The following is a 54649-nucleotide window of genomic DNA, read 5'->3' as shown; positions in this document are numbered from 1 at the left end:
ACCACCTGCCGGCGGACATCCGGCTGCGCGCGGTCAAGCACCGGCCCGAGCGGGTCAGTTAGGTTCTGGCCGGCCCTGATCCACCGGACAGGAATTACGGCCCGTCCGCCGGACCGCGGCGGGCTCCCCGTCAGAAGCCGTGCAGGGCCCCGCCGTCCACGGGCACCATCACGCCGGTGACATACGACGCGGCCGGCGACAGCAGGAACGCGGCGACCCGGCCGAACTCCTCCGGCTTGCCGTAGCGGCCCAGCGGGATCGACGCGGAGTTGCGGGCGCGGGAGCCCTCCGGGTCGCCGGAGAGCGCGTCGAGCTGGGTCATCCGGTCGGTGGCGATCCGGCCGGGCAGTACGCCGAGGACGCGGATACCGCGCGGGCCCACCTCGTTGGCCAGCGACTTGGCGAAGCCGGCGAGACCGGGGCGGAGCCCGTTGGAGACGGTCAGACCGGGGATCGGCTCCTGCACCGAACCGGACAGCACGAAGCCGATCACGCCGCCCTCCGTCAGCTCGGCGGCGGCCGTACGGGCCAGCCGTACCGCGCCGAGGAAGACCGACTCGAAGGCCGCCCGCCACTGGTCGTCGGTGTTGTCGGCGGCGGTGCCGGGCGGCGGGCCGCCCACACTGATGAGCACTCCGTCCAGGCGGCCGAAGCGTTCCCGGGCCGCGGCCACCAGACGGTCGGCGGCGTCCGGGTCGGCGTTGTCGGCCGCCACGCCCAGGGCGCGTTCGCCGAGCGGGGCGGCGGCCGCGGCCGCGCTCTCCTCGGTGCGTCCGGTGATCACGACATGGGCGCCGTCGGCGACCAGTGCACGGGCGGTGGCGAAGCCGAGGCCCCGGGTCGCCCCGGTGACGATGTACGTCCGGTCGGTGAGTCCAAGATCCATGGCCCTAGTCTGCCTCTGCCCCGTCCCGCAGACCGAAGGCGGTCCCCACCAGGCCGATATGGCTGAACGCCTGCGGATAGTTCCCCAGCTGGCGGCGGGCGGCCGGGTCGTACTCCTCGGAGAGCAGCCCCAGATCGTTGCGCAGGTCCAGCAGCCGCTCGAACATCTCCCGGGCCTCGTGCCGCCGGCCGCTCAGCCGCAGCGCGTCGACGAGCCAGAACGAGCAGGCCAGGAAGGTGCCCTCGTCGCCCGGCAGCCCGTCGACCGAGCCCCCCTCGGTGCTGTAGCGGCGCACCAGTCCGATGGGGGCACCTCCCATGCTGTCGGGGCCATGAGGGACGGTCAGCTCGCGGCGGACGGTGTCGATGGTGCTCACGACCCGCGGGTCGTCGCCCGGCAGAAACCCGACACGGGGGATCAGCAGGGTCGCGGCGTCCAGCTCCCGGGAGCCGTAGAACTGGGTGAAGGTGCCGCGGTCGGCGTCGTAGCCGCGCTCGCACACCTCGCGGTGGACCTCGTCGCGCATCGCCCGCCAGCGCTCCAGGTCCCCGCCGAGTTTCGGGTCCGCCTCGATCGCCCGCACCGCCCGGTCGGCCGCCACCCAGGCCATGACCTTCGAGTGCACGAAGTGCCGACGCGGCCCGCGGATCTCCCACAGCCCCTCGTCGGGGTCGCGCCAGGTGGACTCCAGGTAGTCCACCAGGGCGCGCTGGATGCTCCAGGCGTGTGGCTCCGACGCCAGCCCGGCCGTGCGCGCGATGTGGAAGGAGTCGAGCACCTCTCCGTAGACGTCGAGCTGACGCTGTTCGACGGCCGCGTTGCCGATGCGTACGGGAAGGGAGTCGCAGTATCCGGACAGCCACGGCAGCTCGGTCTCCGGCAGCCGCCGCTCACCGGCCAGCCCGTACATGATCTGAAGGTCGTCGGGGGCGCCGGCCACCGCGCGCAGCAGCCAGTCCCGCCAGGCGCCGGCCTCCTCCAGATATCCGGCGGAGAGCAGGCAGTTCAGGGTGAGGCTGGCGTCGCGCAGCCAGCAGTAGCGGTAGTCCCAGTTGCGTACGCCGCCCAGCTCCTCGGGCAGCGAGGTGGTGGGGGCCGCGACGATGCCGCCGGTGGGCGCGTAGGTGAGTGCCTTCAGGGTGATCAGCGAGCGGATCACGGCCTCGTGGTACGGCCCGTTGTAGCGGCAGCGCGCGGACCAGGTGTGCCAGTCGTCCAGGGTGTCCTGGAGCGCCTCGAACGGGTCGATCTGTTCCGGCCTGGGCTCGTGCGAGGGGTGCCAGGTCAGGACGAACGCGGTGCGCTCGCCGGCAGCGACGGTGAAGTCCGAGCGGGTGCTGAAGTCCTTGCCGTAGGTGGTGCCCTGGGAGGGGGTGCGCAGCCACACGGAGTCCGGCCCGGCGACCGCCACCCGGCTGCCCTCGGCGGCGCGCACCCAGGGCACCGCCCGCCCGTAGTCGAACCGCAGCCGCAGCACCCCGCGCATCTCGACGCTGCCGCTCAGTCCCTCGACGATCCGTACGACATCGGGCTGGCGGTCGCGCTGCGGCATGAAGTCGATGACCCGGACGCTGCCCGTGGAGGTCTCCCACACCGTGTCGAGGATCAGCGATTCACCGCGGTAGGAGCGCTGCGCGCGGGCCTCGGAGGACCGGGGGGACAGCCGCCAGTGGCCGTTGTCCTTGCCGCCGAGGAGCGCGGCGAAACAGGCCCCGGAATCGAAGCGGGGCAGGCACAGCCAGTCGATGGAGCCGTCGCGGCCGACGAGTGCGGCGGTCTGGAGATCGCCGATGAGCGCATAGTCCTCGATATGTGGGTGCACTCAGCGCCTTTTCCCGCCCGGAGGGCGCGCCACGCGGGGGTGGCGGCTGTCCGGGCTACGGGCCGGCCGGGACCGGCGGCGCGTCCTCGCCGGCTGCCTCGGACTCCCGGGCCTCGCCCTGTTCGGCCTCCTCGGCCGCCGCAGCCACCCGGTCGCGCCGCTCCCGGCGGACGAGGATGACCCAGCCGACCGGCACCGCCGCCGCGAACAGCCACCACTGGACCGCATACGCCATGTGCGGGCCGATGGAGTCGTGGTCCGGCTCGGGGACCAGCTCCGGCTTGCCGCCGGACGGCTCGGGCCCGGTCTGCTCGATATAGCCGCCGAGCAGCGGCCGGCCGACCCGCTTCGTCTGCTCCTTGCTGTTGATCAGCATGATCTGGCGGGCGGGCAGGCCCCTGGTGTCCTTGATACCGCTGACGGCGGAGGTCTCGTCGGCCATCATCCGGCCGGTCACGGTCACCTTGCCCCGGGGGGCGGCCGGGACGTCCGGGAACTTGGTGAGGTCGTTGCCCGCCGAGATCCAGCCGCGGTTGACCAGTACGGCCCGGCCGTCGCCGAGGACCAGCGGGGTGAGCACGTAGTAGCCGATGCTCTGCTCGTCGGCGGCGGTGCGCTGGCGGACCACGACCTCGTGCGCGGTGTCGTAGGTGCCGGTGGCGGTGACCGTGCGCCACATGTCGTCGTGGGGCAGGTCCCGGCCGGGGGCGGTCAGCTCGGTGACCGGGACCGGCCTGGCGGCCAGGCTGCTCGCGATCAGCTGGTTCTGCGCCACCTTGTGCTCATGGCGGTGGAGCTGCCAGAAGCCCAGCTTGATCATGACGGGGATCAGCACGAGAGCCACGAGGGTGAGGATCACCCACTGCCGGGACAACAGGAAGCGGTACACGGCTTCGACGGTACCTGGGGCGCCGCGGCCCCCGGGCTGCGGGTCCCCCAGCGGTGGCCGGGGGAGGCTCCGGCCGCGCCCGTCCGGCAGAGCGTGCGGATCCGTCCGGCGGACCGTGCGGACCCGTCCGGCGGACGTGTGGATCAGACCCGGTCGACGATGCCCACCCTCCCGTCCGACCGCGCGCAGTGCGCACCGCAGTACCACTGCCCGTCGGCCTCGACGCCCTGGCCGATGATCTGGCACCGGCAGTGCTCACAGATCGGCGCCATGCGGTGGATGGCGCAGGCGAAACAGTCGAAGACGTGCACCGCGCCCTGCGCGTGCACCTCGAACGTCATGCCGTATTCGTTTCCGCAGACCTCACAACGTGCCATGCGCCACAGGGTGCGGGCGGCGCCCCTGCGGGGCGAGGTGCCGACGGGTGTGTTGGGCGGGCTTCACCCGGACGCAGGCGCCGGGGCGGCCGGCTCGACATCCTGGAGCAGCTGCATGAAGGCCGCCTCGTCGATCACGACCGTGCCGTACGAGGCGGCCTTGGCGGTCTTGGAAGTGTTTGCGTCCGGGTCGTTGGTCACCAGCACACTGGTCACCCGGGACATGCTCGTGGCGACATGGAGTCCGGCCTCGATCGCCCGGTCCTCCAGCAGCTCGCGGTCCACGGAGGTGTCGCCCGAAAAGGCGACCCGCATCCCCTGGACGAGCCGGCCGCCCGCCTCGTAGCGCCCCGGGTTGGGGTACGGGCACGCCGGGCGCTTACGGGACGGCCGCCAGGTCGTGGGGCGGTACGCCGCGGCGCTGGAGTGCTGCCGGGGCGCGGGGGCGTCCGACCACTCCGTCAGCGGCTGGCAGTTCAGCAGCGGCAGCCGCACATTCTCCCGCGCGGCCCGGTGCAAACCGGGACGGAACGCCTCGGCCAGCACCCGGGCGTCGTCCAGCGCATGGTGGGCGCGCTCCTGCACCACGCCGTAATGGGCGGCGAGGGATTCCAGCTTGTGATTGGGCAGCGGCAGCCGCAGCTCCTTGGACAGCGCGATGGTGCACAGCCGCTGCCGCACCGGCGCGGTCGCCGCGGCGCGGGCGTACTCGCGGGCGATCATCGACCAGTCGAACATCGCGTTGTGCGCGACCAGCACCCGGTCCGCCAGCCGCCGGGACAGCTCCGGGACGATGTCCGGGAAGAGCGGGGCATCGGCCAGCACGGCGCTGGTGAGCCCGTGGATCCAGACCGGCCCCGGGTCCCGCTGCGGGTTGACGAGGGTGTACCAGTGGTCCTGGACCTCGCCCTGTGCATCGAGTTGATACACGGCGGCGGAGATGATCCGGTCGTCGCGCGCCAGGCCCGTGGTCTCGACGTCGACCACCGCGTATCCCTGGGGATAGGCGGACGGCCAGGGGGCCGGCGGCGTCTGCGGGCCCGGCTGCTGGCCGATCTTCGGCGCGATCGGGTCGGCTGCTGCCATGCGGTCTTCGAGCATGGTCACTGAGGATAAGGGCCGCCACCGACAGCCACCGAACCGGCGTGGGGCGCGCGGGCCGGCAGGTGCGCCTGCCGCCCCGGCACATCGGAGGTCCGTACGGGAGTTGACGGGCGCCGGCGCGGCCGCGCCCCGCCGGGAAGCGGCCGCGTCAGGAGCCGGGCTCCGCGGGGGAGAGCAGTGAGGCCACCAGCGCCTCCAGCGAGACGAGGAACAGCCGCCCGGTGTCGACCGGGCCGGCCAGCGCGCGGGCCAGCGCCGGATCGTGCCCGGCGGCGGGGGAGTCCCACAGCTCGCCCTCGCTCGGATGCTGCGCGGGCGACCGTTCGCGGTTGCGCTCGACCAGGACGAAGCCGACGACCTGGAACTGGACGGCCCGCACCGCCTCGGCGGCCGTCTCGCCGCGCAGCCCGGCGGCGTGCATCTCATGGACCAGCGCCTGCTGCGCGGGCAGGAACATCCGCTCCGTCAGACCACGTTCGTGCACCATCGCGATCAGCTGCGGGCGCTCGCGCAGCGCCGCGTGCAGCGTACGGGCCACCGAGATGATGCGCGCCTGCGGAGTGTGCCCGGTGGGGTGGATCTCGCCCATCTCCCGCACCGTGCGTTCGACGAGGGCGTCCAGCAGCGACTCGCGGTTGCCGACGTGCCAGTAGATGGAGGTGACGGCGGTGCCCAGTTCCGTGGCGAGCCGGCGCATGGTCAGCGCCCCGGGGCCGTGCGCCCGCACCAGCCGGGCGGCGGCCGCCAGAACCTCTTCGCCGGTCAGCGCCGTACGTGTCATATGCCCCTGCCTATCTCTCAACTCCCTTGTGCACAAGGCCCTTTACCCTTCGTCCCGCTCGGTGTAACAGTGTTACAGGCGTCTCGCGCAACCCCCGTAAGTCACCGACGACGAAGGGTGGTACGACATGGCACGCATTCGCTACGGAGCGCGCACCGAGGAGGAGCTCTCCGCGGCGCGCACCGCGAGCTCCCGGCTCCCCGACATCTGGTCCACCGGCGTGGTCGCGGTCTGGGAGAGCGACCCGGAGGCGGTCGCGGCCGTCCTCCCGCCGCCGCTCGCGCCGACCGGACGTCCGCTGGTCCGCGTCACCATCAGCAAGGTCGCGCTGCCCGGTTACCCCCTGGGCGCGGGCTCGGTCGCCGTGGCGGCCGCGCACCGGGGCGTCGAGGGCTGGTATCCGCTCGTCATGCCGATGACCCACGAGCGGGCCCTGACCGGCGGCCGGGAGGTCTTCGGCGAACCCAAGAAGCTGGGCGAGGTCACGGTCGAGCGGGACGGCCCGGTGGTGCGTGCGGCGCTCGCTCGGCACGGCATCGCCTTCGTCGAGGTGCGCGGCGCGGTGAGCGGTCCGCTGCCGGTCCCCGGGCCGGCCCGGAAGACCGACTTCTACTTCAAGTTCCTGCCCGCCGTGGACGGTTCGGGCTTCGACATCGATCCGGTGCTGGTGCACTGCCTGCGCCACGAGAAGGTCCGCAAACTGGAGAAGCTCACCGGCGATGTCGTCCTCCGGGAGTCGATGTACGACCCCGTGGCCGACCTCCCCGTACGCACCCTCGTCGAGCTCACCCTCGGCGAGAAGACCACCGACCAGCAGGGCCGGGTCGTCGAGCGGGTCAGCGCCCGCTCCCTGCTGCCGTACGTCCACCAGCGCTATGACGACCCACGTCAGCTGCACGACGGACCGCCCGAGGGGAGCGTCTGATGCGGTGTCCACCCGGAGGGACGACTCCCCGGACCCGGCCGCAGAAGCGGGCGGCCCGACCGGCACGGAGAGGTGAGCGGGTATGGAGCTGAAGGCCGGACAGGTCGCCGTCGTCACCGGCGCCGCGAGCGGCATCGGCCTGGCCATGGCGCGCCGCTTCGCCGCGGAGGGCCTGCGGGTCGTCCTCGCGGACGTCGAGGAGGAGCCGCTGCGGGCCGCCGCCGACGAGCTGACCGCGGACGGCGCCCGCGTACTGGCGCGCACCGTGGACGTCGGCGTACGCGAAGAGGTCGCCGCCCTCGCCGACGCCGCGTACGACACCTTCGGCGCCGTCCATCTGCTGTGCAACAACGCGGGGGTGGGCTCCGGCGCCGAGGGGCGGATGTGGGAACACGACCCCAACGACTGGGCCTGGGCGTTCGCGGTGAACGTCTGGGGCGTCTTCCACGGCATCCAGTGCTTCCTGCCCCGGATGCTGGCCGGCGGCGGGCCCGGCCATGTCGTCAACACCTCCTCGACCGACGGGGGTGTCGCGCCGCTGCCCACCGCGTCCGTCTACGCCGTCACCAAAGCGGCCGTGGTGACCATGACCGAATCGCTCTACGCCCATCTGAGGGCCGAGCGGGCCCCCATCGGCGCCTCGGTGCTCTTCCCCGGCCCGCACATGCTGCGCACCGGGCTGTGGGAGTCGCACCGCAACCGGCCCGCGCGCTACGCCAAGGCCCGCCCGCGCCGGACCCCGTACCGCAGCCTCGCGCAGTGGGAGTCGGCGATGAAGGAGGCCGGGAAGGAGGTCGCCTTCACGCCCGTGGAGGACGTCGCGGCGCAGGTCGTGGACGGCGTCCGGGCCGGCCGCTTCTGGCTGCTGCCCCCCGGCGAGCACACCGACGCGCAGATCCGGGCGCGGTCCGCCTCGATGCTCGACCGCAGCACCCCCGCGTATCTGGAGCACTTCATTCTCGACCCGGACGACTGAGGGAGCAGCCGCCATGACGGACCCACAGGGCCCCACGGACCGGCCGGACGCACAGGACCCCCGGCACGAGCCGTACCTGATCATCTCCTCCGACTGTCACGCCGGACTCCCCACCGAGGAGTACCGCCCCTACCTCGACGCCCGCTTCCACCGCGCCTTCGACGACTTCCTCGGCGGCCGGGACGCCCGCCGCGCGGAGGCCACCCGCCTCGGCATCCGCAACGAGGCCTTCGCCGACCGCTGGTTCCGGGACAACGAGGAGGGCCTGCGAGGCGGCTGGGACCCCGCACAGCGCAGCAAGGAACTCGACGGCGACGGCGTGGCGGCGGAGGTCGTCTTCCCGGACGCGGACGCCGTCGACAGCGGTACGGCGGCTCCCTTCGGCGTGGGCCTCGGCCTCTCCGGCGACCAGGACCCGGACCTCGGCATGGCGGGTGCGCAGGCGCACAACCGCTGGCTCGCCGACTTCGTCTCCGCACACCCCGAACGCCACTGCGGGGTGGCGCTGTTGCCGGTCACCGCCGAGGTCGACCGTGTCGTGGCCGAGATCCACCGTGCCAAGGAGTCCGGGCTCGGCGCCTTGATGATCCCCTCCATGTGGGTCGACAAGGAGCCGTACCACGACCGCCGTTACGACCCGGTGTGGGCGGCGGCGGCCGCCTGCGCGATGCCGGTGCTGACCCACTCCGGGGCCGCGCCCCGCCACGAGTACGGCAGCCACCTCGGGATCTATGTCTCCGAGGTGACCTGGTGGCCCGCGCGCCCCCTGTGGTTCCTGCTGTGGTCCGGCGTCTTCGAGCGCCACCCGGGCCTGAGGTTCGGGATCGCCGAATCCGGCTGCTGGTGGCTGCCCAACCTCCTGTGGTTCATGGACCGCCTCTACCTGGGCGCCCACGGCGGCAAGAAGCTCTCTCCGTTCGCGGAGCTGAGGCAGCCGCCGCACGCGTACCTGGACCGGCAGGTCTTCGTCTGCGCCACCAATACCAAACGCCGCGAGCTCGCCCAGCGCTATGAGATCGGCGTCGACAACATCCTCTGGGGCAGCGACTTCCCGCACCCCGAAGGGACCTGGCCCGACACCCGCGCCTGGCTGAAGAAGACCTTCCACGACATTCCGGTCACCGAGACCCGCCGGATGCTCGGCCTGGCCGCGGCCGAGAACTTCGGCTTCGACGCCGCCGCGCTGGCCCCGCTGGCCCGCCGCATCGGCCCCACACCGGCCGAACTCGGCCAGAGCGCCGACCAGGCGGCGGTCGAGGCCTCCTGGGCCCGCTCGCGCGAGGTGGGCCGCCACTGGCTGACGGACCACGACTTCCCGGTACTGGGGGCCGCGCAATGACGCATCGACCCGACGACCGCTACACCGTCGTCTCCGCCGACTGCCACGCCGGCGCCGACCTCCTCGACTACAAGCCGTACCTGGCCTCCCGGCACCACGAGGCCTTCGACGCCTGGGCGGCCTCCTACGTCAACCCGTACGAGGACCTGCTCGCCGACACCGCCGACCGCAACTGGAACTCCGGCCGCCGGCTGGCCGACCTGGAGGCCGACGGCATCGTCGCCGAGGTGGTCTTCCCGAACACCATCCCGCCGTTCTTCCCGAGCGCCTCGCTCGTGGCCCCGGCGCCCACCCGCGAGGAGTTCGCGCAGCGCTGGGCGGGCCTGCGCGCCCACAACCGCTGGCTCGCCGACTTCTGCGCCGACGCCCCCGGCCGCCGGGCCGGAGTCGCCCAGATCCTGCTCCACGATGTCGACGAGGCCGTACGCGAGGTCCGCCGCGCCAAGGAGGCCGGCCTCACCGGCGGCATCCTGCTCCCCGGCACCCCGCCCGGCTCCGGCCTCCCCGAACTGCACTCGGAGTGCTACGACCCGCTCTGGGCGGTCTGCGCGGAGCTGGAGGTCCCCGTCAACCACCACGGCGGCTCGGCCTCCCCGCCGCTCGGCGACGAGCCCGCCGCCCGCGCCGTCTTCATGGTCGAGACGACCTGGTTCTCCCACCGCGCCCTGTGGCACCTGGTCTTCGGCGGCGCCTTCCGCCGCCACCCCGGCCTCCGCCTCGTCCTGACCGAACAGGGCTCCGGCTGGATCCCCGGCGTCCTGGACATGCTGGACTACTACCACGGCCGGCTGGTCGCGGCCGCGACCGCTTCCCGGTCCGCCACCGCCGAGTCCAAGTTCGGCACCGGCCTGGCGGCGGCCATGGGCGCCTCCCCCTCCGGGATCTGGCGCGAGCACTGCTTCGTGGGCGCCAGCTTCATGCGCCCGCACGAGGTCCCGCTCCGTCACCGCATCGGCCTCGACAAGATCATGTGGGGCAGCGACTACCCTCACGACGAGGGCACCCACCCGCACTCCCGCGAGGCCCTCCGCCTCGCCTACGCCGGCGTCCCGGCCGACGAGACCGCGGCCATGCTCGGCACCAACGCCGCCCGCGTCTACGGCTTCGACCTCGCCCGCCTCGCCCCCCACGCGGCCCGCGTCGGCCCCACGGTCGCCGAACTGGCCGAACCCCTGGAAAAGATCCCCCCGGACGCCACCAGCCCGGCGTTCGCGCGGGGCGGGGCGGTGCGGGTGTGGTGAGTGACGGCCGGAGCGTGCGGGCCGGGAACCAGGGTGGCTGCCCCCTGTGTTCGGTCAACAGCCACCCACGCCGACGGCCTGGCCGACCTGGCCGGCCAACTCGGCACGGCCCACGGCCTTTCCGGCTGATCATGTGGCTGTCGTGGGCGGCAGGTGAAGCGAGCACCACCAGGTGATCAACGGGGTCCGCTTACACCTGGGGCCTCAGTACCCGCGCCGTCTGCGCCACCTCCGCCACCGAGCCGTCCTCGCCGACGCCCACCCGGCGGAGCGTGGCGCCCGGCTTGCGGGTGACGACATCCACGAGGCGGCCGTCGCGGAACAGCCCGGCGGCGCCGTCGTCGACCGCCCAGCCTCCCGGCAGCGCACCGTCGTTGACAGCCGCCAGATAGCCCGGCCGGCGCCCCGGCTCGCTGTCGTAGTGCGGGCAGAGGCTGCCCGGCAGCAGTCCCAGCCCGTCGGACAGCGGCACCGGCGGGCCGAAGGAGTCGGAGAAGGCGGCCTCGAACCAGCAGCACGCCCCGGCGCTGATGCCGCACAGCAGCACCCCGGACTCGTACGCCTCGCACAGGATCGTGTCCAGGCCGTGCACCCGCCAGACGGCAAGCATGTTGGCGGTGTTGCCGCCCCCGACGTAGACGATGTCCTGCGCGAGGACGAACGCCCGCAGATCGGTCATGGTGCGCCGGAACAGCTCCAGGTGGCCCGTTTCGCAGTCCCGCGCGCCGAACGCCTTGTGGAACGCCTCGGTGTACCCCGGCGCATCTCCGCTCGCGGTCGGCAGGAAACAGACCTTCGGCCGGTCCCGCCCGGCGGCGTCCAGCACGAAGTCGTCCAGCAGGGTGTCGGGGTCATCGGAGAAGCCGCCGCCGAGCAGGGCGATGGTGGGTGTGCGGGCCATGGGACCTCGATTCCGGGTCGTCGCGGGGAGCTGCGCCGGACCATCGTCGCGGAGCAGCTGACAGCACGTCTTACATACTTCTCAGTAACAACCCCTAGCGGCGCCGCCGTCCACGCCTTTATGGTGCGTGGCATGCCGCACCTGCCCGATGTCCTGTTGTGGTCCGTACCTGCCTTCGTCCTGCTCGCCGTGGTGGAGATGGTGAGCTATCGCCTGCATCCCGACGAGGATGTGGAAGGCTATGAAGCCAAGGACGCCGCCACCAGCGTCGGCATGGGCCTGGGCAGCCTCGCGTTCGATGCGCTGTGGAAGATCCCCATCGTGGCGATCTACGCCGCGGTCTACGAACTCACCCCGCTGCGGATACCCGTGCTGTGGTGGACGCTGCCGCTGATGCTGCTCGGTCAGGACTTCTTCTACTACTGGTCGCACCGCGGCCACCACGTCATCCGCGTGCTGTGGGCCTGCCATGTGGTGCACCACTCCAGCAAGAAGTTCAACCTCAGCACCGCCCTGCGGCAGCCCTGGACGACCTGGACCGTCTGGCCCTTCTACGTCCCGATGATCGCCCTCGGTGTCCATCCCGCCGCGATCGCCTTCACCTCCGGGGCCAACCTCGTCTACCAGTTCTGGGTGCACACCGAGCGGATCGGCAAACTGCCCCGGCCCTTCGAGTTCGTGCTCAACACCCCGTCCCACCACCGGGTCCACCACGCCTCGCAGGGCGGCTACCTGGACCGCAACTACGGCGGGATCCTGATCATCTGGGACCGGATGTTCGGCTCGTTCGCCGCCGAGACCGAGCGGCCGGTCTACGGGCTCACCAAGAACATCGAGACCTTCAACCCGCTGCGGGTGGCCACCCATGAGTACGCGGCCATCGCACGCGACATACGGGCCGCGGACAGCTGGCGCGAGCGCGCCGGGCGGGTGTTCCGCGGGCCGGGCTGGCAGCCGGCCCAGCGGGCGGCCGTCGGGGAGAGCCCGAAGGCCGGCCGGCCGGGTGCCGAGGCGCGTGCCTCCGTCGAGGAGCCGGCCGCGTGACCGCCCGGTGGCCGCGGGCCGTACGGCCGCTGTTGTGGGCCTTCGCCGTACTGGCCGTTGTGCACCTGGCGGCGCTGCTCGCCGGCGTCCCGGCCGTCGGGCAGCTCACCAAGCCCGCGCTGATGCCGGTGCTCGCCGGATACGCGCTGGCGCGCGGCGGCCCGCCGCTGCTCGCCGGTGCGCTGCTCTTCGGCTGCGGCGGCGACACCTTCCTCCAGATCGGCGGGGACCTCGCCTTCCTGGTCGGCATGGGCTCGTTCGCCGCGGGGCACGTCTGCTATCTGCTGCTCTTCGCCCGGTACGGAACGGCGCCCTGGGGCGGACGGCGGGGGCGGACGGCGGCGGCCGGTGCCGCGTATGCCGTACTGCTGGCCGGCACGGTCGTGCTCCTGTGGCCGGACCTCCCGGCAGACCTGCGGATCCCGGTCGCCGGCTACAGCCTGCTGCTCACCGCCATGGCGTTCGGCGCGCTCCGGGCGGGCCCCTGGGCCGCCGTCGGCGGGCTGCTCTTCCTGCTCTCCGACACCCTGATCGCGAGCGGTATCGCGCACTGGCCGCAGCTGCCGGGCCCACAGTTCTGGATCATGTTCACCTATGTCGCGGCCCAGTACGCGCTGGCCGAAGGGGTGTTGCGCGCCGCCGCCACGGCCCCGCGGCCCGCACCACACCGGACGCAGACGCCCCGGACGGCAGGCGTACCGTAACCGGGTACACCCTCCGGATACGCAAGGACAACGCCCCGCATGCGCGCCACCACCATCCACGCCGCCCACGACATCCGCATCGACGAGGTCCCCGACGCCGCCGTCCTCAAGCCCCACGACGCCGTGGTGCAGGTGCTGCGGTCCTGTATCTGCGGCAGCGACCTGTGGGCGTACCGGGGCGAGGCCGAGCGCGAGGCGGGCCAGCGGATCGGCCATGAGTTCCTCGGGGTGATCGCCGAGACCGGCGCCGAGGTGTCCGGTCTCGCCGTCGGCGACCTCGTGGTGGCGCCCTTCATGTGGTCCGACGGCCGCTGCGAGTACTGCGCCGACGGTCTGACCACCTCCTGCGTGGACGGCGGCTTCTGGGGCGAACCCGGCTCCGACGGCGGCCAGGGCGAGGCCGTCCGGGTGCCGTACGCCGACGCCACCCTGGTCAAGCTGCCGGCCGAAGCGGCGGGCGACGACCGGCTGCTGACCGGTCTGCTGGCGCTCTCCGACGTCCTGGGCACCGGCCATCACGCCGCCCTCGGCGCGGGCGTACGGCCCGGCTCGACGGTCGCGGTGGTCGGGGACGGCGCGGTCGGCCTGTGCGGGGTGCTGGCCGCCAAGCGGCTGGGCGCCGAGCGGATCATCGCCCTCGGCCGCCACCGGGCACGTACCGATATCGCCCGGACCTTCGGCGCCACCGATGTGGTCGCCGAGCGCGGCGAGGCGGCCGTCGCCGCGGTCCGTGAGCTGACCCGCGGCCAGGGCGCCCACGCCGTCATCGAGGCGGTCGGCACCGAGCAGTCGATGCGCACCGCGGTCGGCATCACCCGGGCCGGCGGGGCCATCGGCTGGGTCGGCGTGCCGCACGGCAGCGGCAGCGGCCTGGACATGCGCGCCCTCTTCGACCGCAACATCGCCGTACGCGGCGGTGTCGCCCCGGTCCGCAGCTACATCCCGGAACTCCTCCCCGACGTCCTGGACGGCACCCTCGACCCCGCACCGGTCTTCGACCTCACCGTCGACCTGGCGGGCGTCCCGGACGGCTACCGCGCCATGGACGACCGCACCGCACTGAAGGTGCTGGTCAAGCCCTGACCGGCGGCTCACGCAGGCGCGGGCCCGTCCGGCCGGACGGGCCGCCGCTTGGGTCTCCCTCCGTGGGAGACCCGACAGCGGACGGCATGAACGAGGACGGCACGGGCCTGCTCACGATCGGCGCGCTGGCGCGGCTGACCGGCCTCCCGGTCAAGACGATCCTCCCCCGAGCTCTTGAGGAACAGGGGGGACCCCCATCTGGTCGGACCAGGACCTGCTGCCGCCCGCCGCCCGCACCCCCGCGGGCTACCGGCTCCACGGCCCGGACGCCCCGGCCCGCCTGGAGATCGTGCGCAGTCTGCGCGACCTGGGCATCGGGCTGGCGGCGATCCGGTCCGTACTGCACCGCGAGCGCACGGTCGCCGAGACGGCGGCGCAGTGGGCGGACGCGCTGGACGCACAGATCCCCAACCCTTCAGTTGCAGCGCGCCGTGCTGCGTGCGGTGGCCGCGCGGGGGAGCGCAGCAGAGGAGCTGCCGAACATGACCGAACTGGCCCGTCTGTCGGCCCGGGAACGCCGCCGGATCATCACGGACTTCGTCGAGGACGCCCTCGACGGTGTGCACGCCCCCGCCTACCGCAGCGGTCTGCCGGCCGCCGTCCCCGACCTGCCCCCCGCCCCGCCCGGTGCCGGCGCAGTGGACCGGCTGGCGGCCTACCTCGGCCGCGACCCGGCCTGACGCCCGCCCGTGTGCACCGCACGGAAGAGGGCCGGGTGACACACCACCCGGCCCTCCCGCGTCCCTCCCGTCTACCGTCCGGGAGTTACTTCTTCACCGCGTCCAGCGCGTCGACGATGCCGTAGCCGTAGTGGCCGTTGACATGCTTGGTGCCGGTGCAGGTCGCGTCACCCGTGGGGCAGCCGGGGTTGTCCGCCTGCTCCTTGAGGAGCCACTGGATTTCCTGCGGGCTGGACTTCGGGTGGGCGCTCTTGAGCAGCGCCGCGACGCCCGCGACATGCGGGGTCGCCATGGACGTGCCGGCCAGGTAGGCCCAGTCGCCGCCCGGCATGGTGGAGAGGATGTTGCCGTTCTTGGCGGGCAGCTCGGGCACCTGCTTCGAGTCACCGCCCGGCGCGGCCACATCGATCTGGCCCAGGCCGTAGTTCGAGTAGTAGGACCTGAGCTTGTTGACGCCGGTCGCCGCGACCGTCACCGTGCCCGGCAGCTGGGTGGGAACGTCCCAGCAGGTCTTCGGGTTGATGGTGCGCTCGACGGGGGTGGAGTCGTTCGGGCTGGAGGCGTCGGGAAGCTGGGGCGCCGCCAGGTCGAGGTTGGAGTTGCCCGCCGCCGCGATGTTGATCGCGCCCTTGCGCTGGGCGTAGCTCGCCGCACGGCCGACCGCGTCGATGATGGCCGCCTGGTCGGCGTCATCCTTGCAGTTGAACATCCACGGGTCGACGTAGTAGCTGTTGTTGGTGACCTCGACGCCGTGATCGGCCGCGAAGACGAAGGCACACACCACGCTCTCGGCGTAGAAGAGGCTCGTCTCCGGCTCGCTGACCTTGAGGGCGGAGATCTTCACACCCGGCGCGACCCCGGCCACACCGGCGCCGTTACGGGCCGCGGCGATCGTGCCCGCGACATGGGTGCCGTGGTAGTCCTCGTCCGGGTTCCAGGGGCGCCAGGCACCCTTGGAGGTATCGGCCACGCCGCCCACGCAGTTGGCGGACTGCTTCGCCGAGAAGTTGGGCTTCAGATCGGGGTGGGTGTCGTCCACACCGGTGTCGATGATGGCGACGGTGACGTTCTTGCTGCCCGGGTTCACCTTCGCGGCCTTGTCGGCCTTGATGGCGGGCAGGTCCCACTGGAGCGGTTCGAGCGGCTCCTCGCCGTTCGCCTTCGCCGCCTTGCCGGCCGCCATGAGCTGGGACTTCGGCAGGTCGATCTTCTGCGGCTTGCCGACATCGGTGGTGCCCTGTGCCTTCAGCGGCGCGGTGCGGGTCGCGCCCGCCGACTGCACGCCCGGCACCGTCCTCAGGGAGGCGGCGAACTGCGGGTTGGCCGAATGGACGACGATCACGCCTATCTGCTCATGGGCGATGATCACCTTCCCTCCGGCCTTGGCTATCGCCTTCTCGACCTTGCCGACCGCGGCATGACCGGGCGTGGTGTTCACGACGTACGACAGCAGCGGGCCGTCGGCCGAGGCGGCGGCGGCCGGGGCGGAGTCCTGGGACGCGGCGGTGGCCGCGTTCGGGAGGAAACCGAGGGACGCCGTCAGAGCCAGTCCGAGCGGTACGGCCAGCGCCCGCATGCGTCTGGATCGGGGATGTGCCATGGATACTCCACATCATCCGTGAGACCGCCCGTGGCGCGGTTTGCGCACGGGCGGATGCAATGAGATGTGAAGTTATCGGCGATCACTCCTGCGCAGCAATGGAATGCGGAGAAAAAACGGGGAGAAAACCCGCCAGGAGCGTGGAATTGATAGCGCGTCAGCCGATGTCGGCACCGTTCCGGCAGGTCGGCAGGGCCGTTCAGCCGTGGCGTCGCAGCGTGGTGATGCTCAGCGGAGGCAGCGAGATCCGCGGACCGTACCAGCGGCGCACGGCCGTGGCCGTCTCCGGCCGTGGCTGTGACGGGGCGACGGCGAGCGGCGCCGGCAGCCGGATGCTGCCGTAGGGGCGCCGGCGGGGAGCGGGTGGCTGCGGGGCCTGCTGGGGCGGCGGATTCACACCGGGCTCAACGAAGCACCCCGCGTGCGGTGGCGGTCGGCGGGGGCATTCCCGGTTCTGGGATTCAACCAACGCACCCCTGTCGTATCGTCCGATGCACCTCTACCATGCGTGATCTAGATCACTTACGTGAGCTTTATTGCCGGCCCGGGCTCCACCTGCGCCGATCCGCCGGACCGGCACGGGAACCCGCCCCTTCGCGTCAGGAGATTCCGTGAGCGCCGCACCGACCCTCGACCCGGGAACGCACGAGCCGCCCGACTACATCCAGGTGCAGTCGAGTGCGGAATTCGATGAACTCCGCCGCGCACAGCGCTCGTTCGCCTTCCCGCTCACCGTCGCCTTCATCCTCTGGTACCTCGGGTACGTCCTGCTGTCGAGCTACGCCGGCGGCTTCATGGGCACCAGGGTCCTCGGCCACATCAATGTGGCGTTCGTCCTCGGCATCGGCCAGTTCGTCACGACCTTCCTCATCGCCTGGTGGTACTCCCGGCACGCCGCCGCCAAGCTCGACCCCAAGGCCGAGGCCATCAAGGCCCGTCTGGAGGGTGACGCATGAGCCCTCTCCAGCAGCCGCTCGTGTCCCAGCTCGCGGCCGGCGGCGCGAGCGAGCACCGCGCCCTGATCATCGCCCTCTTCGCGGTCTTCGTCGCCGCCACCCTCGGCATCACCGTCTGGGCCGGCCGGCAGACCAAGGGCGCGGAGGACTTCTACGCCGGCGGCCGGCAGTTCAGCGGATTCCAGAACGGCCTGGCCATCTCCGGCGACTACATGTCCGCCGCCTCCTTCCTCGGCATCGCCGGCGCCATCGCCCTCTTCGGCTACGACGGCTTCCTCTACTCCATCGGCTTCCTCGTCGCCTGGCTCGTCGCGCTGCTCCTGGTCGCCGAACCGCTGCGCAACTCCGGCCGGTTCACCATGGGCGACGTCCTCGCCTACCGGATGCGCCAGCGCCCGGTCCGTACGGCAGCCGGCACCTCCACCATCGTCGTCTCGATCTTCTACCTGCTCGCCCAGATGGCGGGCGCCGGCGCCCTGGTCACCCTGCTCCTGGGCATCACCAGCGAGGCGGGCAAGATCCTGGTCGTCGTCCTCGTCGGCATCGTGATGATCCTCTACGTGACCATCGGCGGCATGAAGGGCACCACCTGGGTCCAGATGGTCAAGGCGGTCCTGCTGATCGCCGGCACCCTGCTGATCACCTTCCTGGTGGCGCTGAAGTTCCACTTCAACCTCTCCGAACTGCTCGGCGCCGCGGCACAGAACAGCGGCAAGGGCGCGGCCTTCCTGGAGCCCGGCCTCAAGTACGGCGCCACCGCCACCTCGAAGATCGACTTCATCTCGCTGGGTCTCGCCCTCGTGCTGGGCACCGCGGGCCTGCCGCACATCCTCATCCGCTTCTACACGGTCCCCACCGCCAAGGCCGCCCGTAAGTCCGTGAACTGGGCGATCGGCATCATCGGCGTCTTCTACCTGATGACCATCGCGCTCGGCTTCGGTGCCGCGGCGCTCATCAAGCCGGAGGAGATCACCGCCGCCAACAAGGCGGGCAACACCGCTGCCGCGCAGCTCGCCGAGGTGATCGGCGGCGGCGCCGGATCCACCGGGGGCGCGGTGCTGCTCGCCGTCATCTCCGCGGTCGCCTTCGCGACGATCCTGGCGGTGGTCGCCGGCCTCACCCTCGCCTCGTCCTCGTCCTTCGCCCACGACATCTACGTCAATGTCATCCGCAAGAACCAGGCCACCGAGAAGCAGGAGGTCGGCGCGGCCCGCTGGGCGACCGTCTGCATCGGTGCCGTCGCCATCGTCCTGGGCGTCTTCGCCCGCGGTCTGAACGTCGCGGGCCTGGTGGCTCTCGCCTTCGCGGTCGCCGCCTCCGCCAACCTCCCGACCCTCCTCTACAGCCTGTTCTGGAAGCGCTTCACCACCCAGGGCGCCCTGTGGTCCATCTACGGAGGCCTCCTCTCCTCCGTCCTCCTGGTCCTCTTCTCCCCGGTCGTCTCCGGCAAGGAGACCTCGATGTTCCCCGGCGCCGACTTCGACGTCTTCCCGCTGGAGAACCCGGGCCTGATCTCCATCCCGCTGGGCTTCCTGCTCGGCTGGCTGGGATCGCTGCTGTCCGAGGAGGAACCGGACGTCCAGAAGTACGCCGAGCTGGAGGTCCGCTCGCTGACCGGGACCGGAGCCCACTGAGGCGGTCCTGCCGGCCGTCCCCACGGAGTCCGGGCGGGGGGCTGTCGTAGATCTCTACGACAGCCCCCCGCCCACCTCGTGCTTCTCCTCTCTGCTCCCTGTCACACCCATCGCGTAGGCTCGAAGACGTACTGATCCACCGAAGGAGACGTACGGAGCCATCACTCTTGGGGAGGGGGCCCAGTGCTCATCGACACTTACGGCCGCGTGGCCACCGACCTGCGCGTTTCGCTCACCGACCGGTGCAACCTGCGGTGTACGTACTGCATGCCGGAAGAGGGCCTGCAATGGCTCGCCAAACCCGATCTGCTGACCGACGACGAAATCGTCCGGCTGATCGGCATCGCCGTGCGGGACCTGGGCATCGAAGAGGTCCGCTTCACCGGCGGTGAACCGCTGCTCCGCCCCGGACTGCCCGGCATCGTCGAGCGCGTCGCCGCCCTCGCCCCGCGCCCCCAGATGTCACTGACCACCAACGGCATCGGCCTACAGCGCACCGCCGCCGCCCTCCGCGACGCCGGCCTGGACCGCGTCAATGTCTCCCTGGACACCCTGCGGCCGGACGTCTTCCAGGCCATGACCCGCCGCAAGCGGCACGACGACGTCCTGCGCGGTCTCGAGGCCGCCCGCGCGGCCGGTCTGACCCCGGTGAAGGTCAACACCGTCCTGATGCCGGGGCTCAACGACGACGAGGCCCCCGACCTGCTGGCCTGGGCGATCGCCAACGACTACGAGCTCCGCTTCATCGAGCAGATGCCGCTCGACGCACAGCACGGCTGGAAGCGCGACGGCATGATCACCGCGGGTGACATCCTCGCCTCGCTGCGCACCCGCTTCGCGCTCACCCCCGAGGGCCAGGACGAGCGCGGCTCCGCGCCCGCCGAGCGCTGGATGGTCGACGGCGGACCGCACCGCGTCGGGGTGATCGCCTCCGTCACCCGACCGTTCTGCCGCGCCTGCGACCGCACCCGGCTGACCGCCGACGGTCAGGTCCGTACGTGCCTGTTCGCCACCGAGGAGACGGATCTGCGCACGGCCCTGCGCTCCGAGGCCCCCGATGACGAGATCGCCCGCATATGGAAGCGCGCGATGTGGGGCAAGAAGGCGGGCTCCGGCCTGGACGACCCGTCGTTCCTCCAGCCGGAGCGCCCGATGTCCGCGATCGGCGGCTGAGCCGGCCGGGTCTCACGAGGGGCAGTGGCGCCGGTCCGGCGTCAGCGGCCGGCGGCCGGCGCCTCCCACTCCTCCAGCGTCACGACATCCTTGAGGAAGCCGCGCACCCCGAGGAACTGCGACAGGTGCTCCCGGTGCTCCTCGCAGGCCAGCCAGGTCTTGCGCCGGTCCGGAGTGTGCAGCTTCGGGTTGTTCCAGGCCAGCACCCACGCGGCGGCGGCGCGGCAGCCCTTCGCGGAACAGATGACGGAGCCCTCGGCGGCTTCCTGGGGATTCGGGGAGTTCACGGCCTCAACCCTACGTCCTGCACTCACCGCCCCGGGCCCGGCTTCTGCACCTCAGGGCCGTTGCGGACATGACGACGCCGGGCAGCCACGGGGGGAGCCGCCCGGCGTCGGTCCGTCGCTCCGACGGGGGATGCGGAGCGCGTACGCAGTATGTCACGGGGGATGGTGCGTAGTGCACCGGAACTCCATGATTGATCTGAGCTTTTCTTGAGCTTTGCAGACCGGGTGATGATCAGCTGTGGTCATGCGGAGGGGCGGAAGAGTCCGCCGCCGGCCGCTCCGGAACGGATTCCGCCGGAGCGTCGTCGGCGCCCGGCGTCAGCATCGGCCTGGTCGGGCCCGCGACGAAGGTCCGCGGGAGCGAAGGGGCGTTCTCCCGGCCCGCGTTGGCGATGACCACCGCGATATAGGGCAGCGCCAGGCCCAGCACCAACGTCGCGATGGCGATGGGCCGTTCGACGTTCCACAGCACGACGGTCAGCACCACGGCCACCGTCCGCACCACCATCGAGATCACATACCGCCGCTGCCGTCCGCGCACATCCTCGGACAGACCCTGCCGGGCCCCGGTGATCCGGAAGGCCTGGCCGCTGCTCTGCTTCCGCATCACGTTCCACCGCCTGGTCAGTCATGCCGGATTCTCCCCGGTATCCGGTCGGTTTCCACGGTACGCCCCGGCTGCGTCGCCTTCGAGACCGGGTCGTGCACCCCTTCGGCCGGGTCTGCCTGCGCACCTTGCATACGGCGGTCCCCGGCGTGCGCCGTAGCCGATGCGGAGCGACACTGACGAGGCGAGCGTCATCTGCACCGTGCCGCAAGAGGAGACGACATGACGTGGTTGTGGGCCATCATCGTGGGCCTGGTGCTGGGCCTGATCGCGAAGGCCATCATCCCGGGCAAGCAACAGATCCCGCTCTGGCTGACCGTGATCTTCGGCATGCTGGGCAGTGTCCTCGGCAACTGGGTTGCCACCGGCATCGGGGTCAACGACACCAAGGGCATCGACTGGATCCGGCACCTGCTGCAACTGGCCGGTGCGGTGGTCGTCGTCGCCGTCGGTGACCGTCTCTGGATGTCGATGCGGGGCCGCAAGAAACACGCCGCCTGAGGGAACGAGACGGGCGGCCGGCGCGCATCCCTGCACACCGGCCGCCCACACCTCTGCCGTATCAGCGGCCCTCGAGCTGAGCCAGCTTCCGGCCGGCCTTGAGGTACGCGACCCCGGCCGGGTCCGCCAGCTTCTCGGCCAGCACCTCACCCAGCGGACGGACCGAATCGGCCTCCGCGAGCACCACGGTCTGCTGCCCGTCCTCGCCCTCCACGACCAGCCGCAGCGCATTCTGCTTGGCCAGCCGCCGCGCCGCCGAGGCGCTCGGGGTGAACTCCAGGATCTTGGTCAGGACCGTGGCCACCGTCTCCGCGCCGTGCACGGCGACATCGACGACCGGCAGCGACTCCACATCGGAGAACGACTTCTTGGAGAACTGCGCGATGAAACCGGCCCGCGCCGCCATCGCCGCCTCCAGGCCGTACAGCGCGGCCACGACCTCGCCCGCCAGGACCTTCTTGAGGTCCATCGGGTGCAGCGAGCGGTCCGCGACCCGGCCCAGGGCGAGCGTGATCTCCCCGTCCGTCCACTCCGTCCAGGCCTTCAGGTACGGCTCCATCAGCCGGTCCGGCACCGACATGATCTTGCCGAAGACATCGTCGGCGGACGCGTTGAGCCCGACGTAATTGCCCTTGGACTTGGACATCTTGGCGCCGGTGCCGTCCGTGCCCTCGATCAGCGGCATGGTCACCACCAACTGCGGCTGCTGCCCGCGCAGCTCCATCAGCTTGCGGCCCATCTGGAGGTTGAGCAGCTGGTCGGAGCCGCCCAGCTCCACATCGCACGCCAGCGCCACCGAGTCCAGGCCCTGCGCGATGGGGTACAGCAGCTCCGTCATGGTCAGGCCGGAGCCGGCCGCGAGACGGTTGCGGAAGTCCTCGCGCTGGAGCAGCTGGGAGGCCGGCACCTGGGCGAGCAGCGAGAGCAGCTCCGGGAAGGTGTACGGCGCCAGCCACTCGCTGTTCTGCCGGAAGCTGACCTTCTCGAAGTCGAAGAAGGGCCGCACCTGTTCCCGGTACGTGGCGAGGTTGTGTGCGATGTCCTCGTCGGTCAGCGGCGGCCGCTCGGCCGTACGGCCCGACGGGTCGCCGATCTTGGCGGTGAAGTCACCGATGATCAGCGTGACGTCATGGCCCAGCCGCTGGAACCGGCTCAGGACGATCAGCGGCACCGCATGTCCCAGGTGCACATCGGTCGCCGTCGGGTCGATGCCCAGCTTGATGTGCAGGCCCTTGCCGGCCGCCCGGCGCTCCTCGATCCGCTCGGCGAGCTTCTCCACGCCCGGCAGGACCTCGACCGTACGGGCCGCGATCAGCTCGGCCTGCTCCTTGGCGGGCAGGTCCGTCAGGTCGAGATAGCGCCGCGCGCCCGTCTCCTTGAGCAGCTCCTGGACCGTGGCGTCCGAGGAGAGGTCGGCGGAGAGCTGGGTGGTGGCGCGGGCGACGGATTCGCCGAGGCGTGTCATGGCGTTCCTGATCGATCGTGGTTCCCAAACGGGAGGACAAGCGGACAGTCTATTAGCCCCGTACGACACTCCCGCGCCGTCCGCCCGCAGGTCCGCCCGCCGCCCGTCCGGCCCGGCCGTCCCGTCGCCACCGGCCGGGCGTGCGCCCACGGCCTCACACCCCGCGGCTGACCGAGCTCATATTGAAGTCCGGGACGCGCAGCGCCGGCATCGCGGCGCGGGTGAAGTAGTCGCCCCACTCCCGTGGCAGGGTCCGCTCCGTACGGCCCGCCTCCACCGCCCGGGACAGCAGATCCACCGGCGACTCGTTGAACCGGAAGTTGTTCACCTCGCCGACCACCTCGCCCTTCTCGACCAGGTAGACGCCGTCCCGGGTCAGCCCGGTCAGCAGCAGCGTCGCCGGGTCCACCTCGCGGATGTACCACAGGCAGGTCAGCAGCAGTGTGGGACCGTCATGGCCGGCGGCTGCCACCATCTCGTCCAGCGAGCGTGAACTCCCGCCCTCCAGAAGGAGGTTGTCGATGCCCGGGGCGACCGGCAGGCCGGTCAGTCCGGCGCTGTGCCGGGTGGTCGGCAGCCGGTTGAGCACGCCCTCGCGCAGCCACTCCGTGGCCGTCAGCGGCAGCCCGTTGTCGAAGACCGAGGCATCGTCGCCGGAGGAGTGCGCCAGGACGAACGGTGCGCACTCCAGACCGGCCGCCCACGGGTCGCTGCGCAGCGTCAGCGGCAGCTCGCTGAGCCGCTCGCCCACCCGGGTACCCGCCCCGGGCCCCGTCGCCCCGCCGTTGCCGTCGGACGGCCGGGAGAAGACCGTACGGCCCTCGGCGGCGTCCCGGGCGCCGGACGACCACATCTGGTAGACGAGCAGGTCGGCGACGGCGGTGGGCGGCAGCAGTGTGTCGTACCGCCCGGCGGGCAGCTCGATCCGCCGCTCGGCCCAGTCCAGCCGCCGGCCCAGTTCGGTGTCGAGCAGCCGCGGATCGACGTCGGTGAAGTCGCGGGTGGCCTGCCCGGCCCATGCCGAGCGGGTGCGGTCCGGAGACTTGGCGTTCAGCTCCAGCGTCCCGGTGGGCTGGTCGTGCCGCAGCCGCAGCCCGGACGAGGTCCCCAGATACGACGAGACGACATCGTGCTGGGCGAAGCCGTACAGCTCACGGCCGCCGGCGCGGGCCTGCCGGAAGGACTCGCCCAGCGCCGGGGCGAACGCCGCGAACACCTCCGAGGAGGTCTCGGCCGGTGCCTCGGTGAAGTCCGCGGCCGCCTTCTCACCCCCGACCAGCGGCTGGGCGTCCTCGGCGGGCCCGGCGTCCCGGGCGGCCGCCTCGGCGGCCCGCACCAGCGGCTCCAGGTCGTCCGCGGTCACCGCGGAGCGCGAGACGACGCCGGAGGCCGTGCCCTGGCCGCCGTTCACGGTCGCCACGACCGTGAGGGTGCGGCCGCGGGTGACGCCGTTGGTGGTGAGCGCGCTGCCCGCCCAGCGCAGATTGGCGCTGGAGTGCTCATCGGCGATGACCACACAGCCGTCGGCCCGGGACAGCTCCAGGGCCCGCTCGACGATCTCGTGCGGCCTGTTCCTGCGCGGCGTACGCATGCTCATCGACCGGCCTCCTGTGTGGTGTTCGGACTGTGCCATTGCGGGGGACAGCCCCCGGGCGCGACCGTGGTCATCGAACCCCGGAAGTCGGTGCTGGCCGCCCGGCAGGCGACGTCGCGCAGCTGTCCGGCCGGCCGGTCGTTCTCGATCCGGTGGAAGCGCTGCCCGGTGAACCGGAAGTTCACCGGCAGGGCGGAGGGCATACCCCTCTGACGGGTATTTGTGCAGGTCAGGCGGCTTTTCATGGTCTACCCTCAATCCCTGTTCATACCGGTTCACGCCGGACTGTGCGGGGTCTGGTGATGACTTGGTGTCGACCTGGGAGCAGAGCTTATCGAGGGGCTCCCAGGCCGGCGGGAGCTCTGCGGAGCAGGAGGTACAGAGCAGACGGAGGAGCGCCCGGGAGTCCTCCGGACGGACCCTCCAGCAGGCATCGACAGTCAGTGGTGCTTAGCGTCACCAGAGAGCGCAGGGCTCCCGGGCCTGCTCGTGCTGCCGGGAGCTCCCGGGCGGCTCAGGCCTTCGGCACATCGCAACGGAGAGACGATGGCGGAGCGAAAGCCGTTCGCTTGCGAGGCCATGAGGCGGACGAACCGCACCCTCCCTCATGGGCCGCGAGCGCTGTCGTATGGCTGACGTGGCGGAACCACGGGCCGACCCGGGGCGCCGGCCCCACTTGGGAATGCAGGCCGGTGAACTCGACGGCAAGTGGTATGCGAAGTACTGGAATCCGGTGATGGCGCCGCTGCCGGAGCACGTCAGGGAGGCACTCGCACTCGGGCCGCAGGCGCCTCCGCGGTGCCTGGAATTCGACGCTGCCGGGACGCTGAGCGACGCCGGCTACCACGACCTCGAGAACGGCTACAGCCTCTTCGAGGACGGTGCCATGCACATCGCCACGCTGACCCGTATGCCCGGGGTGTCCCCGGCCATGCTGGACTGGTGGTTCTGGTGGCACGCCACGGAGACCCAGCGGTACAAGCTGTGGTACCCGCGAGCCCACGTGTACGCCGAATGGTCAGGAGACCCGGCGGACCGACGTGCCCCGTACCGCGAGAGATACATCGGGGGCACGTCGTTCGTCGACGAATACGTAGGCAGCGCCCTCGGTGAACTCGCCATCCGCTTCGTCCGGCCCAGCAGGTTCGGATTCAGCGAGGACAGTCTCGGTCCGGACGAGGCGACCGCGGTCTGCGGTGTGGTCGGGCTGTCCCGCGTCCCGCTCGACTGGGGCCACTTGATTCATCACGTACGCCGGGTGCGGGACGGTGCCGAGATGCGCTCACGTTTCTGGATGGGCGGCTCATACGTCTCTCCTCGTGGAGGAGCATCCCTGACCGGTGAGCTCGAAACGGCCGCTGACGACGTGCGGAAACTCGGAGCGGAGCACGCTCGGGCCATGGTCGTTCACTGCTCCCAGGAGATGAACCATCTCGCCGCGTTTCTCCCGGAGATCTTCGATGAGTTCACCCGTGATGAAGGGCGCGAACAGCCGTGAAGAGCGGTTCTGGCGCGGGAAACAATGCACGGAAGACCCCAAGAGAGAGGGCGCAGGGAGAGGGCATGACGTCTCGCATCGAAGGCAGGGTGTTGCGGCGGGGTGACTATCGCTACGAGAGTCTGCGTCGTGAAGCCTGCTGGCACGCGGGGGTACCGGACCGATACCCCGAAGTGATCGTGCTGGCGAACCACGAGGACGATGTCGTCGGAGCGGTCAGGCTCGCCAGGCGGGAGGGCCTGCGGATCGCGGTGCGCTCCGGCGGCCACAGCTGGTCCGCCTCGCACCTGCGTGACGGCACGGTACTGATCGACCTCTCGAACCTGCGGCACGTGACGGTCGACCGGGAGGCCATGACCGGCACCGCCCAGCCCGGCATCAAAGGATCAGAGTTCAGCTCGATGCTGGCAGGTCAGAACCTGTTCTTTCCCACGGGGCACTGCTCAGGCGTCTCGCTCGGCGGGTATCTGCTTCAGGGCGGGTTCGCCTGGGCCGGGCGGGACTACGGACCGGCCTGCATGTCGGTCACCGGCATCGACGCGGTCACCGCCGCCGGCGAGCAGGTCCACGCCGACGAGACGGAGAACCCGGACCTGTTCTGGGCGTCCCGCGGAGCCGGTCCCGGCTTCTTCGCCGTCGTCACCAGGTTCCACGTCAAGCTCCATCCGCGCCGGCGGATCACGATGAACAGCGGCTACTTCTGGCCGGCCTCGGCCGCGTACGACGTCTACCGCTTCGTGCACGAGACCGGCCGCCGGACGCCGACGGAGATCAATCTCCTGTGCAGCCGCGACCCGATGACCGACGATGAGCCGCTCATCGCCCTCAACGCGACGGCCTTCACCGACACCGAGGAGGAGGCCAGGGAGCAACTGTCGGTCTACGAGTCCTGTCCCGCACGCGCGCAGGCGCTGGCGACCCGGCTCAACGAGGTGACGGACACCGCAACCTTGAGCCGCTTCGGCACCGACCCGCACTACGACGAGACCAAGCGGTATCTGGCCGACAACATGTGGACCCACGCGTCGTTCGACGACCTGTGGCCCAACTTCGAGGAGATGCTGAAGACCTGGCCACCGGCACCGTCGCACCTGGTGATGTTCAACTGGGGAGGTCACGAAGGGCAGCCCGCACGGCCGTCGATGGCCTACTCCGTGGAGGACGAACTGTATTACGCGCTCTATGCGGCCTGGACCGATCCGGCCGACGACAGCACGTACACCAGGTGGGTCACCGACCACATGCGCGCGTGGGAGCCCTACGCCAGTGGCATCCAGCTGGCCGACGAAAACCTGCTCAACCGCCCGTACCGCTTCGTGACCGACGAGAACCTCCGTCGGCTCGACGATCTGCGTGCCACCTGGGATCCCGGCGGGATGTTCGTGTCCTGGCTCGGCCGGCCCGCCGGTGGGGGACCGGGCTAGGAAGTCAGGCTGCCGGAGGGGCGCTCACGTGGCTGTGCCCGTACCTTCCTCCTATGGACTTCCACATCACGGCGGAGGAGGAAGGCATTGTCTTCCGTATCGCCGAGCGCCTCCGGGCCGGTGACTCTCCGACGGACGACGACCTGGCCGAAGAGCTGGGGGACGAGGTCCGGCCGGATCTCCGGTCTCTGCTGGCAAAGGGGTGGATCGTCGTCGATGCGGACCGCTCCCTGAAGCTCTCCACGATTGCCCAGGCGGCTCTTTCCAGTCGGCGCGACGTCGGGGGTTCTCCGGCGTGAGGACGCCCCGTTCGGGCGGCCGCCGAGGGCGCCCGAACGGGGCTTCACCGATGCCGGACAGGCACTACCGGGCAGGCATGACCGGACAGAACTACGGGACAGGACTACGGGACAGCCCTCAGTCGTCGTTCGTGCCGTCGTTCGTGCCGTCGTCGGGTACCCAACGCAGCACGTCGCCGGGCTGGCACTCGAGTGTGCGGCAGATCGCGTCGAGCGTGGTGAACCGCACCGCCTTCGCGCGACCGTTCTTCAGGACGGCGATATTGGCCGGCGTGATACCGACGGCAGCGGCGAACTCGCCGACCGACAGCTGGTGTTTGGCGAGCTGGAGGTCGAGGTCGACGATGATGGCCATCAGATCACCTCGGCGATCTCGGTCTCCAGATCCGTCGCCTTGCGCAAGAGGCTGCGCATGATGACGACGAGCATCGCGAACGCCGCCCCCACGCCGACACTCGCGACAGCGGCGGCCAGGGCCCCGATGAGCTCCATGCCGTCGTGGGGAGAGGGAATGTCGGCCACGGCCAGATGCCCGGTGACTCCGATCGCCAGCAGCGTCGCCACGATCGAGGCCCCGATGATGGTGTCCACCCATCGGAAGGCCAGCGGCGTGAAGATCGCGCCGCGCCGGACCATGGCGAGCAGCATCCACACCGCGACCAGCGCGACTTGGACGCAGACGATGCCGATGATCGCCACGGTCACGTACGGCGCGGCGAAGGGGGCGTAGGGAGGGAAGCGGTCGACCTCATCGGCCGCCGTCGTCGGGATGACGACGACCTGGCCGAAGAGGCCGACGGCGATGGCGGCGACGACGCCGATCCGGAGCGTGGCGATGAAGAAGCGATGCATGTATCGATTATCGATTGCTTTCTATCGAAAATCAATCGACCTCGCGCGGGGGCGTCCAGCGACACACGAGGCAGATGAGGCACATGAAGCACGTGAAGTACGTGACGTGGGTGAGGTGTTGGCCGGTTTCCGGCGTCTCGCCTGCCCGGCCGGCACTTCGTACGCTGAGAGCTCCCGTGCGCTGGAGGCGCAAGACGCTATGAGAGAGCACATGGACCATTGGGCAGCTGGCGGCCCGTACCGGACTGCCGGTGAAGACGGTCCGGTACTACTCCGAACTACTCCGACATCGGCCTGCTGCCCGTCGCTGAGCGAAGCGCCGGGGGCCACCGCCGCTACCGGACGGAAGCGCTGGAACAACTGCACCTGGTCCAGCGGCTGCGCGCGCTGGACACCCCGATCGCCACCCTCGCCCAGCTCGCTTCGGGCGAACGCGGCCTCGGCGACGTCATCGCCGACGAGATGGGCCTCGTGCGGAGCCGATTGACCGAACTCCACTGGCGCCAGGCCATCCTGGAGGCGCTGGACAACTGCTCCGCACGGGAGCGGCTTCGCCGCCTGGAGGTGCTGTCCCGGGTCCAGCGTCTGCCGGAAGCCCAGGACCGGCTCGCCAGGGCATGGGGGCAGACGATCCCCGCTTCCGTACCGGCGCGCCTTGCCGACGCCGTCGCCGCGCAGGCCGTCCCGGAACCTCCGGAGAACCCCACCGCCGAAGTGGTCCTGGCCTACGCCGAACTGCACACACTCACCGGGCACCAGGACTTCCCCGTCTACTGGCCCTGCCCCCACGCACGCGACAAGGCGTCGCTGTACTCCGAACTCCTCGATACCTCCGAGCTCGCCGCCGACACGGTCGCCGACGGCCTGCCACCCCAGCCCGGAGAGGTCCTGGCCGAGCCGGCACCGGCGCGATGACGCCGTCCCGCCGACGGAACCCAAGAGCCGGTGGAGGCAGAGACCGGCCGCCCGACGCCGAGGTGCGACGCGTTTCAGTGCGGCCGTGACTGCGAGACCCCAAGGGTGCTGGGCGCCAGTGCGGCAGCTCAGGGGCTCGGTGGTCCGGGAGCCGGGATGAGGCTCGGTCGGGCGGGCCGGCCGAAGCGCACAGCAACGCCTGGTGAGTAGAGCACGCTCGCCGGTGTTCCGCTCGGCTCGGGCAGTCCCGCGGCCGTCACCAGGTTCTCGTGACACTCGATCAGCTCGGCGCGGTGCAGTGGCCACCGTGGGTGGGTGTTCGGCAAGTACATCGACTGTCCGAAGAAGCTGTTGTGCATGCCCCAGCGCGCGGTCAGGAAGTGCTCGAGTGCGGTGGGTTCCTCGATCCGTTCACCGAGCCGTACGGTCACGCTGCTGTGTGCGCCGCGCGGTCCGGGCCAGCGGCGACGGCTGTGGTAGCTGATCGTGTCGGCGCGGCGGCTGATGGTCATGCGGGACCACAGATACGGCAGTCGGAAGAAGGCCCGTGCGATCGCCACGGGTATGAGGCGGGAGGCGTCGAGCGAGCGGAAGACAACGCCTCGGCGCCCGAGGGCATCCACGGTGTACAGGCGCACGTTCGTCTCCGGGAAGGTGCCCAGATACGGCACACCGGGCAGCCGGAGCCATCCGACGCGATGCATACGGAAGGCGACCAACCCGACATAGGTGGCGCCGTCGAACGTATCGGGGACCGTACCTGCGGGCAGGAGCGGCGCGACGTCGGCGGGGTCGACGGCCCAGTGCACAAAGGCCAGATCCAGCCACGACTGGGTGAGGAGAGGGCGCGGCGTCGAGTGCGCTGGATCCGGGACCACGGGTTCAGGGGCGAGCGGGGCGGTCGACACTTCGGCAGCATCGCACACCCCCCATGCCCGGCTCCGGGGTGGTCCGTGCTCGACGACTGGGTGTCGGTCCGGGGCAGACTTCGGGCCCCTGTGCGCTGCCGCTCAGGAACGCCCCGACTCCTCCGCGGTGTTCAGGATGTTCACGTTCCGGAACAGCGCCGAGGGGCAGCCGTGGGACACCGCGGCGATCTGTCCGGGCTGAGCCTTTCCGCAGTTGAAAGCACCTCCGAGGACGTAGGTCCCGGGTCCGCCGACGGCCTCCATGGAGCCCCAGAACTCCGGGGTGATCCCCTGATAGGCCACATCCCGGACCTGCCCGCAAAGGCGTCCGTTCCGGATCGTATATGCCCTCTGTTCTGTGAACTGGAAGTTGTACCGCTGCATATCGATCGACCAGGAGCGGTCGCCGACGACGTAGATGCCGCGCTCCACCCCCGAGATCAGCTCCTCGGTGGACGGCCCGTCCGCAGCCGGCTGAAGCGAGACATTCGCCATCCGCTGGACCGGCACATGGCCCGGCGAGTCCGCGTACGCGCATCCGTTGGAGCGCGAGAAGCCCGTCAGCTTCGCCATTCGGCGGTCCAGTTGATAGCCGACCAGGGTCCCGTCCTTGACCAGGTCCCAGGACTGTGCGGCCACCCCCTCGTCGTCGTAGCCGATCGTGGCGAGCCCGTGCTCGGCGGTCCGGTCACCGGTGACATTCATGAGCGCGGAGCCGTACGCCAGCTTCCCGAGCTGGTCGAAGGTGGCGAACGAGGTCCCCGCGTAGGCCGCCTCGTAGCCCAGCGCCCGGTCCAGCTCGGTCGCGTGGCCGATCGACTCGTGGATCGTCAGCCAGAGGTTGGAGGGATCCACCACCACGTCGTACGCGCCCGGTTCGACGCTCGGTGCGCGCATCTTCTCGGCGAGGTGCTCGGGGATGCGGGCCAGTTCGCCGTCCCAGTCCCAGTGGTCCCCGGTCAGGTACTCCCAGCCGCGCCCGGCCGGCGGGGCGAGGGTGCGCATCGAGTCGAAGTCGCCGCTCGCCGGGTCCACCGCGACCGCCGTCAGCTGCGGATGCAGCCGCACCCGCTGCTGGGTGGTGCTGGTGCCCGCGGAGTCGGCGTAGAACTTGTTCTCCTGGACGGTCAGCAGCGAGGCGTCCGCATGGGTCACGCCCTTGGCGGCCAGCAGCCGCGCGCTCCACTCCGCCAGCAGCCCGCTCTTCTCGGTGTCGGCCACGTCGAACGGATTGATGTCGTAGGACGAGACCCAGGTGCGGTCCGGGTGCGCGGGTTCCTCCGCCAGCTCGACCCTGCCCCCGTCGGGGGTGCCCTCGGCGGAGCCGGCGGCCGCGAGCACTTTCGCCGACAGCTTGGCCATCGCCACGGCCTGGGAGGCCACCCGCGCCGCCGCGTCCATCGTGAGATCCACGCCGGCGGCGAAGCCCCAGGCCCCGCCGTGCACCACCCGGACCGCGTACCCGAGGTCGGTGGTGTCCGAGGTACCGGACGTACGGGCGTCCCGCAGCCGCCATGAGGCGCTGCGGATCCGCTCCAGGCGGAAGTCCGCGTGGTCGGCGCCCAGCGCGCGGGCGCGGGCCAGTGCCGCATCGGCCAGCGCGCGCAACGGCAGCGCCAGGAATGCTTCGTCAACGGCATGGGGTGCAGGCAAGGAGTCCTCCCGTGGTCGGCGCCTGCATCATGCCCTGCGGCGCGCCCGCGGCCCAGGGTGCGGTGGTGCGCGGCGTGGAGAGCCGGCCGGTGCGGCGCGGTGTCCCGGGCCTGTACGGCACGGCCCGCGGGAGCTGCCGAGGGACGGGCTCCGGTGGCCGTTCTGTGGAGACCCGACAGTGACCGGCGCGCGTGCCTGTCCGTGCTGGATTCCACCTAAGGGCTCTGTGACCGATAGTTTCGTATCGAACGCAGGACGGACAGAACACGGAAAGGGTGATCTCTTGAGCCGCTCGGTTCTGGTCACCGGAGGTAACCGCGGCATCGGCCTCGCCATTGCCCGTGCCTTCGCCGAGGCAGGCGACAAGGTCGCCATCACCTACCGCTCGGGCGAACCGCCCGCGGGGTTTTTGGCCGTGAAGTGCGACATCACGGACAGCGAGCAGGTCGAGCAGGCGTACAAGGAGATCGAGGAGAAGCACGGTCCGGTCGAGGTGCTGGTGGCCAACGCCGGCGTCACCCGTGACCAGCTGCTGATGCGGATGTCCGAGGAGGACTTCACCTCGGTCCTGGAGACCAACCTCACCGGCACGTTCCGGGTGGTCAAGCGCGCCAACCGGGCGATGCTGCGGGCCCGCAAGGGCCGGGTCGTGCTGATCTCGTCCGTGGTGGGCCTGATGGGCGGCGCGGGCCAGGCGAACTACGCCGCGTCCAAGGCCGGCCTGGTGGGCTTCGCCCGCTCGCTCGCCCGGGAGCTCGGCAGCCGCAACATCACCGTCAACGTCGTCGCCCCCGGCTTCGTCGACACCGACATGACCCGCGTGCTCACCGACGAGCAGCGGGACGGCATCGTGAAGCAGGTGCCGCTCGCGCGGTATGCACAGCCCGAGGAGATCGCCGCCTCGGTCCGCTTCCTGGCCTCCGACGAGGCCGCGTACATCACTGGAGCCGTCATTCCTGTCGACGGCGGATTGGGCATGGGTCACTGATCAGCATGAGTGGAATCCTTGCAGGCAAGCGCATCCTGGTCACGGGTGTCCTGACCGAGTCGTCGATCGCGTTCCAGGCGGCCAAGGTCGCCCAGAACGAGGGCGCCGAGGTCATCCTCACCGGCTTCGGCCGGCTCTCCCTCGTCGAGCGGATCGCCAAGCGGCTGCCCAAGCCCGCTCCGGTCATCGAGCTGGACGTCACCAACCAGGAGCAGCTGGACGGGCTGGCCGACAAGATCCGCGAGCAGCAGGGCGAGGACGCCCGCATCGACGGCATCGTCCACTCCATCGCCTTCGGCCCGCAGGGCGCCTTCAACTTCCTGGAGGCGGAGTGGTCGGACGTGGGCACCGCGGTGCAGGTCTCGGCGTACTCGTACAAGTCGCTGGCCATGGCCTGCCTGCCGCTCATGGAGCACGGCGGCGCGGTCGTCGGCCTCACCTTCGACGCGCAGATCGCCTGGCCGAAGTACGACTGGATGGGCGTGGCCAAGGCGGCACTGGAGAGCACCAACCGCTACCTCGCGCGTGACCTCGGTCCCAAGAACATCCGCTGCAACCTGGTCTCGGCCGGCCCGATCAAGTCGATGGCCGCCAAGTCCATCCCCGGCTTCGAGGAGCTGGCGGACGTGTGGAACCACCGCGCCCCGATCGGCTGGGACCTGGCCGACCCGGAGCCGGCCGGTCGTGGCGTCGTCGGCATGCTGTCCGACTTCTTCCCCCGGACGACGGGCGAGATCGTGCACGTCGACGGCGGTGTGCACATGATGGGCGCCTGACGCCCGCAGCGCATCCGTACTGCCCGTTCCGGTCCGCCGGGGCGGGCAGTACGCGTTTCCGGGGGAGGGGCTGCTCAGGGCCGCTGCCACCCGCCGAGGTGAGGTGCCCCGGGCGTCAGCCGCGTTCCGGGAGGCCGAGCCGGCAGCCGAAGGGGTGGGCGCTCGCCTCGGCGGCGGCCAGGTCGCCGTCACCCGCACGGATCGCCTCCACCAGCCGGGCATGGTCCATATGCGCCTCGGGCCGCAGCTCCTCGCCCACGTCGGCCCGCAGGAAGTCGCGCAGCACACCCCCGAGGTCGGCGTAGATCTCGGCCAGTACCTCGTTGTGCGAGGCCGCCACGATGGCCATGTGCAAGGTCGCGTCAGCCTCCACGAAGGCCTCCGCGCCGCCGGACTCCCAGGCCCGCTCGCGCCGCTCCAGCAGGTTGTCGATCTGCCGCAGGTCCTGCGCGGTGCGACGCTGCGCGGCGAGCCGGGCGGCCGCCGCCTCCAGGGCGCTGCGCAGCTCGGCGACGTGACCGGGCTCGGCCGCCGCGAACCGGCGGTTCATCACCCCGGCCAGTTCGCTGGTCGCCACCACGTAGGTGCCCGAGCCCTGCCGGATGTCCAGCAGCCCGTTGTGCGCCAGCGCTCGTACGGCCTCGCGGACGGTGTTGCGGGCCACCCCGAGCTGCTCGACGAGCGCCGGCTCGGTCGGGATCCGGGATCCCACCGGCCATTCGCCGGACGTGATCTGGGCGCGCAGCTGCGCGATCACCTGGTCGGCCAGCGCGGACCGGCGGGGCGAGGTCAGAGGCATGGCTGCACTCCGGGGTGAAGGTGCGGACGGACGGCGGCGCGGCGCCCGGCGGACCCTGCCGGTCCCCGGCGCGGACCGGCACAGCAGAGGCTATCGACATCGGCTGGACAAGCATTCATCCCATGATTCTATGATGGCGCCTATGGCAGACGACGACCTCGCGACCCTCGGCCCCGCCGCCGAGCCCCGTACGACCCCCGCCACCGGGCCCGCCGACGGTGCCGGACAACCGCAGCCGGGCCCCGCGGAAGCCGCCCCGCAGGCCCGCCCGGCGACCGGGCAGGCCGGCCGCCGGCTGCCGCGGATCGTGATCGCCGGTCTCGTCCTCGCCGCACTCAACCTCCGCCCGGCCATCACCAGCCTCGGCGCCCTCCTGGAGGAAGTCCGCGACGGCCTCGGTATGAGCGGCACCGTCGCCGGGCTGCTGACCTCCGTACCTGCGCTGTGCTTCGCCGCCTTCGGCTTCGCCGCGCCCCGGCTGGCCAGGCGCTGGGGGCCGGGTGCGGTCGTCTGCGCCGGTATGGCGGCGATCGCCGTGGGTGTCGCGATACGCCCGTACGCCGGCGGCACCGGCGGCTTCCTCGCCGCCAGCGCGCTCGCCCTGGCCGGCATCGCGGTCAGCAACGTCCTGATGCCGGTCGTCATCAAGAGCTGGTTCGCCGACCGGGTCGGTTCGATGACCGGGCTCTACTCCATGGCGCTGGCCCTGGGCACCTCGCTCGCCGCGGCACTCACCGTCCCCATGACCGAAGCGCTGGGCGGCAGTTGGCGGACGGGGCTGGCGGTGTGGGGGGTGCTCGCCGCGGCCGCCGTGCTGCCCTGGCTCGTGGTGGTACGCCGGCGCAGGGCCGCCGCCGCACCGGCCATGGACTCCGCGGCGGGCGCCGGGGAAGCCCCCCTGCGGATCACCTCGTCGCCGACCGCCTGGGCGCTGGCCGTCTTCTTCGGCCTCCAGGCCACCGCCGCGTACATCACGATGGGCTGGATGCCGCAGATCTTCCGCGACGCCGGGGTCTCGGCGGGCACCGCGGGGGTGCTGCTGGCGGTCACCATGGCGATGGGCGTCCCGCTCTCCTTCGTCCTGCCGCGGCTGGCGTCCCGGATGCGGCATCAGGGCCCGCTCGCGGTACTGCTCGGCCTCTGCGGCCTGGCCGGCTACGCCGGACTGTGGCTGGCACCGGCCGCCGGCGCCTGGGCCTGGGCGCTGCTGATGGGCATCTCCAACTGCGCCTTCCCGCTGGCCCTGACGATGATCGGGATGCGCTCGACCAGCTCCGCCGGGGTCGTCAAGCTCTCGGCCTTCGCGCAGAGCGTCGGCTATCTGATCTCCATTCCCGGACCGCTGCTGGTCGGCACGCTCTACCAGCACAGCGGCGGCTGGGGGCTGCCGATCGCCCTGATGGCAGGGCTGATGGTGCCGCAGATCGCGGTGGGTGTGCTGGCCGGCCGGGACCGGCGCATCGAGGACGGGAGCTGAGTGCGACACTGGGCGGTATGCCAGTGCTCGAACCGAATCCGCAGGGCGGCCAGAAGAAGCTGCTCCTCGTCCTGGGCGCCATGCTCGGCGTGACCGTCCTCGTCGCGATCATCGCGAGTATCGCCGCACCCTAGGGCCGGTCCCGGCCGGACCTCGGCCGAGGTCCCGCGCGGGGGACGGGTGGGGGTATCCCCGCCATCCCCCAGGGGGCCCGGGTCAGGGGTAAGTGGGTGGTTTCCCGGGTGGGAACGGCCACCGGAGATCCGTAGCTTCGAAGGACACCACACGCCGCGGTGGGCGCCGCAGCCGCGGCCGCGCAGCCCTTCGAGCCGCCCCGGAGGCGATCCGCATGTCCGCCGCGTCCAGACGGTCACCCTCGGCCAAGGCCTCCCGTCGGCGGACGCGGCTGCCGTGGTGGGCGCCCGCGCTCCCGGTGATCTCCTTCATGGTCCTGCTGGTGCTCGCCGCGAGCCCCGCCGCGGCGAGGGCCGCGAGCGCCCCGCAGGGCCTGCCCCCGCTGCTGGAACTCCTGGCCGGGATCCTCCGCGCCGGTGCCTGGTGACCGCCCGCGCCCGCGCGTAACCCAGCGGGGGGAGCACTTCAACACCCCGCGCCCCGCGCCGCCTTTCGTGCGAAGCTGGGACGCATGAGCGCCGATACACCCCGCCGGATTGTCCTTCTCCGACATGCCAAGGCCGAATGGTCGGAGACCAGCGATCATGAGCGTCCGCTCGCCGAGCGCGGCCGCAAGGATGCCCCGGTCGCCGGCCGCTGGCTGGCCGGAGCCGGGATCACCCCCGATCTGACCCTGTGCTCGACGTCAGCGCGTACCCGTGAGACGTGGAAGCTCGCCGTCCATGAACTCCCGCAGCGACCCAAGACCGTCTATGAGGAGCGGATCTACGAAGCCTCCCTGGGCGAGCTCATCGCGCTGCTGAACGAGACCTCCGACGACGTGACCGACCTGATGCTGGTCGGGCACAACCCCGGCGTGCACGCCCTCGCCGATGCGCTCTCCGGCGACGCCGAGGGCGATCTGCTGCCGAGGATGAACCGCAGCGCCTTCCCGACGGCCTCCCTGGCCGTGCTCTCCTTCAGCGGCTCCTGGAAGTCCCTCGAGCACGGTGTCGGGCGGCTGGTCGCCTACTGGACGCCGCACGAGTGATCCCGCCGCCCTGGCCGCGCGAAGCGTGCAGGGCAGCGGCACGGACGCGACGAGGGCCCCGGCAGTTTCTGCCGGGGCCCTCGTGCGTGCCAGGGAGACGGTGCTCGGCCAGGGGTGCGCCGGGCCCGGGCCTGCCGGGTCGGGCCTGCCGGGCCGGGCGCTCACCCGACGTGGGTGTCCGCCGCCTCGACCTCTTCGCGGGTGATGCCCAGCAGATACAGCACGGTGTCCAGGAACGGCACATTCACCGCGGTGTGCGCCGCCTCCCGCACCACCGGCTTGGCGTTGAAGGCGACACCGAGCCCGGCCGTGTTGAGCATGTCGAGATCGTTGGCGCCGTCACCGATCGCCACGGTCTGCGCGAGCGGCACCCCGGCCTGCTGTGCGAACTCCCGCAGCAGCCGCGCCTTGCCGGCCCGGTCCACGATGTCACCGGTGACCCGGCCGGTGAGCCTGCCGTCGACGATCTCCAGGGTGTTGGCCGAGGCGAAGTCCAGCCCCAGCTCCTCCTTGAGCGCATCGGTGACCTGCGTGAAACCGCCCGAGACGACACCGACTTGGTAGCCGAGCCGCTTGAGGGTGCGTACCAGGGTGCGGGCCCCGGGGGTGAGCCGTACTTCCTTGCGCACGGCCTCGACCACGGACGCGTCGAGCCCGCCGAGCAGCTCGACCCGGGCATGCAGCGACTGCTCGAAGTCCAGCTCACCGCGCATCGCGGCGGCGGTGACCTCCGCGACCTCGGCCTCGCAGCCGGCGTGCGCCGCGAACAGCTCGATGACCTCGTCCTGGATGAGCGTCGAGTCGACGTCCATGACGACCAGCCGCTGCGCCCGGCGCTGGAGCCCGGCCGCCACCACCGCGATGTCCACCCCGAGCTGTGCGGCCTCGGGGGCCAGCACCGTGCGCAGCGCCTCGGTCGCCGCACCGGAGACCGCGAACTCGACAGCGGTCACCGGATACTTGGCCAGCCGGAAGATCCGGTCGATGTTGCCCCCACTGGCCGTTATGGCGGCGGCGATGGCGGCCGCGGTCTCCGCGGTGAGCGGATGCCCCAGCACGGTGACGTGCGAACGTCCGGTGCCGCGCGGACGGTTGTCGCCCCGGCCGGAGATGATCTCCGCCTGGAGGTTCAGCGACTCGGCCCAGCTGTGCACGGTGGCCCGCAGGTCGCCCTCGGAGGAGCCGGTGGTGCCCTGGGCGGGGGAGGGGGAGGTGACCAGTGCGCACAGTGTGATGCGCCCCCGGGTCACCACCTGTTCGATGTCCACGACATCGACGGAGTAGGCAGCGAGGGTGTCGAAGAGACCTGCGGTGATGCCGGGCCGGTCCTTCCCGAAGATCTTGACGAGAAGGGTCGGTACGTCATCGCCCGGTACGGCGGTGGCAGGCGGGATCTGCGATGCGCTCATGGTGCCCTTACGGTAACCGCCGGGCGATCGCGTCCGTACGCGTGTCCGGGGTTCGGACCGGCACGGCCCGGTGGCGCCGCGCCCGCGCCCCCGCCGCCTGCGGCCCCGGCGCCCCGTCGATCGTTATGGAGTCGTGTCCGGCCGCCGGGCCAGGAGCACCTGCTCCGGTGCGCCAACACCCTTGCCGTGGTGACGGGTTCGGCACGTTCACGGAACGCGACCGCGACGGACCGCGCCGTCGATCGGGTATTCATCCTTTTCCTCCCATGATGCGGCCTCCGGGGCGGACGTGCAGGACATCCCCGGCGGGCCCTGCCGCACCCCGCCGCAGCCCATTCCGTCCGGAACACCCGTAATCCGGTGATCCCCGCCCGTTCATGGGTTCTTCCCGTGCTCCGGGGGAGTTTGACGGGCACCGCCGCGAGCCCCTTGCACCCCGGTCCCGTCCCGGTTTCCGGTCGGAGGGCCGAGCCTGAAATAGTTCCTCACGATGTTCGCCATCCCTGGACTTCCCATACAGGGCGTCACTCGGGGGACTATGTAATGGGGCATGGAGTGCCTGAACTCGTACTCGAATTGAACGGCAGGACCTGGACACTCGATCCGTCCCGGTCCTACAACGTGGGGCGTGATCCGCAGGGCGACATGGTGCTCGACGACGCCAGGGTCTCCTGGCGGCACGCCACCGTGCGCTGGGCCGGGCGCGGCTGGATCATCGAAGACCAGGGCAGCACCAACGGCACGTACGTCCAGGGCCAGCGGATCCACCAGATGGAGATCGGCCCCGGCTCGACCGTGCATCTGGGCAATGCCACCGACGGTCCCCGGGTGACCCTGTCCGCCGGGGCGCCGGCCGCCGACGCCTTCAGCGCACAGCCCGCGATGGCGCCGCAGCAGCAGGCCGCGCAGGGCTGGCAGGCGCCGCCCGCGCACCAGCCGCCGCCCGCCCAGCAGGGCTGGCAGGCGCCGCCGCAGGGCGGGCAGCAGCCCTACGTCCCGCCACAGCAGGCCCAGCAGCCTCCACAGGCCCAGCAGCCTCCACAGGCCACGCCTCCGCAGCAGTCCCGGCAGGCCCAGGAACGCCCCGCGCAGAACGCGGGCGGCGCGCCGGCCCACGGTGACCGCAGCCCGACCACGTTCCACCGCCTCGACACGGGCCGGGTGATGCGCATCGGCCGTGCGCTGGAGAACGAGCTGGTCGTCTCCGACCTCCAGGTCTCCCGCCACCACGCCGAGTTCCGTGCCACCCCCGACGGCCGTTTCGAGATCCACGACCTCGGCAGCCACAACGGCACGTACATCAACGGCCAGCCGGTCCCCAAGTCCGGCAAGGCGCCGGTCGGCCCGAACGACATCATCGGCGTCGGCCACTCCACCTTCCGGCTGGTCGGCGACCGCCTGGAGGAGTTCGTCGACACCGGCGAGGTCTCCTTCTCGGCCCGCCACCTCACGGTCACCGTCGACGGCGGCAAACAGATCCTCAAGGACGTCTCCTTCGGCGTCCCCGAGAAGTCGCTGGTCGCGGTCATCGGCCCCTCCGGCTCCGGCAAGTCGACGCTGCTCAAGGCGCTGACCGGCTACCGCCCCGCGAACCAGGGCGATGTCCTCTACGACAACCGGAACCTCTACAAGCAGTTCGCCGAGCTGCGCCAGCGCATCGGTCTGGTCCCGCAGGACGACATCCTGCACAAGGAGCTGACCGTCCAGAAGGCCCTCAAGTACGCGGCCAAGCTCCGCTTCCCCGGCGACACCGCGGAGGCCGAGCGCGAGGCCCGGATCGACGAGGTGCTCCACGAGCTCAAGCTCCACGTCCACAAGGACAAGAAGGTCACCTCGCTCTCCGGCGGCCAGCGCAAGCGCGTGTCGGTGGCCCTGGAGCTGCTGACCAAGCCGTCACTGATCTTCCTGGACGAGCCGACCTCGGGTCTCGACCCGGGCATGGACCGCGATGTCATGCAGCTGCTGCGCGGCCTCGCCGACGACGGCCGTACGGTCCTGGTCGTCACGCACTCGGTGGCCGAACTCGGCCTGTGCGACAAGCTGCTGGTGATGGCGCCGGGCGGCGGAGTGGCCTACTTCGGCCCGCCCGAGGAAGCACTCAACTTCTTCCAGTACGACTCCTGGGCGGATGTCTTCTCGGCCTTCGAGAACTACCGCGACTACGACTGGATGGGGCGCTGGCGCGGCTCCCCGCACTACCAGTTGTACGCCGCGGACATCGACGCCGTCGCCCCGCAGTCGGTCAATGTCCAGGTGCCGCCGGCCCGGATACAGAAGTCCCAGAGCTGGGGCTCGCAGCTGTGGACGCTGATGCGCCGCTATGTCTCGGTGCTCGCCTCCGACCGGGGTTTCCTCGGCCTGATGCTGATCCTCCCCGCGGTTCTCGGTGTGGTCTCGATGCTGATCCCCAGCGATTTCGGCCTCGGCTACGGACCGGTCAACAAGAGCCGCACCAACCGCGACGCGAGCACGATCATGCTGATCCTCGCGGTCGGCATGTGCTTCTCGGGCGCCGCCAACTCGGTCCGTGAGCTCATCAAGGAACGGGTCATCTACGAGCGCGAACGGGCCACCGGCCTGTCGCGGTCGGCGTATCTGATGTCCAAGGTGATCGTGCTCGGCGTGGTCACGGCCTTCCAGGGCGTGATCATCGCGGCGATCGGTTTCTCCACCCGGAACATGCCCGACGAGGGCCTCGTGGTGGCGAAGGCCCCGGCCATCGAGATGGCACTGGCGATCATCGCGCTCGGCTTCACCTCGATGATGTTCGGCCTGATCATCTCCGCACTGGTCAAGACCGCCGAGAAGACCATGCCGCTGCTGGTCATGTTCGCCATCGTCCAGGTCGTCTTCACCGGCGTGCTCTTCCAGCTCTTCGACACCGTGGGCGTCGCCCAGTTCGCCTGGCTGATGCCGTCGCGCTGGGCCGTTGCCGCGATGGGCGCGACCGCCGATATGAACACGCTCCTGCCGTGGGAGCCGGGCAACCCGGACCCGCTGTGGAAGCACCAGACCGGCGTCTATGTGATGGACATGATCATCCTGATCAGCCTGGGCATCGCGCTCGCCTTCGTCGTCGCGCGGCTGCTGCGCCGCCACGAGCCGGAGGTCATGCGCAAGTAGCGCCCTGCCGCATCCATGGCACGTCCGAGGGGCGGCACCCGACATCGGGTGCCGCCCCTCGGCGGTGTGTGCGGGACTGCGGACCGTCTGAACCGTCGGCTCAGTAGGCCGAGTTGACGTTGTCCATCGAGCCGTACTTGTCGGCCGCGTAGTTGCAGGCGGCGGTGATGTTGGCGACCGGGTCGTAGGCGTTCCAGGAGGTGCCCTCGACGTGGTACGCCTTGAAGGTCGGGGCGATCACCTGGAGCAGGCCCTTGGACGGGACGCCGTTGATGGCGTTGATGTCCCAGTTGTTGATGGCCATCGGGTTACCGCTGGACTCCCGCATGATGTTGCGGTGGATGCCCTCGTACGAGCCGGGTATGCCCTTCTTGGCCATGATGTCCAGCGACTCGCGGATCCAGCCGTCCAGGTTGTCCGGGTAGGTCTTCTTGGCGGGCTTCGCGACGGGCTTCGCAACGGGCTTCGCGACCGGTTTCGCAGCGACCGCCTTCGGAGCGGCGGCGGGGATCGCGGTGCGTACGGCGGACCGGTTCGCGGCCGCCTTCGCCGCGCGCGCCTTCTCGGCCTTCACCGCCGCAGCCTTCTTGGCGGCGGCGGCTTCGGCCTTGCCCTCGGCGGCGGAGTGGTCGGCCTGCTTGGCGATCGTGGCCTGCTGGGCCTTGGCGGCGGTACCGACTGCGCTGAAGGCAACCGGCTGGACGTTCTCGACGGCGGTGGCCTGGCTCTTGCCCTGATCGGCGTCGGCACCGGGAACGACGGTGAAGACCAGAGCGGCGGCACCGGCTGCGGCGACACCGGCGACGGAGAGCTTGTGCGTCCGGGTCAGGCGGTGGAGACCAGAAGTGGCGTGCTGAGGCATGGCAGGACAGACCTTCCGATGGGGGACGCCGCACGGGCCGAGAGCGGTGGCAAACGCCGTATTCCGATCACGGCGCCGAGCGACGGGAGCCATTCTTAGCGGCAGGAAATTCCCCCGGCAAAGGTGTGACGTACGATGCGCGTTAGTGGAACCAGGGTGGCGGATATTGCATCCCGAATAAGACTTTCCCAGCTCATGCACTATTCGGGGGTCCACTAACCCGGCTCGTAAGTGACCTGCGTCCTATGCTCGGCGTCACAGTGTGAAGAGTTTCGTCTCGCCGGATGTAATTGCAAATGCACAGTCCGTATGCGTCAGATCTCCACCACGACCTGGTCGAGCGACATGTGAATCGGATCGGGCCCTTCGCATTCCGGCGCCGGACAGCCCACCGGAATCACCGCGAACGCCTTCCCGGTCCCGGGCCGGCGATCGTGTCCCGCTCGGTCCGGCAGCACCAGATGCAGATCACCGAATGCGTGCCACGGATAGCGCCGCCGGACCGCCGCCGCGCAGGCCCGCCCCAGCGCCTCGTCGTCGGCCACCGCCGCCCGCATCAGCAGAGGGGAGGCGGTGGGCTCGTGCAGCCCGGTGAGCGGGCCGTCCACCGCCCGCACCCCGCGTCGCGGCGTCACGACGAGGTCCGTCCGGCCCGCCGCGGCCCGTACCCGCCCGAACGGGGCCTCCAGTACCGGCCGCGCCCCGCCGGGCAGCCGCACCACCGCGCCGGCAGCTCACCGAAGGCGTGGTGGCTGACCTCGGCCGCACCCCGGCTCACCGTCAGCCGTACGGCGTCCCGGCCCAGGCCCCCCGCTGCTCGGCCGGAACCCGCGCCGACAGCTCCTCCGGGACGTGCAGCGCCTCGGCGGTCACCGGGTGCTCGCCCCGTCGGGCGCATCCGCCCCGGCCGCCCCACCCGCCCCGGCCGCCGCCGCATTCTCTTCGATAACTACATACCCTATCCCGATATAAGGGGACGAATCGGACGATCCGGCATTTCGGGCATTCTCGGTACAAGGGTTCGAATCGTATGTCTGCCCATTGCCGACATCCGCCGCATAAGACCTGTTCCCTGTATAAGGGGTGACTTCCTCATACGAGGCCAGGTAGGAGGAACTACGCAAGAGCGGCAAAACCTCCTGGAGAAGGCCGAGCGGTGCCACCGCATTCACCTCCAGCGCCACCCGCGGCCCGTCCAGCGGATGGTCCGGCGGCCGCACCAGCGGCTCGGCCCCCAGCGCGCTCGCGTTGTTCACCAGCAGAGCCAGTCCGCCCAGCTCACCCGCCGCGGCCACCAGCGCCGCCCGTGCCCGCCGTCCGTGACATCCCCGGGCAGCGCGACCACCCACGCCCCCGTCGCGCGGGCATTCGGCCTAGGCCGGTGGGCGTAGGCGGCAGCCGTCATCGGACCGATACGGGCTGGTCGCCCCGCCGGTACGGTGAGGCCATGACCAACGGAGCGGGAGCCGGGATCCCCGCGGTGAGCACCGCGATCCTGGCGATGAGCAGGCATCTGGAGGTGCGCGACGTCCTCAAGACGATCGTGGCCTCGGCCCGCGAGCTGCTGGACGCCGAGTACGCCGCCCTGGGCGTGCCCGACGACCACGGCGGCTTCGCCCAGTTCGTGGTGGACGGCGTCAGCGCCGAGCAGTGGAAGGCCATCGGCCCGCTGCCCCGCCAGCACGGCATTCTCGCCGCCATGCTGCACAACGCCACGCCCGAGCGGCTCGCAGACGTCCGCGAGGACCCCCGCTTCGGCGGCTGGCCGGCGGCTCACCCGGACATGTCCGACTTCCTCGGCCTGCCGGTCGCCGACGGCGACGAGATCCTCGGCGCCCTCTTCCTCGCCAACAAGCGCTGCTCCAAGACCCCTCCTTCCCGTGGGGACGGCTGCGGCTTCACCGAGGAGGACGAGCGGCTGCTCGGGATACTCGCCCAGCACGCCGCCATCGCGCTGACCAACGCCCGTCTCTACGAGCGCAGCCGCGAGCTGACCATCGTCGGGGAGCGCGCGCGGCTCGCCCATGAGCTGCACGACGCGGTCGCCCAGAAACTCTTCTCGCTCCGCCTCACCGCCCAGGCCGCCACGGCCCTGGTCGACCGTGACCCGGCCCGCGCCAAGGACGAGCTGCACCAGGTCGCCGCGCTGGCCGCGGAGGCCGCCGACGAACTGCGGGCCGCCGTCGTCGAACTGCGGCCCGCAGGCCTGGACGAGGACGGCCTGGTCGCCACCCTGCGCTCCCAGGCCCAGGTCCTGGACCGCGCCCACTCCGCGCGCGTCACCTTCGCGGCCCACTGCGTCCGGGCCCTGCCCGCCGCCCAGGAAGAGGCCATGCTGCGGGTCGCCCAGGAGGCGCTGCACAACGCCTTGCGGCACTCCGGTGCCGGACATGTCGAGGTGACGCTCACCCGGAACGGCCAGGGCGCCCTGCTGCGGATCGCCGACGACGGCTGCGGATTCGACCCCGGTACGGTCCGCCGGGCGGGCCGCCACCTGGGCCTGGTCTCGATGCGCGACCGCGCGGGCGGCGTCGGCGGAAAGCTCACCGTGGAATCGGAGCCCGGCAAGGGCACCGCTGTCGAGATGGAGGTGCCCGGTGGCTGACAAGGACAGGGACGGTGCGAGGGGCGTCCCCCGGGACGCAGCCGGGGCGGGCTCCGGCCGTCGGGCGGCGGGCGGCGGCCGGGCGATCCGCGTACTGCTCGTCGACGATCACCAGGTCGTGCGCCGCGGACTGCGGACGTTCCTGGAGATCCAGGACGACATCGAGGTGGTGGGCGAGGCCTCCGACGGCGCGGAGGGCATCGCCGCCGCCGAAGAGCTGCGCCCGGACGTCGTCCTGATGGACGTCAAGATGCCCGGCATGGACGGCATCGAGGCGCTCCGCACACTGCGCGAACTGACCAACCCCGCCCGGGTGCTGGTGGTGACCAGCTTCACCGAACAGCGCACCGTCGTCCCGGCGCTGCGCGCGGGCGCGGCCGGCTACGTCTACAAGGACATCGATCCGGAGGCGCTGGCCGGTGCCATCCGCTCGGTGCACGCGGGCCATGTGCTGCTCCAGCCCGAGGTGGCCGGTGCCCTGCTCGCCCAGGAGGAGAACAACGGCGGCCAGGGGCGCGGTACTTCCCTCACCGACCGGGAGCGCGAGGTGCTCGGCCTGATCGCGGACGGCCGTTCCAACCGCGAGATCGCCCGCGCTTTGGTGCTGTCCGAGAAGACCGTCAAGACCCATGTCTCCAACATCCTCATGAAGCTCGATCTCGCCGACCGGACACAGGCCGCGCTCTGGGCCGTACGGCACGGCATCGGGGCCTGAACGCCGTACGGGAGCACCGCCGTGCAGTGGTGCTCCCGTACCGTCGGCGCAACCGGAACGTCGTCTTCAGATCTGAGATTCATACTGTCGTGTAGCGGTAGCCCATTCGGCGTATCCCTTCTCGGGCCGTGCCGTTGTCCAGTGCAGTCGTGGCGGCTGGCCACGGCAACGGCAACGAGGAGCAAGAGAAGTGAAGAACATCAAGCGCGCAGCGGTCCTCACGATGGCGGCGAGCGGCCTGGCCCTCGCAGGCGCCGGCGTCGCCTCGGCCCACTCCCCGCAGGCGCAGGGCGGCGCGGTGCACTCCCCGGGCATCGTCTCCGGCAACGTCATCCAGGCCCCGGTGCACGTTCCGGTGAATGCCTGTGGCCTCACCGTCACCGCCATCGGCGCGCTCAACCCCACCTTCGGCAACCCCTGCGTCAACGTCTGACCGTCGCAGGACCCGCCTGACCCGCGCGGCGCCATGGTCCGCGCGGGCCGGGCCGGACCGGCCCCGGCATCCCTGGGATGCGCGGCCGGCCCCCTCCCTCCACCACCGTCTTTCCGGCCCTGTGCCACCACGTGAGGAACACGCCCCCATGAACACTGCCAAGAAGGCCGCCCTCGTCCTCGCCGCCACCGGTATCGCCCTCGGTGCGGCCGCCGGATCCGCCTTCGCGACCAGTGGCGCGCAGGCCGACGGCACGGCCACGCGTTCCCCCGGTATCGGCTCGGGCAACCTCGCTCAGGTCCCCGTGCACGTCCCCGTGAACGCCACCGGCAACAGCGTCAACGTCATCGGTGTGCTCAACCCCGCCTTCGGCAACGCCACCTCGAACAACTGAGGTTGTCCGAGCGGGGCTGAACGGCTTCGCCTGCCCAGAGGCGTTCGGCCCCGCTCGGCAAAGGGCCCCGCCGACCACACAATGGTCCGGCGGGGCCTGTTCCCGTTCACCCGCGGTGCCGCTCCCTCTCCTCCACCGCGGAGTTGTACGCCGCCACCTGCGCCCGACGGGCCGTACGCTCCACCGGCCGCAGCGCCTCGGCGCGAGCCGCGATCTCCGACGAGCTCACCGCGGCACCGTGCTCCCTGCCGTCCCCGCCGGCCTGCTGCGCGATATCGATGAGCGCACCGACGCGCTGCGCCAGCTCCAATACCCGCACCGCACGCGGCGGATACCCGGGGGCCAGCACCTGCCGGCCGGCCTCCGCCCGCGCCCGGTACGCCTCCAGCGCCGCCTGCGCCACGGGACCGGCCCCGGCCACATCCAGCTTCGCGAGCAGCTCGGTCGCGTCCCGCAGCGCTTCCGCCAGCTCCCGCTCCGCCTCGCCCAGCGACGGCACATCGGCCGGCGGCCCCTCCCGCACCGGCAGACAGCGCCAGACCACCTCCACATGCACATCGGGCGCGGCACCGCCCTCCGGCCCGGCCTCGTACGCCTCCGGGATCAGCCCCAGCCCGGCGCCCGCGGCGAGCACCGCCTCCTCGGCCTCCAACGCCCGCGCATTGAATTCCGGCGGTCCGCACAGCCCCAGCGGATGGCCGGGCACCGGCAGGGCCACCCGCAGGCCCTGCGCCCCCAGCGCCCGCAGCCGCCCCAGCGCGAGCGTCAGCCCCACCGGCGTCTCCTCGCCGGGCAGCCCCTCCACGCGGTGCACCGCATCGTCGTCCGCGATCCGATGCGCGGCTTCATCAGGTGAGACAAGTCCGGCCAAAAGGGCATTTCCCCACGCCGCCAGCCGTCCTGAACGAGGTTCATTGAGCATGGTCCCCAGCCTAGAGAAGAGCACCGACAACGAGTGGCGTAAGTTTGCAGGGGGGCTGCGCCTACAGGTGTACGCGACGACCGAGAAGCAATGGGAGACAACGCGCTCATGAGCGATGTGCTGGAGCTGGTGGACGTATCCGTGGTCCGCGAAGGACGGGCTCTGGTGGACCAGGTCTCCTGGTCGGTGAAGGAGGGTGAGCGCTGGGTGATCCTCGGTCCCAACGGCGCCGGCAAGACCACCCTGCTGAACCTCGCCTCCAGCTACCTCTTCCCGACCACCGGCAGCGCGTCGATCCTCGGCGAGCAGCTCGGCCGGGTCGACGTCTTCGACCTGCGCCCCCGCATCGGTGTCGCCGGCATCGCGCTCGCCGACAAGCTGCCCCGCAGCCAGACCGTCCTCCAGACCGTGCTCACCGCCGCGTACGGCATGACGGCCGGCTGGCAGGAGAGCTACGAGGACATCGACGAGCAGCGTGCCCGCGCCTTCCTCGACCGCCTCGGCATGACCGCGTACCTCGACCGGAAGTTCGGCACCCTCTCCGAGGGCGAGCGCAAGCGCACCCTGATCGCCCGCGCCATGATGACCGACCCCGAGCTGCTGCTGCTGGACGAGCCGGCCGCCGGTCTCGATCTCGGTGGCCGCGAGGACCTGGTGCGCCGCCTCGGCCGCCTCGCCCGCGACCCGTACGCACCCTCGATGATCATGGTCACCCACCATGTCGAGGAGATCGCCCCGGGTTTCACCCACGTCCTGATGATCCGTCAGGGCAAGGTGCTGGCGGCCGGCCCGCTCGAACTCGAACTCACCTCCAGCAACCTCTCCCACTGCTTCGGTCTCCCGCTGATCGTCGAGCGCAACGGCAACGACCGCTGGACCGCGCAGGGTCTGCCCCTGACCTGACGGCCCGCCCGTCGCCCGGCCGTCACCCCGCACGGAGCCTCCCCCTCCCGGACCCGGTCCGGGGGGAACCCCGACATGGCACCGCGCGCTCCTCGTTGCTGACCGATCGCGCCCTGTCCCCGGCCGCCGCACCGATCTACCATGAACCCGTGGAGCCATGGGTGTGGTGGCTGATCGCCGCCGTAGGACTGGGCATTCCTCTCGTCGTGACCGCGATGCCCGAATTCGGGATGCTCGCGGTCGGTGCCGTCGCCGGTGCCGTCACCGCGGGTCTGGGAGGCGGCACCGTCCCGCAGTTCCTCGTCTTCGCCGCCGTGTCGGTCGCGCTGATCGCCGTCGTCCGCCCGCTCGCCAGTCGCCACCGCGGCCAGAGCCCCCAACTCGCGTCCGGCATCGACGCACTCAAGGGCAAGAGCGCCACGGTCCTGGAGCGGGTCGACGGCGGAGGCGGCGGCCGCATCAAACTCGCCGGCGAGGTCTGGTCCGCCCGCGCCCTCGACGGCAGCCAGGTCTACGAGCCCGGCCAGCAGGTCGACGTCGTCGAGATCGAAGGCGCCACCGCTGTCGTCATCTGACCCGAACACGCTGCGCGACGCGCCACGACTCTGAAAGACTGATCAACGGCAAGCCGGTCGCCGGCCGGCAGGGACCAGCAACGAAGGGCACGGGAGCCGCTGTGGAACCGATCATCATCGTCCTGATCATCCTGGTGGTGCTCGTGTTCATCGCACTCATCAAAACGATCCAGGTCATCCCACAGGCCAGCGCCGCCATCGTCGAACGCTTCGGACGCTACACCCGCACCCTCAACGCGGGCCTGAACATCGTCGTCCCGTTCATCGACTCCATCCGCAACCGCATCGACCTCCGCGAACAGGTCGTGCCGTTCCCGCCGCAGCCGGTGATCACCCAGGACAACCTGGTCGTGAACATCGACACCGTCATCTACTACCAGGTGACCGATGCCCGCGCCGCGACGTACGAGGTCGCCAGCTACATCCAGGCCATCGAGCAGCTGACCGTCACCACCCTGCGGAACATCATCGGCGGCATGGACCTGGAGCGGACCCTGACCTCCCGTGAGGAGATCAACGCGGCGCTGCGCGGCGTCCTCGACGAGGCCACCGGCAAGTGGGGCATCCGGGTCAACCGCGTCGAGCTGAAGGCCATCGAGCCGCCGACCTCCATCCAGGACTCGATGGAGAAGCAGATGCGCGCCGACCGTGACAAGCGCGCCGCCATCCTCCAGGCCGAAGGTGTCCGGCAGTCCCAGATCCTCACCGCCGAAGGTGAGAAGCAGTCCTCGATCCTGCGCGCCGAGGGTGAGGCCAAGGCCGCGGCCCTGCGCGCCGAGGGCGAGGCCCAGGCGATCCGGGTGGTCTTCGAATCGATCCACGCCGGCGACCCGGACCAGAAGCTGCTCTCCTACCAGTACCTCCAGATGCTCCCGAAGATCGCCGAAGGCGACGCCAACAAGCTCTGGATCGTGCCCAGCGAAATCGGCGACGCCCTCAAGGGCCTCGGCGGCGCCCTCGGCAACTTCACCCCGCCGACCGGCGGCGGCTCCATCCCGAAGCCCAGCTCGCCGAACCGTGAAGCGCCCCCCATCGACTGACCCGTTCAGCCTCGTGCATGATCAGTGGTGGCCCCTCGACCTTCATGGCGGGGAGGCGACCCTGACCATGTGAGGAGATGGCCTTGTCCATCGGGGAAGCAGTCGCAGTCTTCGCCGCGGGAATCGGCGCCGGGACGATCAACACCATCGTCGGATCCGGGACGCTGATCACCTTCCCGGTACTGCTCGCCTTCGGCTTGCCGCCCGTCACGGCCAACGTCTCCAACACCCTTGGTCTGGTGCCCGGTTCGCTCAGCGGCGCCTTCGGCTACCGCCGAGAGCTGGCCGGCCAGCGCCGCCGGCTGCTGCGCTTCGCCGCCTTCGCCCTCGTCGGCGGCCTCGGCGGCGCGATCCTGCTGCTGGGGCTGCCCTCCAAGGCCTTCGACACCATCGTCCCGGTATTGATCGCCATCGCGCTCGTACTCGTCGTCGCGCAGCCCAAGCTCGCCGCGAGGGTCCGCGCCCGGCGCGAGCGCAACGGCACCACCGCCCACCCCGACGGCGGCCCCGCCCTGCTCCTCGGCCTGATGCTGGCCAGCGTCTACGGCGGCTACTTCGGCGCCGCGCAGGGGGTCATCTACCTCTCCCTGATGGGCGTGCTGCTCAACGAGGACCTCCAGCGGATCAACGCCATCAAGAACGTCCTCGCGGCCGTCGTGAACGGTGTGGCGGCGGTCTTCTTCCTCTTCGTCGCCCACTTCGACTGGACCGCCGTCGCCCTGATCGCCCTCGGCTCCACCCTCGGCGGCCAGCTGGGCGCGAAGGTCGGCCGACGGCTGCCGCCCACCGCACTGCGCGCCGTCATCGTCCTCGTCGGCCTGCTGGCCATCGTCCAGCTCCTCCTGAAGTAGGGGGAGCTGGACGAGAATTCCGGATGGTGCACGCTACGCGGGCACCGCCAGCCACTCCGGCAGCGCGTCCCGCACCGACACCCCCAGCGTCGACAGCAGCGCATCCGCCGGCGTCGGCTCGAACGGCCGCCGCAGCAGCTGCATCCCCGCCTGCTCGGGCGTACGGTCCGCCTTGCGGTGGTTGTCCTCCGCACACGAGGCGACGGTATTCAGCCAGGTGTCCCCACCGCCGTGCGACCGCGGCACGACATGGTCCACGGTCGTCGCCCGCCGCCCGCAGTACGCACACCGGTGCTGGTCACGCACCAGCACACCCCGCCGCGACCAGGGCGCCTGTCTTCGGAACGGCACCCGTACGTACCTGCTGAGCCTGATCACCTGCGGCACCGGTATGTCCACCGCGGCGGCACGGATGCGCAGCCCGGGGTGAGCGTGCTCGACGACCGCCTTGTCCTGCATGACCAGCACGACCGCACGCCGCAGCGACACCGTCGACAGCGGCTCGAAGCTCGCATTCAGCACCAGCGTCTCGCGCATCCCGTCCACCTCCCGGACCCGCTTCGCCCCCGCGGCGAAGTTGCTCCACTGTGCAGCGGCAGGTATTCCCCGAACAACGCAATTTCCGCACGCCACAAGGGAAATGGAGGGCGATCAGCAGATGAAAAGGAGGTGCCCGGCAGCGCCCGCGAGCCACGAAATGAGTGCGCTCCGGGTCCCGCCCCCGTGAAACACGCGAGACCCGGAGCGAACGGCAGCCGGCGAGGACACCCCACACGAGTGCGGGCTCCGGCAAGCGGCCGGCGACACACCTGCGCCCCGCCGCTCCCGCCACTGCGGTACCAGCTGCCCGACGCCCTGATGAGGGGCGGCGGCACGAGTACCACTCTGCGTGCGGGAAGCGCCGGGGCGCAACGGAATTACGGCGCTCAGCCCGCCGCGGGCAGCTCGAACTCGGCGATCAGCTGAGCCCGCCCGAGCGTGTGGAACCGCAGGTTGAAGCCCACCACCGCGGGCGAGGCCTCGGCATCCGGACCGAGCTTCTCCTGGTCCACCGCGTACACCGTGAACACATAACGGTGCGGACCGTCCCCGGGCGGCGGCGCCGCGCCCCCGAAGTCCCGCGTCCCGTAGTCGTTACGGACATGCACGGCGCCCTCGGGCAGCCCCTTCATCTCCCCGGACCCGGCACCGGCCGGCAGCTCCGTCACCGACGCCGGGATGTCGAACAGCGACCAGTGCCAAAAGCCACTGCCCGTCGGCGCGTCCGGGTCGTAGCAGGTGACGGCGTAGCTCTTCGTCCCCGCGGGCGCACCCTCCCACCGCAGTTGCGGCGAGCGGTTCCCCTCGGCGAAGACCTGCTCCGGCCGCAGCGTCCCGCCCGGCTCCACCTCGTCGCTCAGCACCGTGAACTCGGGCACCGGCGGATGGAAATCGTGCGGGAGCGGCCGCCGCTTCAGCTCGGACACTGCAACACCTCCTGGTCGCTTGCTGACACCTGTCCGGCCAGGTTAGAGCCAGTTCCGCTTACCGCCGACCTCCGCCAGCCACTGGTTGAGGTAACCCGCCCAGTCGGTCCCCTCGAAGTCGTTCAGCCCGACCGTGAACGACCGGTAGGTGTCCGAGCCCTCGCTGAACAGCCCCGGCTTCTTGTCCATCTCCAGGACGACGTCCATCTCCCGGTCGTCCGCCACGAACGACAGCTCGACCTGGTTCAGCCCGCGGTACTGCTGCGGCGCATGGAACTCGATCTCCTGGTAGAACGGCAGCTTCTGCCGCGTCCCCCGGATGTGCCCCTGCTCCAGGTCGGCGGCCTTGAAACGGAACCCGAGCCGCCCGAACGCGTCCAGGATCGCCTGCTGCGCCGGCAGCGGATGCACATTCACCGGGTCGAGATCACCGGAGTCCACCGCACGGGCGATCGCCAGCTCCGTCGTCACCCCGACGTTCATCCCGTGCAGATGCGTCCCCAGGAACGTCGTGATCGGCGTCTCCCACGGGATCTCCAGCCCGAACGGCACGGTGTGCGTCGCACCCGGCTGCACCGCAAACGCACCACCCAGCTGCACCTTGGTGAACTCGATGTTCCGCTTGTACTCCTCGTCGCCGCTCTCGACCTCGACGCGCGCCTGTAGTCCGACGGACAGCCCCTGGATGTCCTGGGCCACGGACCCGCCCTGGATCCGCACCTCGCCCTGTACGACCCCACCCGGTACGACGTTCTCCTCGAAGAGCACCGTCTCCACCGACGCACCTCCGGCGCCCAGGCTCGCCAGCAGCTTCTTGAATCCCATGCTCGTCCTCCCCAGGCGGAACCGCCTGTGCTCTGTATTGCGCGCCGAGCTCTCGGCTTGATCCCTACGAACGCGAAACCGAACAGTCCGGTTCCACGGCCCACACTTTCCCAACCCCGACGCCCCCATGGCCAGCCGCCCTCCAAAACGGCTGCACTACCCTCGGTCCGCATGACCGACGTACCGGAACGTATGCCGCTCACCCATGACTTCTTCGACCGCCCCGTGGTGGACGTGGCCCCCGACCTCCTGGGCCGCACCCTCCTCCGCAACACCCCCGACGGTCCGGTCGCAGTCAGGCTCACCGAGGTCGAGGCCTACGACGGCGAGACCGACCCCGGCTCCCACGCCTACCGGGGCCGCACCGCACGCAACGCCACCATGTTCGGCCCGCCCGGCCACGCGTACGTCTACTTCATCTACGGGATGTGGTTCAGCCTCAACGCGGTCTGCGGCTCCGAGGGCAAGGCGAGCGGTGTCCTCCTGCGCGCAGGCGAGATCCTCACCGGCGCACCCCTGGCCGCCGCCCGCCGCCCCAAGGCCCGCAACACCAACGAACTGGCCAAGGGCCCGGCCCGCCTGGCCACCGCCCTCGACATCGACCGCACCCTCGACGGCATCGACCTGTGCGCCGGCGGCACCGCACCGCTGTCCGTACTCCACGGCCGCCCGCCCGCTCCCGAGCTGGTACGCAACGGCCCCCGCACCGGCGTCGGCGGAGACGGGGCCGACCACCCCTGGCGCTACTGGATCGCCGACGATCCCACTGTCAGCCCCTACCGCCCCCACGTCCCCCGACGCCGCACCCCCACCGCTACTTGACTCTGCATCGCAGACCGCCTAACGTAGCCCGAGCCGCTGGAGACGGGCAGCGCTATTTGCGCAGACCGCCAGGCGGCACAACCAACCACTCCGATCGGTTCCCTAACGGGTCCAATTTCGCGTTGCCGAAATTCGATCAGGCCGACTCGATTATGAGTCGCCAGGGAAAGCCGCTAAAGTGGTGACCACGCCGAAAGGGCAGCAGTAAATAACTGCTCCGGGGTGAACCTCCGACGAATATCGGAACCGGAATCGAAACGAAACCGGATCTGGTAGAGTCGAAAACGCGAAGAAGCCGAAAGGCGGAAACGCACCGGCGAAAATCGGGCCCGCAAGGATCTGATAGAGTCGGAAACGCAAGACCGAAGGGAAGCGCCCGGA

58 protein-coding genes and 5 pseudogenes (1 of these 63 cut by a window edge) are annotated in these 54649 nt (G+C 70.9%); 36 read left to right on the top strand and 27 right to left on the bottom strand.

The genetic code is table 11. The features are described 5' to 3' along the window. On the top strand, positions 1-62 hold the 3' end of the coding sequence (gene amaP, locus IF67_RS0122510; protein WP_030988382.1) for an alkaline shock response membrane anchor protein AmaP. It extends 544 nt beyond the left edge of the window; the window shows 62 of its 606 coding nt (coding positions 545-606); the start codon falls outside the window, past its left edge; the stop codon is at positions 60-62. 68 nt (positions 63-130) lie between these two features. Here amaP and IF67_RS0122505 read toward each other — a convergent pair whose 3' ends face one another. From IF67_RS0122505 to IF67_RS0122480, 6 genes are all read right to left on the bottom strand, one after another. After that, positions 131-886 (bottom strand): SDR family oxidoreductase, encoded by a 756-nt coding sequence (locus IF67_RS0122505; RefSeq protein ID WP_030988380.1) that lies wholly within the window; start codon positions 884-886, stop codon positions 131-133. A 4-nt stretch (positions 887-890) separates the two neighbouring features. Beyond that, a complete protein-coding gene (locus tag IF67_RS0122500; RefSeq protein ID WP_030988377.1) occupies positions 891-2708 on the bottom strand; it encodes a glycoside hydrolase family 15 protein in 1818 nt (605 codons plus the stop codon). A gap of 55 nt (positions 2709-2763) precedes the next feature. Beyond that, complete coding sequence (locus tag IF67_RS0122495; protein ID WP_030988375.1) at positions 2764-3597, bottom strand: SURF1 family protein; 834 nt, start codon at positions 3595-3597, stop codon at positions 2764-2766. A gap of 143 nt (positions 3598-3740) precedes the next feature. Beyond that, positions 3741-3974, bottom strand: coding sequence for a hypothetical protein (locus IF67_RS0122490; protein WP_030087516.1), 234 nt, complete (start codon positions 3972-3974; stop codon positions 3741-3743). A 63-nt stretch (positions 3975-4037) separates the two neighbouring features. Further along, entirely contained in the window at positions 4038-5075 is a 1038-nt protein-coding gene (locus IF67_RS0122485) for a DEDDh family exonuclease (protein ID WP_037839711.1), read from the bottom strand. Between the two features lie 151 nt (positions 5076-5226). Then, positions 5227-5859, bottom strand: a complete 633-nt coding sequence (locus tag IF67_RS0122480) for a TetR/AcrR family transcriptional regulator (RefSeq protein WP_030988370.1) — start codon at positions 5857-5859, stop codon at positions 5227-5229. A 127-nt stretch (positions 5860-5986) separates the two neighbouring features. Here IF67_RS0122480 and IF67_RS0122475 point away from each other — a divergent pair, with 127 nt between their 5' ends. The 4 genes from IF67_RS0122475 (at position 5987) to IF67_RS0122460 (ending at position 10340) form a co-directional block, all read left to right on the top strand. After that, positions 5987-6784 (top strand): acetoacetate decarboxylase family protein, encoded by a 798-nt coding sequence (locus tag IF67_RS0122475; protein ID WP_030988369.1) that lies wholly within the window; start codon positions 5987-5989, stop codon positions 6782-6784. An 82-nt stretch (positions 6785-6866) separates the two neighbouring features. Continuing rightward, positions 6867-7760, top strand: a complete 894-nt coding sequence (locus tag IF67_RS0122470) for an SDR family NAD(P)-dependent oxidoreductase (RefSeq protein WP_030988367.1) — start codon at positions 6867-6869, stop codon at positions 7758-7760. 13 nt (positions 7761-7773) lie between these two features. Continuing rightward, the gene (locus tag IF67_RS0122465) at positions 7774-9099 is read left to right on the top strand and encodes an amidohydrolase family protein (RefSeq protein WP_051818447.1); all 1326 of its coding nucleotides are present in this window, start codon (positions 7774-7776) and stop codon (positions 9097-9099) included. Then, entirely contained in the window at positions 9096-10340 is a 1245-nt protein-coding gene (locus tag IF67_RS0122460; RefSeq protein ID WP_030988362.1) for an amidohydrolase family protein, read from the top strand. The genes IF67_RS0122465 and IF67_RS0122460 overlap by 4 nt, the downstream gene beginning before the upstream one ends. A gap of 190 nt (positions 10341-10530) precedes the next feature. Here IF67_RS0122460 and IF67_RS0122455 read toward each other — a convergent pair whose 3' ends face one another. Then, the gene (locus tag IF67_RS0122455) at positions 10531-11241 is read right to left on the bottom strand and encodes a peptidase E (protein ID WP_030988355.1); all 711 of its coding nucleotides are present in this window, start codon (positions 11239-11241) and stop codon (positions 10531-10533) included. A 132-nt stretch (positions 11242-11373) separates the two neighbouring features. Here IF67_RS0122455 and IF67_RS0122450 point away from each other — a divergent pair, with 132 nt between their 5' ends. The 5 genes and pseudogenes from IF67_RS0122450 (at position 11374) to IF67_RS45120 (ending at position 14752) form a co-directional block, all read left to right on the top strand. Continuing rightward, complete coding sequence (locus tag IF67_RS0122450) at positions 11374-12285, top strand: sterol desaturase family protein (protein WP_030988354.1); 912 nt, start codon at positions 11374-11376, stop codon at positions 12283-12285. Next, the gene (locus IF67_RS0122445; RefSeq protein WP_030988351.1) at positions 12282-12989 is read left to right on the top strand and encodes a lysoplasmalogenase; all 708 of its coding nucleotides are present in this window, start codon (positions 12282-12284) and stop codon (positions 12987-12989) included. The genes IF67_RS0122450 and IF67_RS0122445 overlap by 4 nt, the downstream gene beginning before the upstream one ends. 39 nt (positions 12990-13028) lie before the next feature. Next, positions 13029-14072 (top strand): zinc-dependent alcohol dehydrogenase family protein, encoded by a 1044-nt coding sequence (locus IF67_RS0122440; protein ID WP_030988350.1) that lies wholly within the window; start codon positions 13029-13031, stop codon positions 14070-14072. Positions 14073-14268: 196 nt separating this feature from the next. Continuing rightward, a pseudogene (locus tag IF67_RS46005) lies at positions 14269-14358 on the top strand (hypothetical protein); the annotation flags it as partial. Between the two features lie 196 nt (positions 14359-14554). Beyond that, a complete protein-coding gene (locus IF67_RS45120) occupies positions 14555-14752 on the top strand; it encodes a hypothetical protein (RefSeq protein ID WP_030988349.1) in 198 nt (65 codons plus the stop codon). An 85-nt stretch (positions 14753-14837) separates the two neighbouring features. On the opposite strand, the gene IF67_RS0122430 is transcribed toward IF67_RS45120, so the two are convergent. Together IF67_RS0122430 and IF67_RS41875 are read right to left on the bottom strand one after the other, a co-directional pair. Continuing rightward, on the bottom strand, positions 14838-16352 hold the full coding sequence (locus IF67_RS0122430) for a S8 family serine peptidase (protein WP_030988348.1): 1515 nt from the start codon (positions 16350-16352) through the stop codon (positions 14838-14840). 199 nt (positions 16353-16551) lie between these two features. Further along, positions 16552-16749 carry a hypothetical protein gene (locus tag IF67_RS41875; RefSeq protein ID WP_078889569.1) on the bottom strand — a complete coding sequence of 66 codons (198 nt, stop codon included), beginning with the start codon at positions 16747-16749 and terminating at the stop codon, positions 16552-16554. A 214-nt stretch (positions 16750-16963) separates the two neighbouring features. Between IF67_RS41875 and IF67_RS0122420 the strand changes: the two genes are divergently transcribed. From IF67_RS0122420 to moaA, 3 genes are all read left to right on the top strand, one after another. After that, on the top strand, positions 16964-17308 hold the full coding sequence (locus tag IF67_RS0122420; RefSeq protein ID WP_030988344.1) for a DUF485 domain-containing protein: 345 nt from the start codon (positions 16964-16966) through the stop codon (positions 17306-17308). Continuing rightward, on the top strand, positions 17305-18942 hold the full coding sequence (locus IF67_RS0122415; RefSeq protein ID WP_030988342.1) for a cation acetate symporter: 1638 nt from the start codon (positions 17305-17307) through the stop codon (positions 18940-18942). The genes IF67_RS0122420 and IF67_RS0122415 overlap by 4 nt, the downstream gene beginning before the upstream one ends. A gap of 183 nt (positions 18943-19125) precedes the next feature. Further along, positions 19126-20115 (top strand): GTP 3',8-cyclase MoaA, encoded by a 990-nt coding sequence (gene moaA / locus IF67_RS0122410; RefSeq protein ID WP_030988341.1) that lies wholly within the window; start codon positions 19126-19128, stop codon positions 20113-20115. A 41-nt stretch (positions 20116-20156) separates the two neighbouring features. On the opposite strand, the gene IF67_RS0122405 is transcribed toward moaA, so the two are convergent. Both IF67_RS0122405 and IF67_RS0122400 read right to left on the bottom strand, forming a co-directional pair. Continuing rightward, the gene (locus IF67_RS0122405) at positions 20157-20402 is read right to left on the bottom strand and encodes a hypothetical protein (RefSeq protein WP_030988339.1); all 246 of its coding nucleotides are present in this window, start codon (positions 20400-20402) and stop codon (positions 20157-20159) included. A 232-nt stretch (positions 20403-20634) separates the two neighbouring features. Beyond that, the gene (locus IF67_RS0122400) at positions 20635-21009 is read right to left on the bottom strand and encodes a DUF3099 domain-containing protein (RefSeq protein ID WP_030988337.1); all 375 of its coding nucleotides are present in this window, start codon (positions 21007-21009) and stop codon (positions 20635-20637) included. 222 nt (positions 21010-21231) lie between these two features. On the opposite strand from IF67_RS0122400, the gene IF67_RS0122395 reads away from it, so the two are divergent. Beyond that, on the top strand, positions 21232-21510 hold the full coding sequence (locus IF67_RS0122395) for a GlsB/YeaQ/YmgE family stress response membrane protein (protein WP_030988335.1): 279 nt from the start codon (positions 21232-21234) through the stop codon (positions 21508-21510). Between the two features lie 61 nt (positions 21511-21571). Here the strand turns inward: IF67_RS0122395 and tyrS are convergent, their stop codons facing one another. The 3 genes and pseudogenes from tyrS to IF67_RS0122380 form a co-directional block, all read right to left on the bottom strand. Next, the gene (gene tyrS, locus IF67_RS0122390) at positions 21572-22975 is read right to left on the bottom strand and encodes a tyrosine--tRNA ligase (protein ID WP_030988333.1); all 1404 of its coding nucleotides are present in this window, start codon (positions 22973-22975) and stop codon (positions 21572-21574) included. Between the two features lie 154 nt (positions 22976-23129). Then, the gene (locus IF67_RS0122385; protein WP_030988331.1) at positions 23130-24572 is read right to left on the bottom strand and encodes a metallopeptidase TldD-related protein; all 1443 of its coding nucleotides are present in this window, start codon (positions 24570-24572) and stop codon (positions 23130-23132) included. Next, positions 24569-24751: pseudogene (locus tag IF67_RS0122380) on the bottom strand (TldD/PmbA family protein); the annotation flags it as partial. The pseudogene IF67_RS0122380 and the gene IF67_RS0122385, both read right to left, overlap by 4 nt. Positions 24752-25197: 446 nt before the next feature. Between IF67_RS0122380 and IF67_RS0122375 the strand changes: the two are divergent. The 3 genes from IF67_RS0122375 (at position 25198) to IF67_RS0122365 (ending at position 27790) form a co-directional block, all read left to right on the top strand. Further along, positions 25198-26067, top strand: coding sequence for a DAPG hydrolase family protein (locus IF67_RS0122375; protein WP_063754379.1), 870 nt, complete (start codon positions 25198-25200; stop codon positions 26065-26067). 65 nt (positions 26068-26132) lie between these two features. Beyond that, a complete protein-coding gene (locus tag IF67_RS0122370) occupies positions 26133-27491 on the top strand; it encodes an FAD-binding oxidoreductase (RefSeq protein ID WP_030988328.1) in 1359 nt (452 codons plus the stop codon). A 53-nt stretch (positions 27492-27544) separates the two neighbouring features. After that, complete coding sequence (locus tag IF67_RS0122365) at positions 27545-27790, top strand: hypothetical protein (protein ID WP_030988327.1); 246 nt, start codon at positions 27545-27547, stop codon at positions 27788-27790. 118 nt (positions 27791-27908) lie between these two features. Here the strand turns inward: IF67_RS0122365 and IF67_RS0122360 are convergent, their stop codons facing one another. Beyond that, positions 27909-28145, bottom strand: a complete 237-nt coding sequence (locus tag IF67_RS0122360; RefSeq protein ID WP_030988326.1) for a helix-turn-helix domain-containing protein — start codon at positions 28143-28145, stop codon at positions 27909-27911. Next, positions 28145-28642, bottom strand: coding sequence for a DUF2975 domain-containing protein (locus IF67_RS0122355; RefSeq protein WP_030988325.1), 498 nt, complete (start codon positions 28640-28642; stop codon positions 28145-28147). The genes IF67_RS0122360 and IF67_RS0122355 overlap by 1 nt, the downstream gene beginning before the upstream one ends. Positions 28643-28860: 218 nt before the next feature. Between IF67_RS0122355 and IF67_RS46350 the strand changes: the two genes are divergently transcribed. The 3 genes and pseudogenes from IF67_RS46350 (at position 28861) to IF67_RS40415 (ending at position 29557) form a co-directional block, all read left to right on the top strand. Continuing rightward, complete coding sequence (locus IF67_RS46350) at positions 28861-28953, top strand: hypothetical protein (RefSeq protein ID WP_107050277.1); 93 nt, start codon at positions 28861-28863, stop codon at positions 28951-28953. Next, positions 28931-29056: pseudogene (locus IF67_RS46345) on the top strand (MerR family transcriptional regulator); the annotation flags it as partial. The gene IF67_RS46350 and the pseudogene IF67_RS46345, both read left to right, overlap by 23 nt. Before the next feature lie 57 nt (positions 29057-29113). Further along, positions 29114-29557, top strand: coding sequence for a hypothetical protein (locus IF67_RS40415; protein WP_234341249.1), 444 nt, complete (start codon positions 29114-29116; stop codon positions 29555-29557). 128 nt (positions 29558-29685) lie between these two features. Here the strand turns inward: IF67_RS40415 and IF67_RS0122345 are convergent, their stop codons facing one another. Beyond that, positions 29686-30465, bottom strand: coding sequence for a YqjF family protein (locus tag IF67_RS0122345; protein ID WP_030988324.1), 780 nt, complete (start codon positions 30463-30465; stop codon positions 29686-29688). Positions 30466-30567: 102 nt separating this feature from the next. After that, positions 30568-32118, bottom strand: coding sequence for a TldD/PmbA family protein (locus tag IF67_RS0122340; protein WP_030988323.1), 1551 nt, complete (start codon positions 32116-32118; stop codon positions 30568-30570). Between the two features lie 283 nt (positions 32119-32401). Here IF67_RS0122340 and fabG point away from each other — a divergent pair, with 283 nt between their 5' ends. Both fabG and fabI read left to right on the top strand, forming a co-directional pair. Next, positions 32402-33106, top strand: coding sequence for a 3-oxoacyl-[acyl-carrier-protein] reductase (gene fabG, locus IF67_RS0122335; protein ID WP_030988321.1), 705 nt, complete (start codon positions 32402-32404; stop codon positions 33104-33106). A gap of 5 nt (positions 33107-33111) precedes the next feature. Further along, positions 33112-33882, top strand: a complete 771-nt coding sequence (fabI, locus tag IF67_RS0122330; protein WP_030988320.1) for an enoyl-ACP reductase FabI — start codon at positions 33112-33114, stop codon at positions 33880-33882. Between the two features lie 115 nt (positions 33883-33997). On the opposite strand, the gene IF67_RS0122325 is transcribed toward fabI, so the two are convergent. Further along, on the bottom strand, positions 33998-34681 hold the full coding sequence (locus IF67_RS0122325; protein WP_030988318.1) for a FadR/GntR family transcriptional regulator: 684 nt from the start codon (positions 34679-34681) through the stop codon (positions 33998-34000). 142 nt (positions 34682-34823) lie between these two features. Between IF67_RS0122325 and IF67_RS0122320 the strand changes: the two genes are divergently transcribed. The 4 genes from IF67_RS0122320 (at position 34824) to IF67_RS0122305 (ending at position 37323) form a co-directional block, all read left to right on the top strand. Then, positions 34824-36158, top strand: a complete 1335-nt coding sequence (locus IF67_RS0122320) for a CynX/NimT family MFS transporter (protein ID WP_030988317.1) — start codon at positions 34824-34826, stop codon at positions 36156-36158. A gap of 17 nt (positions 36159-36175) precedes the next feature. Next, on the top strand, positions 36176-36292 hold the full coding sequence (locus tag IF67_RS45785; protein WP_267959227.1) for an SGM_5486 family transporter-associated protein: 117 nt from the start codon (positions 36176-36178) through the stop codon (positions 36290-36292). Between the two features lie 215 nt (positions 36293-36507). Next, positions 36508-36720 carry a hypothetical protein gene (locus IF67_RS0122310; protein WP_030988315.1) on the top strand — a complete coding sequence of 71 codons (213 nt, stop codon included), beginning with the start codon at positions 36508-36510 and terminating at the stop codon, positions 36718-36720. Positions 36721-36804: 84 nt separating this feature from the next. Next, the gene (locus IF67_RS0122305; RefSeq protein ID WP_030988313.1) at positions 36805-37323 is read left to right on the top strand and encodes a SixA phosphatase family protein; all 519 of its coding nucleotides are present in this window, start codon (positions 36805-36807) and stop codon (positions 37321-37323) included. 161 nt (positions 37324-37484) lie between these two features. On the opposite strand, the gene serB is transcribed toward IF67_RS0122305, so the two are convergent. Continuing rightward, complete coding sequence (gene serB, locus IF67_RS0122300) at positions 37485-38732, bottom strand: phosphoserine phosphatase SerB (RefSeq protein WP_030988311.1); 1248 nt, start codon at positions 38730-38732, stop codon at positions 37485-37487. A 543-nt stretch (positions 38733-39275) separates the two neighbouring features. On the opposite strand from serB, the gene IF67_RS0122295 reads away from it, so the two are divergent. Next, positions 39276-41855 carry an FHA domain-containing protein gene (locus tag IF67_RS0122295; protein WP_030988309.1) on the top strand — a complete coding sequence of 860 codons (2580 nt, stop codon included), beginning with the start codon at positions 39276-39278 and terminating at the stop codon, positions 41853-41855. Positions 41856-41955: 100 nt separating this feature from the next. Here the strand turns inward: IF67_RS0122295 and IF67_RS0122290 are convergent, their stop codons facing one another. The 3 genes and pseudogenes from IF67_RS0122290 to IF67_RS46340 all read right to left on the bottom strand — a co-directional run. Then, positions 41956-42717, bottom strand: a complete 762-nt coding sequence (locus tag IF67_RS0122290) for a transglycosylase SLT domain-containing protein (RefSeq protein ID WP_030988307.1) — start codon at positions 42715-42717, stop codon at positions 41956-41958. A 446-nt stretch (positions 42718-43163) separates the two neighbouring features. Then, positions 43164-43397: pseudogene (locus tag IF67_RS45115) on the bottom strand (S-adenosylmethionine:tRNA ribosyltransferase-isomerase); the annotation flags it as partial. A 432-nt stretch (positions 43398-43829) separates the two neighbouring features. Next, positions 43830-44230, bottom strand: a pseudogene (locus tag IF67_RS46340) (hypothetical protein); the annotation flags it as partial. Between IF67_RS46340 and IF67_RS0122275 the strand changes: the two are divergent. The 4 genes from IF67_RS0122275 (at position 44165) to IF67_RS0122260 (ending at position 46864) form a co-directional block, all read left to right on the top strand. Then, on the top strand, positions 44165-45322 hold the full coding sequence (locus IF67_RS0122275; RefSeq protein ID WP_030988304.1) for a GAF domain-containing sensor histidine kinase: 1158 nt from the start codon (positions 44165-44167) through the stop codon (positions 45320-45322). The pseudogene IF67_RS46340 and the gene IF67_RS0122275 sit on opposite strands and share 66 nt — an antisense overlap. Positions 45323-45407: 85 nt before the next feature. Further along, positions 45408-46037 (top strand): response regulator, encoded by a 630-nt coding sequence (locus IF67_RS0122270; RefSeq protein ID WP_030988302.1) that lies wholly within the window; start codon positions 45408-45410, stop codon positions 46035-46037. A 190-nt stretch (positions 46038-46227) separates the two neighbouring features. Beyond that, the gene (locus IF67_RS0122265; RefSeq protein ID WP_030988300.1) at positions 46228-46470 is read left to right on the top strand and encodes a chaplin; all 243 of its coding nucleotides are present in this window, start codon (positions 46228-46230) and stop codon (positions 46468-46470) included. A 148-nt stretch (positions 46471-46618) separates the two neighbouring features. Beyond that, positions 46619-46864 carry a chaplin gene (locus tag IF67_RS0122260; protein WP_030988299.1) on the top strand — a complete coding sequence of 82 codons (246 nt, stop codon included), beginning with the start codon at positions 46619-46621 and terminating at the stop codon, positions 46862-46864. 106 nt (positions 46865-46970) lie between these two features. Here IF67_RS0122260 and IF67_RS0122255 read toward each other — a convergent pair whose 3' ends face one another. Further along, positions 46971-47786, bottom strand: a complete 816-nt coding sequence (locus tag IF67_RS0122255; RefSeq protein ID WP_030988297.1) for a hypothetical protein — start codon at positions 47784-47786, stop codon at positions 46971-46973. Between the two features lie 90 nt (positions 47787-47876). On the opposite strand from IF67_RS0122255, the gene IF67_RS0122250 reads away from it, so the two are divergent. From IF67_RS0122250 to IF67_RS0122235, 4 genes are all read left to right on the top strand, one after another. After that, entirely contained in the window at positions 47877-48689 is an 813-nt protein-coding gene (locus IF67_RS0122250; RefSeq protein ID WP_030087609.1) for an ABC transporter ATP-binding protein, read from the top strand. Positions 48690-48850: 161 nt separating this feature from the next. Continuing rightward, the gene (locus tag IF67_RS0122245) at positions 48851-49264 is read left to right on the top strand and encodes an NfeD family protein (RefSeq protein ID WP_030988294.1); all 414 of its coding nucleotides are present in this window, start codon (positions 48851-48853) and stop codon (positions 49262-49264) included. A 101-nt stretch (positions 49265-49365) separates the two neighbouring features. Continuing rightward, a complete protein-coding gene (locus IF67_RS0122240; RefSeq protein ID WP_030087611.1) occupies positions 49366-50304 on the top strand; it encodes an SPFH domain-containing protein in 939 nt (312 codons plus the stop codon). Between the two features lie 77 nt (positions 50305-50381). Next, positions 50382-51155, top strand: coding sequence for a sulfite exporter TauE/SafE family protein (locus IF67_RS0122235; protein ID WP_030988292.1), 774 nt, complete (start codon positions 50382-50384; stop codon positions 51153-51155). Between the two features lie 33 nt (positions 51156-51188). Here IF67_RS0122235 and IF67_RS0122230 read toward each other — a convergent pair whose 3' ends face one another. From IF67_RS0122230 to IF67_RS0122220, 3 genes are all read right to left on the bottom strand, one after another. After that, the gene (locus IF67_RS0122230) at positions 51189-51692 is read right to left on the bottom strand and encodes an HNH endonuclease (protein ID WP_030988290.1); all 504 of its coding nucleotides are present in this window, start codon (positions 51690-51692) and stop codon (positions 51189-51191) included. Between the two features lie 389 nt (positions 51693-52081). Beyond that, positions 52082-52621 carry a YbhB/YbcL family Raf kinase inhibitor-like protein gene (locus tag IF67_RS0122225; RefSeq protein ID WP_030988289.1) on the bottom strand — a complete coding sequence of 180 codons (540 nt, stop codon included), beginning with the start codon at positions 52619-52621 and terminating at the stop codon, positions 52082-52084. A gap of 42 nt (positions 52622-52663) precedes the next feature. After that, a complete protein-coding gene (locus IF67_RS0122220) occupies positions 52664-53446 on the bottom strand; it encodes a sporulation protein (RefSeq protein WP_030988287.1) in 783 nt (260 codons plus the stop codon). 171 nt (positions 53447-53617) lie between these two features. On the opposite strand from IF67_RS0122220, the gene IF67_RS0122215 reads away from it, so the two are divergent. Then, positions 53618-54268: a DNA-3-methyladenine glycosylase gene (locus tag IF67_RS0122215; protein WP_030988284.1), complete on the top strand. Its 651-nt coding sequence runs from the start codon at positions 53618-53620 to the stop codon at positions 54266-54268. Positions 54269-54649 lie beyond the last annotated feature (381 nt).

Origin of the sequence: Streptomyces sp. NRRL S-1813, from assembly GCF_000719605.1 — a bacterium.
GTDB lineage: Bacteria > Actinomycetota > Actinomycetes > Streptomycetales > Streptomycetaceae > Streptomyces > Streptomyces decoyicus.
Note: the sequence above shows the minus strand (reverse complement) of the source record. Positions and strands in the feature narration are given on the sequence as shown.

Coding starts and splice junctions, on each gene's coding strand:
- IF67_RS0122305 (WP_030988313.1), top strand. CDS start 36,805: ATGAGCGCCGATACACCCCGCCGGATTGTCCTTCTCCGACATGCCAAG.
- IF67_RS0122460 (WP_030988362.1), top strand. CDS start 9,096: ATGACGCATCGACCCGACGACCGCTACACCGTCGTCTCCGCCGACTGC.
- IF67_RS0122290 (WP_030988307.1), bottom strand. CDS start 42,717: ATGCCTCAGCACGCCACTTCTGGTCTCCACCGCCTGACCCGGACGCAC.
- IF67_RS45785 (WP_267959227.1), top strand. CDS start 36,176: ATGCCAGTGCTCGAACCGAATCCGCAGGGCGGCCAGAAGAAGCTGCTC.
- IF67_RS0122325 (WP_030988318.1), bottom strand. CDS start 34,681: ATGCCTCTGACCTCGCCCCGCCGGTCCGCGCTGGCCGACCAGGTGATC.
- IF67_RS0122455 (WP_030988355.1), bottom strand. CDS start 11,241: ATGGCCCGCACACCCACCATCGCCCTGCTCGGCGGCGGCTTCTCCGAT.
- IF67_RS0122235 (WP_030988292.1), top strand. CDS start 50,382: ATGGCCTTGTCCATCGGGGAAGCAGTCGCAGTCTTCGCCGCGGGAATC.
- IF67_RS0122470 (WP_030988367.1), top strand. CDS start 6,867: ATGGAGCTGAAGGCCGGACAGGTCGCCGTCGTCACCGGCGCCGCGAGC.
- IF67_RS0122295 (WP_030988309.1), top strand. CDS start 39,276: ATGGGGCATGGAGTGCCTGAACTCGTACTCGAATTGAACGGCAGGACC.
- IF67_RS45120 (WP_030988349.1), top strand. CDS start 14,555: ATGACCGAACTGGCCCGTCTGTCGGCCCGGGAACGCCGCCGGATCATC.
- IF67_RS0122475 (WP_030988369.1), top strand. CDS start 5,987: ATGGCACGCATTCGCTACGGAGCGCGCACCGAGGAGGAGCTCTCCGCG.
- IF67_RS0122370 (WP_030988328.1), top strand. CDS start 26,133: ATGACGTCTCGCATCGAAGGCAGGGTGTTGCGGCGGGGTGACTATCGC.
- fabI (WP_030988320.1), top strand. CDS start 33,112: ATGAGTGGAATCCTTGCAGGCAAGCGCATCCTGGTCACGGGTGTCCTG.
- tyrS (WP_030988333.1), bottom strand. CDS start 22,975: ATGACACGCCTCGGCGAATCCGTCGCCCGCGCCACCACCCAGCTCTCC.
- IF67_RS0122260 (WP_030988299.1), top strand. CDS start 46,619: ATGAACACTGCCAAGAAGGCCGCCCTCGTCCTCGCCGCCACCGGTATC.
- IF67_RS0122505 (WP_030988380.1), bottom strand. CDS start 886: ATGGATCTTGGACTCACCGACCGGACGTACATCGTCACCGGGGCGACC.
- IF67_RS0122220 (WP_030988287.1), bottom strand. CDS start 53,446: ATGGGATTCAAGAAGCTGCTGGCGAGCCTGGGCGCCGGAGGTGCGTCG.
- IF67_RS0122480 (WP_030988370.1), bottom strand. CDS start 5,859: ATGACACGTACGGCGCTGACCGGCGAAGAGGTTCTGGCGGCCGCCGCC.
- IF67_RS0122430 (WP_030988348.1), bottom strand. CDS start 16,352: ATGGCACATCCCCGATCCAGACGCATGCGGGCGCTGGCCGTACCGCTC.
- IF67_RS0122490 (WP_030087516.1), bottom strand. CDS start 3,974: ATGGCACGTTGTGAGGTCTGCGGAAACGAATACGGCATGACGTTCGAG.
- IF67_RS0122395 (WP_030988335.1), top strand. CDS start 21,232: ATGACGTGGTTGTGGGCCATCATCGTGGGCCTGGTGCTGGGCCTGATC.
- IF67_RS0122375 (WP_063754379.1), top strand. CDS start 25,198: ATGGCTGACGTGGCGGAACCACGGGCCGACCCGGGGCGCCGGCCCCAC.
- IF67_RS0122465 (WP_051818447.1), top strand. CDS start 7,774: ATGACGGACCCACAGGGCCCCACGGACCGGCCGGACGCACAGGACCCC.
- IF67_RS0122360 (WP_030988326.1), bottom strand. CDS start 28,145: ATGGCCATCATCGTCGACCTCGACCTCCAGCTCGCCAAACACCAGCTG.
- IF67_RS0122440 (WP_030988350.1), top strand. CDS start 13,029: ATGCGCGCCACCACCATCCACGCCGCCCACGACATCCGCATCGACGAG.
- IF67_RS0122485 (WP_037839711.1), bottom strand. CDS start 5,075: ATGCTCGAAGACCGCATGGCAGCAGCCGACCCGATCGCGCCGAAGATC.
- IF67_RS0122255 (WP_030988297.1), bottom strand. CDS start 47,786: ATGCTCAATGAACCTCGTTCAGGACGGCTGGCGGCGTGGGGAAATGCC.
- IF67_RS0122450 (WP_030988354.1), top strand. CDS start 11,374: ATGCCGCACCTGCCCGATGTCCTGTTGTGGTCCGTACCTGCCTTCGTC.
- IF67_RS0122275 (WP_030988304.1), top strand. CDS start 44,165: ATGACCAACGGAGCGGGAGCCGGGATCCCCGCGGTGAGCACCGCGATC.
- IF67_RS0122355 (WP_030988325.1), bottom strand. CDS start 28,642: ATGCATCGCTTCTTCATCGCCACGCTCCGGATCGGCGTCGTCGCCGCC.
- IF67_RS0122310 (WP_030988315.1), top strand. CDS start 36,508: ATGTCCGCCGCGTCCAGACGGTCACCCTCGGCCAAGGCCTCCCGTCGG.
- IF67_RS0122400 (WP_030988337.1), bottom strand. CDS start 21,009: ATGCGGAAGCAGAGCAGCGGCCAGGCCTTCCGGATCACCGGGGCCCGG.
- IF67_RS0122385 (WP_030988331.1), bottom strand. CDS start 24,572: ATGAGCATGCGTACGCCGCGCAGGAACAGGCCGCACGAGATCGTCGAG.
- IF67_RS0122320 (WP_030988317.1), top strand. CDS start 34,824: ATGGCAGACGACGACCTCGCGACCCTCGGCCCCGCCGCCGAGCCCCGT.
- serB (WP_030988311.1), bottom strand. CDS start 38,732: ATGAGCGCATCGCAGATCCCGCCTGCCACCGCCGTACCGGGCGATGAC.
- IF67_RS0122250 (WP_030087609.1), top strand. CDS start 47,877: ATGGGAGACAACGCGCTCATGAGCGATGTGCTGGAGCTGGTGGACGTA.
- IF67_RS0122215 (WP_030988284.1), top strand. CDS start 53,618: ATGACCGACGTACCGGAACGTATGCCGCTCACCCATGACTTCTTCGAC.
- IF67_RS0122230 (WP_030988290.1), bottom strand. CDS start 51,692: ATGCGCGAGACGCTGGTGCTGAATGCGAGCTTCGAGCCGCTGTCGACG.
- IF67_RS0122365 (WP_030988327.1), top strand. CDS start 27,545: ATGGACTTCCACATCACGGCGGAGGAGGAAGGCATTGTCTTCCGTATC.
- IF67_RS0122415 (WP_030988342.1), top strand. CDS start 17,305: ATGAGCCCTCTCCAGCAGCCGCTCGTGTCCCAGCTCGCGGCCGGCGGC.